The organism is Stenotrophomonas sp. YJH_SMC_73 (assembly GCF_059370155.1).
Genome location: NZ_JCAFTJ010000013.1, coordinates 112,867 through 156,633, shown reverse-complemented (window position 1 = coordinate 156,633; position 43,767 = coordinate 112,867). Strand labels below are relative to the sequence as shown.

Genomic DNA, 43,767 nt, shown 5'->3' with positions numbered 1-43,767 from the left:
GATCATGTTCTTGACGTAGTCAGCGTGGCCCGGGCAGTCAACGTGGGCGTAGTGACGGATCGGGGATTCGTATTCGACGTGCGCGGTCGAGATCGTGATACCACGAGCCTTTTCTTCCGGCGCGGCGTCGATCGAGGAGTAGTCCTTGAACTCGCCACCGAAGCGCTCGGCACCGATCTTGGTCAGTGCGGCGGTCAGCGTGGTCTTGCCGTGGTCGACGTGACCGATGGTGCCGACATTGACGTGCGGCTTGGTGCGCTCGAACTTACCCTTGGCCATGGCTGCTTATCTCGAATTCGTCTGAGAGGTGATGCTTAAGATGGTGCTCACGAAAGGAATCGAACCTTCGACCTCTTCCTTACCAAGGAAGTGCTCTACCGACTGAGCTACGTGAGCCGAGTTTTGCATTATGACATGAACTCGATAAGATTCAAAGTTCATTCAATGGAGCGGGAGACGGGAATCGAACCCGCACCATCAGCTTGGAAGGCTGAGGTTCTACCATTGAACTACTCCCGCGCCGGGAATGTCACAACGTGAAACTGGTGGAGGGAGGTGGATTCGAACCACCGAAGGCGTAAGCCAGCAGATTTACAGTCTGCCCCCGTTGGCCGCTTGGGTATCCCTCCTTACCACCCCATTCCGTTGCCGCCGAAGCGTTGCGGTGTGTGGTGGTGAGCCGCTTATTCTGCTGATGGGACGGGGGGCTGTCAACGCTTTTTTCCATCTTTTTCACACGTTGTCGCAAACCCATTGATACGCAAGGTTATTGACCGGGGACCGGCAGGGTCTCGCTGGCGAAAATTGCGACATGGGGGACTCCGTCGGCGCCGATCCAGCCCCGATACATGCCCTGGGTGTTGAACGGCGTGGCCATTCTGCCGTCCGCGGCAAGCACGATCGCACCACCGTCGCCGCCCATTTGCGGAATCGTCTCGTTGATCACGCCCTTGCCGGCCTGCTCCGGGCTCTGCCCCTGGTAGCGCATGCGCGCACAGATCTCGTGCGCGGCCGCGGTGCGGATGTAGTACTCGCCCCAGCCGGTGCCCGACACCGCACAGCGCGCATCGGCCCAGGTGCCGGCGCCGATGACCGGCGAGTCACCCACCCGGCCATAGCGCTTGTTGGTCATGCCGCCCGTGGAGGTGCCGGCGGCCAGCTGCCCCTGCGCATCCAGCGCGACCGCACCGACGGTACCGAAGTGCTTTGCGGTCTCCAGGTCGGCATGGGCCTGGCCATTGGCCTCTTCCTTAAGCGCGCGCTGCAGCTGCTGCCAACGCTTCTCCGTGCGGAAGTAGGAGGGATCAACCAGAGCAATGCCCTGCTCCACCGCGAAGGCTTCGGCACCCTGGCCTACCATCATCACGTGCCTGGACTTCTGCATCACGGTCTGCGCCAGCAGGATCGGGTTACGCACCCGCTGCACGCCGGCCACCGCACCTGCTGCCTGGGTGGCACCGTCCATCACCGCCGCATCCAGCTCGTTGTGGCCGTCATGGGTGAACACTGCGCCCTTGCCAGCGTTGAAGGTCGGATCGTCCTCCAGCACGGTGATTGCCGCAGTGACCGCTGCAAGCGCCGGACGACCGGCCGCCAGTTCGGCATGGCCTTTCAGCAGTGCGGCGCGCAACGCATCGCGCGCAGCCTTCTCTTCGGCCGGCGACAGGTCCTTGCGTTCGACGCCGGCGCCGCCATGGATGACCAGCAATGGCGACGCAGCCGGGGCGGCCTGGGCGATCAATGGAAAGGACAGCAGCACGGACAGCGCCAGGCGCAGTTTCATCAGGTACGTCTCCAGCAGGACAAGGGAATGGATTGCAGGGTAGCGCCGGCCGCTGGCCGCAAGGGGCGCATCAGCTCAGGGAAGTGAGTTGCCGGCCAGCGGCCGGCGCTACCGAAGCGTGAACTCGATCTGGCCGTCGCTGATGTCGGCCACGGCCTGGTAGTCGGCCTCGGCCTGGAAATCGTCCAGGCGCATGCGGCTGCCACTGGCGACCACGGTCACCGGAACGGCATGGAAGCGCAATGGTTCGCCCTCGACCAGGCGATCGGCATCACGACCGGGGCTGACCACCCAGACCTTGCCCTCGCCATCAGCGCTGTAGACCTGGGCCTGGCCATCGGGCTCCACGCACAGGGCGGTGTCCTCATCAACGCCGATGCCGACGATGTCAGGGTCGCCGCTGTCCTGCGCGGCGCGTGCCACGAACACGATGAGGCGGCCAAGGCGGTCACGCTTGTCGAAATGGGTGTCGGTGACCACGCGCTGCAGGTAGGGCATCTGCAGGAAGCCACTGTCCATGGTGACTGCGCTGCCCATCGGATCGGCCAGCGCACCGGCCGAGCTGATGCTGCCGCCATCCATGGCGCCATAGGCATAGCCGCCGAGGATGGCCAGGCCAGCGCTGGTACCGGCAATCGGCTTGCCGGCGCGTACATGGGCGTTGAGCGCGCGGTTGAGTGCGGTGCCCTTCCAGAAGCGGATGTAGCGCGACTGGTCGCCGCCGGCAATGAAGATGGCATCGGCCGCAGCGACCACGCGCAGCACGGCTGGATCATCGGCACCGCGGCGGCTGTCGAAGACCAGCGTCTGTACCGCGGTGGTGCCGCCGATCTCGCGGTACAGGCGGTCCTGCAGTTCATCGCCACCGGAGGCACGCAGGATCAGTACACGGCCATTGCCTGCCTGCTTCAACCACCACTGGAAGGCATCCGGCACCCACTCGCCACCGCCCATCAGCATCATCGCGGATGCACGCGGCCCGGGACGTGGGGCCTCAAGGTCGCCGACCTCGTAATAGGAAAAGCCCGGGCCCTGCAGATCCTGCGCGGGCGCGGCCGACGGCCAGGCCAGCATGAGCAGCGCCAGCCAGGCAACAAGGGTACGCAGGGTCCGGTGAACGCGTCGCATCTTGATCTCCCTGAACAAAATCGACTTGCAAGCGTTTTCACTCTTTGCCAGATAGGGACCCAGTAGTCAAGGACATAAAAAAGGCGTTAAATGCGCGCGCCCATTCCGGAAATCTGAATGGGGGACAGGCCCCTCCTCTGCGGGCCGGCTTCATTTCCGAGAATTCCTCATGCGTAGAAAGGCGATGGCGTGGTCGATCCAGCTAGCGTTGATGGGTGTGGCTGCTTCCGCGGCCGCCCAGGCTCCGGCGTCCTCTCCGGTACAACAACTGGACGCGGTGCAGGTCACCGGTTCGCGCATTCCGCGCGCCCAGGTGGAAGGCCCCGCCCCGATCACGGTGATCAACGCCGAACAGATCCGCTCCAGTGGCTTCACCAGCGTGCCGGACGTGCTGCGTGCGATGACCCAGAACGGCGGTGAGACGCAGAGCCAGCAGTCTTCCAGCGGCGCCGACTTCTCGCCGGGTGCCCAGCAGGTGGACCTGCGCGGCCTGGGCCCGAACCACACGCTGGTGCTGGTCAATGGCCGCCGTATCGCCGACTTCCCGATGCCGTTCAAGGGCCGCAGCAACTTCACCGATGTCTCCAACATTCCGCTGGGGATGATCGAGCGCATTGAAGTACTGACCGGCAGCGCCTCGGCCATCTATGGATCGGACGCGATCGCCGGCGTGGTCAACTTCATCCTGAAGAAGAAGGCCGACGGCACCACGATCGACATGCGCATGGGCACCACCACTGAAGGCGGTGGCGAGTCGTTCGACATGAGCATCGCCAGCGGTTTCAGCCGTGGCAACTTCAACGCGGTATACAGCGTCGAACTGCAGTCGCAGACGCCGCTGTGGGCCTATGAGCGCGACATCCAGGACTCGACCCAGGACGGCCCCACCGAGGGTTCGCGCATCGCGCGCCGTGCGTACCTGCGCACCGACTACAACGATGACTATCTGGACCCCGGCGCCGCCACCTGCGAAGCGCTGTCCGGCCAGAACCAGGGCAGCACCTACCGCGCCTACCGTCCGAAGTACGGCTACTACTGTGGCAGCGACAGCTCGATCGGCTACGGCACCATCCTCAGCAAGCGCCGCGGTGCCAACGGCTACGCGTCGTTGAGCCATGACTTCGACAATGGCCAGCAGTGGTTCGCCGACGTGCAGCTGGGCTACCACACGATGTCGCTGATGCGCGACGTCACCAAGTGGGGCCGCATGGACGCCAACGGCGATGAGTCGGGCTACTTCAACAACGAAGCCACCGGCGAGATCGAGTTCTGGCAGCGCCAGTTCTCGCCCGAGGAAATGGGTGGCCTGCGCAATGCCATGGTGCGCAGCACGCAGAAGACCTTCAGCGTGACCACCGGCTTCAAGGGCAACCTGGCCGGCAACTGGGACTACGAAGCGGCATTGAGCCATTCGCAGTACCAGTCGCGGATCAGCTGGGCGCAGATCATCGCCGCCAAGGCCAATGACCTGTTCCTCGGCCCGCAGCTGGGCGTGGATGACGACGGTTTCCCGATCTACAACGCCGACCCGTCACGCCTGTACCGGCCACTGACCCGCGCCGAGTACGATTCGATCGCCGCGCGTACCACCTACACGCCGAAGTCGCGCACGGAGACGGCGGCATTCACCCTGACCAATTCCGCGCTGTTCGGCCTGCCCGGCGGTGACGCCGGTTTCGCCGCGACCGTGGAAGTGGGCCAGCAGGCGTACTCGCTCAATCCTGATCCGCTGGCGACCCAGTACTACTATTACAGCTGGAAGGATTCGGACGGCCAAGGTTCGCGCAACCGCTGGGCTACGGCGGCCGAGCTGCGCATGCCGCTGCACGAAACGGTCAACCTGAGCGTGGCCGGCCGCTACGACCAGTACCGCTATTCCGGCCACACCATCGGCAAGGCGACCTGGAGCGGTGGCCTGGAATGGCGCCCGATCGACACGCTGCTGGTGCGCGGTTCGTATGGCACCGCGTTCCGTGCGCCGGACCTGCACTATGTATTCGCCGGCCCGGGCAACGATGAGACCACCGCCGAAGACCTGTACAGCTGCCGCGCCGACGGCGCCACCGACTGCGCCGACTACGAGCGCAACCTGATCCGCAGCCGCACCGGCAACCGCCAGCTCGACCCGGAAACCAGCACCTCGTGGAGTGCCGGCTTCGTCTGGTCGCCGGCCGTCGGCCTGGACCTGTCGGTGGACTGGTTCGACATCGACATGCGCGACCAGGTGCAGGACATGGACGTGCGCACGATCCTGGCCAACGAAGCGAACTGCCGCCTGGGCAGCGCCGACATCACCTCGCCGACCTGCGTGGATGCACTCGCCCGCATCACCCGCAGCAACGACGGGCGCCTGTATGGCGTGCGCGTGGCGCCGATCAACGTCGCCCGCGAATCCACCTCCGGCATCGACGTCGGCCTGCGCTACCGCCTGCAGACGGGCATCGGCGACTTCATCTTCAACGGCACCCACACCTGGGTGAAGAAGCATGACTTCCAGCGCTACCCGGGCGACCGCACCGAAGACCAGTTCGCAGTGAACAGCGGCTTCGACATCCCACGCACCAAGACCAGCCTGAGCGTGACCTGGGAAAAGGATGCGTGGTCGGCAACGGTGTACGGTTCGCGCCTGGGCAAGCTGCCGACCTCGGACAGCTACGACCAGGTGTTCGACTGGGACAGCGGCGACAGCCCGTACGTGAAGGCGACCTATCGCTACAACGCCTCGCTGCAGTACCGCTTCGACGACCACTCGCGCCTGTCGCTGTCGGTGGTCAATGTGTTCAACAAGATGCCGCCGAAGGACCGTACCTACACTGCATACCCGTACTACGACGTGTCCTGGTTCGACAGCGTGGGGCGCACGATCAACCTGCAGTACACCCACAAGTTCGGTGGCAGCGCGCTGTAAGCGCCCGGCCAGCGCAGATACAGGAGACCCCCGCTTCGGCGGGGGTTCTTTTTTTCCGCCGCCTGAACGGTACCCGCGCGCAGGCTCCGGCCCGACCGGCCAGCCGGGGATTTTAGGAAACAGCTGATTCCGCGCCGCGCGCGCCGCTCCCTAGCATCGTTGCATGTTCCGCTTCCCCCGCCCTTCGCTGCAGCAGGCCGTGCCATCGACCACAGCGTCGGTGCTGCTGCGCTGCCTGACCGTGTGCGTCTTCGTCTGCCTGGCCGCCGCGGCCGGCTTCTACCTGCTCACGGCATTCACCGAGGACATCTCGACCCATCGCCGCGAGATGAATGCAGCGGCCTACAGGGCCCAGATCTATTTCGACCAGCGCGAAGCCCTGCTGCGCTATCTGGGCGATTCGGTGGTGAGGGGCAACCCGGATGCACCTGCGGCGGACAGCGAAGGCATGCGCCAGGTGCCGCTGGATGGTGCTGGCGGCCAACCGGGCCAGCGGCTGCTGTTGTCAGCGCGCGCCGAACACACGCTGCAGGCACTGCAGACGCATCTGCTGCTGGTCGATGCGCACGGCACGCACTGGCTGGCCGGCGGCGAGGTCGACGTGGACCTGGCGCACCTGCCATCGCTGCGTGCGCTGCAGGCACGCAGCGGCAGCCTGGAGGCGGCCGACCCGGTGCACTGGCTGCGCCCGGGTGACAGTGGCGTTGCATTGGCGCAGCCGGTACGCGCCGGCCCGCATCCGACGCAGTGGCTGGTGCTGCTGCTCGATGGCGCGGCGGCGGCGAGCATGATCGACGGCCAGGGCATCGGCGGCTATGCGCTGCTCGACCGTGCGGGGCAGCCGGCATTGTCCAGCCAGACCCCGCGTCTGGATGGTGCGGGCTGGAAGACCCTGCGGGAACGCCAGGACGACAGCTTCGGCACGCTGTGGAGTGGCGGGCTTCCGCGCGGTGTAGCGCTGGTGAAAAGTGTCGGCAACGACGGCTGGCGGTTGGTCTACCACCTGCCGTCGCAACTCCTGCTGGGTGACCTGGCGGTGCCGCTGCTGGTCTGCGCGCTGTTGCTGCTGCTGGCCGGCGTCGCGCTGCGCCTGCTGCGGCATCGCGTGGACCTCCAGCTGATCCAGCCGGCCCTGCAGCAACAGCGCAGGCTGCTGGAGAACCTGGATTTCAGTTCGACGGTGATCGACATGGCGCCGGTCGGCATCTGCGTCCTGCGCCGCAGCGACCGCGCGCTGCTGCTCTCCAACCAGCTGCTACGCGACTGGCTTGGCGAAGAAGGCGAACACAGCGACTGGCAGGCGCCATGGCGCGGACATGCCGGCGAGCGCGGGCGTGGACTGGAATTCACCACCCGCGACGGTCGTCAGCTGCAGGTGCTGCACGCGGCCTGCCGCTACCAGGGCGACGACGTGCTGCTGTGCGTGTTCCATGACATTTCCCGGCACCGCCAGGCACAGGCCGCGCTGTCGTCGGCACGCCAGGCCGCCGATGCGGCCAACCAGGCCAAGAGCGCGTTCCTGGCCACCATGAGCCATGAAATCCGTACTCCGCTCTACGGCGTGCTGGGCACGCTGGAGCTGCTCGGGCACACCTCGCTGGACGCCCGGCAGTCGCAGTACCTGCGCACCATCGAGAGTTCCTCATCGGTCCTGCTGCAGTTGATCAGCGATGTGCTGGATGTTTCCAAGATCGAATCCGGGCAGCTCAGCCTGGAGCCGGCGCCGTTCTCGCCGCGCGAGCTGACCGAGAGCGTGCTGCGCAGCTTCGCCGCATCGGCCACCTGCAAGGGCCTGCAGATCCTGGTCTGCACCGACCCGCGCCTGCCCACGCGCGTGCTGGGTGATGCCGACCGCATCCGCCAGGTGCTGGGCAACCTGCTCAGCAACGCGATCAAGTTCACCGAGCATGGCCGGGTGGTACTGCGCGTGCGCCAGGTACAGCGCGAAGGTGAATCGAGCGTGCTGGCCTGGCAGGTCACCGATACCGGCGTGGGCATCGCCGCGGAGGAACAGGCGCGGTTGTTCGAACCGTTCCGCCAGGTCCGCGGCGCGGCCAGTGCACAGGGCACCGGGCTGGGCCTGTCCATCAGCGACCGCCTGGTGCGCCTGATGAGCGGCGAGCTGCAGGTGGTGAGCGAGCCCGGCCTGGGCAGCAGCTTCAGCGTGCGCCTGCCCTTGCCGGTGCTGGCCGCCGCCGAGGATGGCCCGACCCTGCTGCCGGAGCCGCCGATCCTGGTGCGCGGCCGTGATCGCGAACTGGTCGACAGTGCCTGCGGCTGGCTGCGTCGCTGGGGTGCCAACGCACAGCCCCTGCAGGGCGACCCTGCACTGCTGGACCATGACGGCGCGATCCTGATGGACGGCGAGGCCGGGATGCCGCTGGCCTGGGCAGGCCCTCGCGTGGTGGCATCGATCGACGGCGGCGACCAGCCCACCGTTGCCGCCGATGGCAGCCTGGTGGTGACCCTGCATGGGATGACCGCGATCGGCAATGCACTGGCCAACGTGCAGCAGCAACGTGCGGCGCTGCCGGAAACATCGCGCGCGGCAACGCCGATGCCGCTGGGCCTGCACGTGCTGGCCGTCGAAGACAACCCGATCAACCGGGTGATCCTGGCCGAGCAGCTGCGCACCCTCGGCTGCGACGTGGAGCTGGCACAGGACGGCGTGGAAGCCCTGCAGCGATGCCGAGAGCAGTCTTTCGACCTGGTGGTGACCGACATCAACATGCCGCGCATGGACGGCCACGCGTTGGCCCGGCAACTGCGCGAGGACGGCAACCCGGTGCCGGTGATCGGCGCCACCGCCAATGCCACTGCCGAGGAGCGCGAGCGCTGCCTGGCCAGTGGCATGCAGGGCTACCTGAGCAAACCCATCGACATCGCACGCCTGCGCAAGGCGCTCACCTCACTGCGCCAAGGAGACCCGGCATGACCCAGCGTGTCCTGATCCTGGAAGACCAGCCCTTCCAGCGTGGTTTCCTGGCCAATCTGTTCGGCAGCCACGCAGGCGTGCAGGTCGACGCCTGCGAAGACGTGGATGCGGCCATCGCGCTGTGTGCGTGCCAGCCCTATGACCTGGTGGTCAGCGACCTGCTGATGCCCGGGCAGGACGGCATCCAGTTCATCCAGGCGCTGGCGGCACAGCCGCGCCCGCCACGCCTCGCGGTGGTCAGCGCGGCCCCGCGGCGGATGATGACCTCGGCACGGCTGATGGCCGAATCGCTGGGGCTGGATGTGGTCGGCCTGCTGCCCAAGCCGGTGGCGGCCGCCGATGTGGACGCCCTGTTCGAGGCCTTGGCGCAGGCGCGTCCGGCCGCCGGCGAGGCCCCTACGCGCGCGGCGGCTGCGCCCGAACCGGATGCATCGCAGCTGCGCCAGGCCATGGCCGATGGCAGCCTGACGGCCTGGTTCCAACCGAAGAAGTCACTGCAGTCAGGACGCGTGGTGGCGGCCGAAGCACTGGTGCGCTGGCGACATCCGCAGCTGGGCACGCTGGCCGCTGGCAGCTTCCTGCCGGCAATCTGCCGCTACGGGCTGGAGGGCGATCTGCTGCGGATGATGCTCAAGGCCAGCATCAGCGCGCAGGCACGCTGGCGCAAGCAAGGGTTCCGGGTACCGGTATCGATCAACCTGCCCCCTCACCTGCTGGAGCAGTCGGACCTGCCCGACGAACTGCTGGCACTGACCCTGGCCAACGGCGGTACGCCCGGTGAATTGTGCTTCGAACTGATGGAAAACAGCACCACGCGGCACGTCAGCGACTTCTATGCCGGCGCCTGCCGCCTGCGCATGAAGGGCTTCGGCCTGGCCCAGGACGATTTCGGGCAGGGCCTGAGCTCGGTCCACAACCTGGTCAATACCCCTTTCACCGAGGTCAAGATCGACCGCGCGCTGGTCAGCGGATGCGCGCGCGACCCGGCCTTGCACCTGACCCTGACGACGGTGATCGCGCTGGCCAACCAGCTGGGCCTGACCATCGTGGCAGAGGGCGTGGAAAGCGATGCCGACCTGGCTGCCCTGCGCCAGCTGGGGTGCAGCCAGGTGCAGGGCTTCCTGATCTCGCAGGCGCTGCCGTCGGACGAGTTCACCCGCCTGCTGGACGAAGAAGCGCCGCAGTTGGACGAGTCGCCGCGAGCCGCCCTGCGCTGACACGGATTCCACGTCCGCTTCACGAAATCATCAAGTGGCATTGACGATCCTGTCTGTGCAGCGGTGGCGGATGTCCCTCCGTTGCTGCCCATGGTGCCGCTGACCGCTTCCTGCCCTGAGACCTGCCATGCCGGCCGAGGCCGCTCCTGTACGCCGACTCGCTCGCCGCTCACTGCGCGTCCACGCCCTGCTGATCGGCGTTGTGGTGCTGGCCACGCTGCAGGCCGGACTGCTGCTGTCGGCCGGCTCGCAGCTGTTCAACGAAGAGCGCAGCAAGATCGAGTACCACTTCCGCCGCCTGGACGGCACGCTGCGCGAGCAGGAGCGCTTTCTGCGCCAGTGGCGGCTGCATGATGTCGGCACGCATGGGCAGCCGGTCGCCGATGCCAGCGTGGAGCTGCAACGCGGGCCCTTGTTCGCCAACTTTGCGGTGATCGGAAGCGAGGGGGCCAGTCTTTCGCCACCGACTGAACTGGGCGACCGTTTCCTGCGCTTCTACGGCACGTTCTGGTCGGCCTCGCGCTATCCACCGCCGCAATGCCTGCTGGTCGATGGCCAGGGCACGCGCGGGCTGCTGGCACCGGTACAGATCGCCGGTACCGACGCGAGCCAGAACAGCCCGCATCACCTGCGTCCGGCGATCGCCGACATCCACCGGGTGCTGGGTACGCGACCGGCGGTGCAACGTGGTGGCATCGTCTGGGTGGGCGTGCCATGGCGCGACCGGCAGACCTGGCTGCTGGCCATCGCCCACGCCCCGCAGGATGCGCGCCTGTGGGGTGAGGACGACAAGGACTCGCAGGCCGCACTGGCCTGCCTGCTCGATCCTGGCCGTGTCGATGACTATCGCCAGGTGCTGGGTGTCCCGGTGTTCCAGCGGCTGTCGCTGTTCGATGCCAACGGCCAGCGCCTGCTGGGCGATGCAGCCGATGCCAGCGAGGCTGGCACCTCCTGGCAGGCCGGCCTCGCTGGCCTGCAGTTCCGCATGCGCAGCGAGCGCGGCTGGCTGGCGGTCTACCACGTCGGCTGGCGGCAGGTGTTCCAGCACCCGCAGGGGCCATTGCTGGGCGCGACCGTGGTCGCCCTGCTGCTGGCACTGGGCGGCACGCTGGTGCTGCGCGCGTACCGGCGTTCGGTCATCGAGCCGCTGCGCAGCAACCACGCGCGCCTGCTGGAAAGCGAAGCCTTCAGTCGCACGATCCTGGACAACGCGCCGATCGGGCTGTGCCTGCTGCGTCGTACCGATGGCAATGTGCTGCTGGACAACGCCCTCGCCCGCCGCTGGCTGGGCGAGGACTATCATGCCGGCGGCTGGCATGGCCCGTGGCGGCGCAGCGTACTGGCTGCCGGCGGCACCACGCTGGGCGATGGCCTGGCCTGCGCCACGCCCGAAGGCCGCCACCTGCTGGTAACGGCGACACCGGCGCGCTATCGCGGTGAGCCGGCGGTGCTGTGCCTGTTCATTGACCTGAGCAGCCAGCATGAAGCCGAACAGGTGCTGCAGCAGGCGCGCCGCGCCGCCGACCAGGCCAACCGCGCGAAGAGCCAGTTCCTGGCCACGATGAGCCATGAGATCCGCACGCCGCTGTACGGTGTGCTCGGCACGCTTGAACTGCTGGGGCTGACGCCACTGGATGCACGGCAACAGGACTACCTTGCAACGATCCAGCGTTCGTCCTCGACCCTGATGCAGCTGATCAGCGACATCCTGGATGTCAGCAAGGCCGAGGCCGGGCAACTGAGCCTGGAGCCAAGCCCATTCGATCCAGTGCGGCTGACCGAGGACGCGCTCGACTCGTATGCTGCCGCGGCCGCCAACAAGGGGCTGCAGTTCTACGCCTGCATCGATGCCGACGTACCGCCCGGGGTGTGCGGTGATGCCGCGCGGATCCGACAGGTGCTCAACAACCTGATCAGCAACGCACTGAAGTTCACCGACAGCGGGCGCGTGGTGGTCCGTGTTTCGGCACGCTGGCAGGAGCAACGCTGCTGGCTGCAATGGCAGGTGGCCGATACCGGTATCGGCATTGCCAGCGAACACCAGGCGCATCTGTTCGAGCCATTTTTCCAGGCCAACCCGGGCACCGATGCGATGCGCGGCACCGGCCTGGGGCTGGCCATCTGCGCGCATCTTGTGGCGTTGATGGAAGGCCAGCTGCGCGTGGTCAGCGAGAGCGGCCTGGGCAGCAGCTTCAGCGTCGAACTGCCGCTGCCCTCGGCTCCACCGGATCCACAGCAGGCCCCGCCGCCGCAACTACCCGCCGGCCTGCAGGTACAGGTGCGGGGCAGCGTGCGCGAACTGGTGCAATCGCTGTGCGAGCGCCTGCAGCAGCGCGGTGCACAGGCCAGCGTGTACCGGGAGGACAGCGCAGCAGGCCTGCCATCGTCCGCCGTGCTGCTCGAGCTGGTGCTGGACGACCCTCTGCCCGCATGGGCGGGTGGACCGCGCGTGATCGCCTGCCGCGAAGGCGGGGTGCGGCCACGGCAGGTCGATGGCGCCTGGCAGGTCGGCCTGCATCGATTCGACGCGATCGTGCTGGCCTTGGCCGCGGCCAGCGGCCAACCGCTGGCGGCCAGCGCCGAAGGGCGCCTGCCGGCGACGCGCCATTTCGGCCTGCAGGTGCTGGTCGCCGAGGACAACCCGATCAACCAGGCGATCCTGCGCGACCAGCTGGAACAGCTCGGCTGCCGCGCCGTGGTCGCCAGCGATGGCAATGAAGCGCTGGGCTACTGGCAGCAAGGGGCGTTCGCGCTGGTGCTGACCGACCTGAACATGCCCGGGCTGGATGGCTACGGCCTGGCCCGTGCCTTGCGGGCACGGGGTGTCAGCGTGCCCATCCACGGCGCCACGGCCAATGCCGACCCGGCCGAACGCCAACGCTGCCAGGAATCGGGCATGCAGGGCGTGCTGGTCAAGCCGATCACGCTGGAAGCCCTGCAGCGCCTGCTGACCCGGATCACCGACGGCGATGCACCGGCCGTCGCGATGCAGGAGCGCCCTGCGTCCACTGCGTCGCACGACAAGGATCCCCCGCTGCAGGTTCCCGCGAAGATGCAGTCGCTGTTCGTACAGACCATGCAGGCCGACCTGGACAGCCTGCGCCAGGCGATCGCCGCTGCCGATCCCGCCAGGGTGGCGCAGGTTCTGCACCGCATCCGCGGCGCGCTGGTGATCGTCGGTGCACCTGCGCTGGTCGACAGCGGCCTGCAGATCGAACAGTGCCTTGCCGGCGGCGATGACCTGGCCACCCAGGCGGCCGCTCTTGCCGGGTTCCAGCGACGCCTCGAGCGGCTGCTGCATCCGTTGCGCGACGCTGCATCCCCCTCCCTTCCCGACGACCCGACCCTGCCATGACCACACGGATCCTCATCGCCGACGACCACCCGATCGTGCTTGCCGGCATCCGCGACGTACTGGCCGGGGAACTGGACCTGGACATCGTGGGCGAAGCGGCCGATCCGGCGACGCTGATCGAGCTGATGACCCGGACCCGGCCACAGGCGGTGATCACCGACTACAGCATGCCGGGAGGCGATCGCTTCGGGGACGGCATCAAGCTGATCTCGTTCCTGCGCCGCAGCTTCCCGGAGACGCGCCTGCTGGTGCTGACGATGGTGTCCAATCCGTCGTTGGTCGCGGCGATGTATGCCGCCGGCGCCGGTGGCGTGGTGCTCAAGAGCCATGGATTGGGCAGCCTGGTACAGGCCCTGCGCGTGGTGCTGGCCGATCGCGTCTACCGCCCCCCGGGACTGCTGCCGGTAGCTGCGAGCGAACCGGCCGATGCGGATGCGGTCCGTGCGCGGCTGTCGCCGCGCGAGCTGGAGGTGATCCGCCTGTTCACCAGTGGCATGAGCGTGGGCGACATCGCACGCCAGCTGCAGCGCAGCGCCAAGACGGTCAGCACGCAGAAGATCAGCGCGATGCGCAAGCTCGGTGTGGACAGCGACCAGGCGCTGATCGAGTACTGCCTGCAGGCCTCGCTGTTCGGCTGAGGCCACTCCCGGCTGAATCCCGCCGGCCCTGCGACGGGGCCTGCAACCGCTTTAGGAAACGCCTGATTCCATCGGACAGTGCCGATTTCTAGGCTGGAGACATCCCGCCAAGGTGCGCCTGCCGGCTGTTGCCGCATCGCCGTGGGGGACGGAAGTCCGATGGCGCCTGCAATTGCCGTGGCGTGGGACTTCCGCAGCGACGCGGCCCTGCCGCGTCAGTCCGCGCAGCCTCGCTGCGCCCTGCCACAGGAAGTCCATCAGCATGAACGCCTCCCCCACACGGCACGGCCGTGCGTACGGGCGCGCGCACGGAAAGCGCGTACCCCTCATTCCCAGCCTGTTGGCCACTGCGCTGTGGGCAGCCCTGCCGGCGCATGCCGCAGACCTCACCGGCCCGCTGCTGGTCAACGACGGTGACACCCTGCAGCTGGGTGCCGACGACGTCCTCACCCACAGTGCGGGCAGCTTCGCACTTGCGGTCACCGGTACCGGCAGCAATGCGCTGATCGACGGCAGCCGCATCCACGTGACCGGCAATGGCAGCGGCGTGTCCGCTGCCAATGGTGGCCAGGTGCAGCTGCGCGACGCAACGCTGTCGATCGCACCGGCGACCGGGACGGGCTTCTATGCGCTGTATGCCAATGGTGCCGGCAGCGTGATCGATGCGCGCGATGTCGACATCGATGCCACGCGCAACGGCAGCGGATTCGGCAGCGTGCAGGCCTACAACGGTGGCGTGATCCACTATGCCGGGGGCAGTCTTTCAATGACCGGGACCGGTGGCACGCTGGCCGGTGCATCCGGCAAGGGCAGCGAGCTGCACCTGGCCGATCTGCGGATGAGCGCCGACGGCGGTGCCCGCCTGCGCGCCGACAGTGCCGGCCTGCTGACGATCCGCAACAGCCGCATCACCCTCGCCCCCGGTGGCATCCTTGCCGGCGTGGCGGCCAACGGCGTGGGCAGCCGCGCCGAGCTGTACGACACCTACCTGCAGGGCGGTTGGTTCGATATCGACAGCGGCGGCAGCCTGCTGCTGGAGAACGTGGAAGCCCATTCGGTGGGCGGCAGCATGCGCCTGCTCGGCAGCCGCATCAGCAAGACCTACTCCAGTGCAGTGATCAACGGCGGCAGCTTCTACACCGTCGGTGGCTATGGCGTGAACATCAACAGCTGGGGACAGTTGACCGCAAGCGATGCCGCGTTCGATGTTCGTGATGGCTACTCCGGATTCTGGCTGGCCAGCGATGAGTCGCGCCTGCAGCTGACCGACAGCAGCATCGACACCTGGACCGACACCTACGGTTATGGCGTTGAGATCGCCGGCGGCGTTGCCACCGTGCAGGGTGGCCGGATCACCACGCACGGTGATGCGACCTACGGCGTGCGCGTGACCGGCTCCACCGGCAGCACCGCCAGCCGCATCGAAGCCAACGGCAGCGTGATCGACGTGCGCGGCAACGGCGGCGGTGGCGTGTTCATCGGCGGCTCCACCGCCACCGCGCTGCTCGATACCGTTGCGATCCGCAGCGATGGCGAGAACGTGTTCGGCATCGTGCACATGAACACCGCGCGGTTGACCCAGGCCGACCGCCTGGACATCCGCATGACCGGCAGCAACAGCGGCGGCTACCGCTCCTACCTGACCGCGTTCGGCCCGTACTGGAACCGTGCCACCTTCAATGACAGCCACATCGAGACCGCCAGTGGCCCCGCGTTCTGGCTGCAGGGCAGCAATCACGCACTGACCGTCAATGGCAGCGATGTGACTGCGGGCGACGGCAGCGGCCGCCTGCTGCGGGTCAGCGACACGGTATTCACCGATGGCAGCAGCGTGGCGACCAGTCGCATCGACTTCAGCGCCGACGCCAGCATGCTGCGCGGTGACGTGGTGGTCGACAGCGCAACGGCTGAGGTGCACATGGTGCTGGGCAACGGCACCACGTTCAGCGGCGCCCTGCGCAACGACTCCGGCTACCAGGTCGCACAACTGGCGCTGGATGGCAGCAGCCAGTGGAACGTACGCGCCAGTTCCAGCGTCGGCACGCTCGAACACGCCGGCACCATCGCTTTCGATGCGCCGGCGGCCGGCGATTTCAAGACCGTTACCGTCAGCGGCGACTACGTGGGCAACGGTGGCCAGTGGATCTTCAACCGCGCGCTGGGCGACGACACTTCGCTGGGCGACCAGCTGGTGATCAACGGCAACAGCAGCGGCACCGCCAGCGTGAGTGTGCGCAATGCCGGCGGCGCCGGTGCGCTGACCCAGGAGGGCATCCGCCTGATCACCGTGGCCGGCCAGTCGGATGCACAATTCAGCCTGCAGGGGCGCGCGGTTGCCGGTGCCTACGACTACTTCCTGTTCAAGGGCGGTGTGTCGACCCCGGACGATGGCAACTGGTACCTGCGCTCGGAGTACGTGCCGCCGGTCGATCCGCCGCAGCCGCCGGATCCCCCGATCGACCCGCCGCAGCCGCCGGATCCGCCGGTCGACCCGCCGCAGCCGCCGGATCCGCCGGATCCGCCGGTCGACCCACCGTCACCGCCGGAGCCGCCGATCGATCCGCCGTTGCCGCCGGAGCCGCCGATCGATCCACCATTGCCGCCGGAGCCGCCGATCGATCCGCCGCGCCCGCAGGTGGAACGCCCGGAACCGGCGGCCTACCTGGCCAACCGCAGCGCCGCACTGGGCATGTTCCGGCACAGCCTGCACGACCGCGCCGGTGATCCCGCCGCCGTGGCCAGTGCCAGCGGCGATGCCGTGGCCTGGATGCACCTTCGCAGCGCGCAGCCCGACAGCCACGACCGCAACCGCCAGGTCCAGGTCGATGGGCAGATCAGCAGCATGCTGGTCGGCGTCGGCCGCCGCTTCGAAGTGGGTGGCACGGGCGAGCTGCAGGCCGGTGCGATGCTCGGCCACGGCCGCGCGCGCAATGACAGCCGCTCGCAGGTGACCGGCTACACCGCGCGTGGCGTGGTCACCGGCACCAGCGTGGGTGCCTATGCTACCTGGCTGCAGGATGCGCACATGCAAGGCGGCGCCTATGTGGATGGTTGGCTGCAATACGGCCGCTTCCGCAACAGCGTGCAGGGCGAAGGCCTGCAGAAGGAGCGCTATGACGCCCGCAACTGGAGTGCGTCGGCCGAGGCCGGCTATGTGCTGCCCCTGCGGCGCACCGCGCAGCGCGGCATCTACCTGGAACCGCAGGTGCAGGTGGTGCACAGCCGCTATGACAGCGACCGCGTGGTCGAGGCCAACGGCACGGTAGTCGAGGACCGCGGTGGTGGCGAGACCAGCACCCGCCTCGGCCTGCGCCTGTACAGCCGTGGGTTGAGCCCGGCGCAGGGCCAGGTGCACCCGTACGTGGCGGTGAACTGGTGGTCCGGCGGCAATGGTGCGGGCCTGACAATGGACGGCGAGCGCCTGCAGCGGCAGTTGCCGCGTGACATCTACGAAGCCAAGGCCGGCGTGCAGGTGGATCTGTCCGGCGGCTGGCGCGGCTGGGGTGAACTGAGCCGGCAGAGCGGTGGCATGGGCTTCCACGACGTCGGTGCCCAGCTGGGCGTGTCGTACACCTGGTGACGCGGGACGTGCCCGGCAAGGGAATGCCGGGCACTTTTTCCACATGCGGCGTGGAAAGCGATGGGGGTTTGGTGTGGACAAGTGGGTTCGAGCGTTGCAGGGCAGGCGCTTCCGGGCGTGGTGAGTTTTTGTCCACGTCTGCAGTTCTTTTCCACAACGCGCGTGGAAAGCGATGGGAACTAGGTGTGGACAAGTAGTTGTGAGCATTGCACCGCAGGCGTTTCGAAGCGTGGTGAAAATTTGTCCACACCGCACCGCCAAGCCTCGTAGAGCCGAGCCCATGCTCGGCTGATGGCAACCTGAGCCGAGCGCAGGCTCGGCTCTACAGAGGCGCGCGGGGTTTTCCACACCACGCGTGGAAAGCGATGGGAGTTTGCTGTGGACAAGTACCGGCGAACGTCACACCGCAAGCGTTTCGCAGCCTGGTGTTTTTTTGTCCATCACCGGAAACGCGAACGCCCCGCACAGGGCGGGGCGTCCGGGGTCGATCCGATGCCGCAGGATCAGACGTTGAAGCGGAAGTGCAGGATGTCGCCTTCCTGCACGCGGTACTCCTTGCCTTCCAGGCGCAGGCGACCCGCTTCCTTGGCGCCGGCTTCGCCCTTGTACTTGATGAAGTCGTCATACGCGATGGTTTCGGCGCGGATGAAGCCCTTCTCGAAGTCGGTGTGGATGACGGCGGCAGCCTGCGGAGCGGTGGCGCCCTTGCGCACGGTCCACGCACGGACTTCCTTCACGCCGGCGGTGAAGTAGGTCTGCAAGCCGAGCAGGCTGTAGGCCGCGTTGATCACGCGGTTCAGGCCCGGCTCGCTCAGGCCCAGGTCCGCCAGGAAGGTATCGCGGTCTTCGTCGTCGAGCTGGGACAGCTCTTCTTCGATCGCGGCCGACACCGGCACCACCTGCGCGCCTTCGGCGGCAGCATGCGCACGCACGGCTTCCAGGTGCGGGTTGTTGTCGAAACCGTCTTCCAGCACGTTGGCGATGTACATCACCGGCTTCAGGGTCAGCAGGAACAGGTCGCGCACCAGCGCCTTCTCTTCCTCGTCCAGCCCGGCCGAGCGCCCAGCCTTGCCCTCCGACAGTGCAGCTTGCAACTTGGCCAGCACCGGCTTGCGCGCCGCCGCATCCTTGTCGCCGCCCTTGGCCGCACGCTCGGCACGGTTCAGCGCCTTCTCGACACTGTCCAGGTCGGCCAGCGCCAGTTCGGTGTCGATGGTTTCGATGTCCGAGATCGGGTCGACCTTGCCGGCCACGTGCACGATGTCACCGTGCTCGAAGCAGCGCACCACGTGGGTGATCGCATCGACTTCGCGGATGTGCGCCAGGAACTTGTTGCCCAGGCCCTCACCGCTGGCAGCACCGGCGACCAGGCCGGCGATGTCGACGAACTCGACCGCAGTCGGGATGACCTTCTGCGGGTTGATGATGCCCGCCAGCTCGTTCAGGCGCGGATCCGGCACCGGCACGATGCCGACGTTCGGTTCGATGGTGCAGAACGGGAAGTTCGCCGCGGCGATGCCCGCCTTGGTCAGCGCATTGAACAGGGTCGACTTGCCGACGTTGGGCAGGCCGACGATGCCGCATTTGATACCCATGGGTGACAGCTCTCTGGGGTGAAAGTGATTGGGGAAACAGCGACCTGGGCGCTGCTTTTCCAATCATTCTCCGTATCGACCAGCGGTCGATACCTACCGGTCTGGATGGTTCCGTATCGACCAGCGGTCGATACCTACCGGTCTGGTTGGTTCCGTACCGACCAACGGTCGATACCTACCGTTCTGGTTGGTTCCGTACCGAACAGCGGTCGGTACCTACCGTTCTGGTTGGTTCCGTACCGGCCAACGGTCGGTACCTACCGGTTATTTCGGGGTGTGCAGCCGCTTCATCGCTTCGTTGAAATCGCCCTGCACCGCCAGCGGCAGCACGTCGATCGCATCGTCGATGGCGCGCGCGATCAGCACGTCATCCTCCTTGGACGGGCGCCCCAGCACCCAACCCACCACGCGGTCCTTGTGGCCGGGATGGCCGATGCCCACGCGCAGGCGGTGGAATTTGCCGTGACCCAGCAGGCGGATGGTATCGCGCAGGCCGTTCTGGCCGCCGTGGCCACCGTCGAACTTCAGTCGCGCCGCACCGGGCGGAAGGTCCAGCTCGTCGTGGGCCAGCAGGGTTTCCTCCGGCTCGATCTTCCAGAACCGCTGCGCGGCGGTGACCGACTTGCCGCTGAGGTTCATGAAGGTGGCGGGCTTGAGCAGCCACACCGTCTGCCCGGCGATCTCGACCTTGGCGGTCTCGCCGAACAACTTGCTGTCCACATTCCATCGCGCACCGGCTTTTTCCGCCAGGGCCTCAACGAAATGAAACCCGGCATTGTGCCGGGTCCGGGCGTGTTCCGATCCGGGATTGCCCAGACCGACGATCAGTCGCAGTCCTGCCATGGTTCCTTCCAGTACGGTGCCTGCCCGGAGGCAGGCACCGTAACGGTATTACTCGGCGGCAGCCGCTTCTTCGTCAGCCTCGTCGGCCTTGCCGGCCTTGGCGGTGACGATGGCGTCGTCGTGGTCCTTGCCCAGCGCCAGCGCCGGGATTTCCACGCCCTTCGGCAGCTTGATGTTGGACAGGTACACGACGTCACCGGCCTTCAGCTCGCCCAGGTCGACTTCGATCGACTCCGGCAGGTCCTTCGGCAGGCAGGTGATGGTCACTTCCTTCAGTTCGTGGGTGACCACGACGTCGGCAGCCTTGCCGGCCGGCGAGGTGTCTTCGTTGACGAAGTGCAGCGGGACCGAAGCGGTCAGGGCTTCGTTCTCGTTCACGCGCTGGAAGTCCAGGTGCATGATCAGCTGCTTGTACGGGTGGCGCTGCATGTCACGCAGCAGGACCTTCTGCACCTGGCCATCCAGGTTCAGGTCCAGGATCGAGGCATAGAACCACTCGTTCTGCTGGGCCAGCCAGATTTCGTTGTGGTCCAGGCTGATGGCGACCGGCTCGGCGTTGCCGCCGTACACGATGGCCGGGATCACACCAGCGTGACGCAGGCGGCGGCTCGCACCCTTACGCTGCAGTTCACGCTTGGTGACCTTGATTTCATGGGTCTTCGACATTTTCGACTACTCAGGTTGTTGCCGCGCCCTGCGGCGTGGCGGTTGAAGATGCTTCCGCGACCAGAAGCATCCGGGTATGTCCCGCCGTTGCCGGCAGGGACGAAAACTCAGTCGACGTACAGCGAGCTGACCGACTCGCCGAAGGCGATGCGGCGCATCGTTTCGGCCAGCATTTCCGCCACGCTCAGCTGGCGGATCTTGCTGCACACCCGCGCTGCGTCCTTCAGCGGGATGGTGTCGGTCACCACCAGCTCGTCGAGCTGGGAATTGGTGATGTTGTCCACCGCCGGGCCCGACAGCACCGCGTGGGTGCAGTAGGCGGCGACCTTGAGCGCACCGCGCGCCTTCAGGGCAGCGGCAGCGGCGCACAGGGTGCCGGCGGTATCGACGATGTCATCGACCATCACGCAGGTCTTGCCTTCGACGTCACCGATGATGTTCATCACGGTGGAGACGTTGGCGCGCGGGCGGCGCTTGTCGATGATCGCCAGGTCGGCGTCATCCAGGCGCTTGGCCACCGCACGGGCGCGGACCACGCCGCCCACGTCCGGCGAGACAACAATCAGGTTCTCGGTGCCGTAGGCGCGCCAGATGTCGGCCAGCAGCAGCGGGGACGCATACACGTTGTCCACCGGAATGTCGAAGAAGCCCTGGATCTGGTCGGCGTGCAGGTCGACGGTCAGCACGCGATCAGCGCCAGCGGTGCTGAACATCTTGGCCGCCAGCTTGGCGGTGATCGGCACGCGCGAGGAACGCATGCGGCGGTCCTGGCGCGAGTAGCCGAAGTACGGCACCACGGCGGTCACGCTGGCCACCGATGCGCGCTTGAGCGCGTCGATCAGCACCAGCAGTTCCATCAGGTTTTCCGCGCTCGGCGCGCAGGTCGGCTGGATCACGAACACGTCCTGCTTGCGGACGTTCTCTTCGATTTCCACCTGCACTTCACCATCGGAGAAGTGCGACACCAGCGCCTTGCCCGGGCGGACCCCCAGTTCCTTGCAGATGTTCTGCGCCAGACGTTTGTTGGCGTTGCCGGAAAAGACCAGCAGGTTCGGGGACTCTTGCATCATGATTGTCTCGGGCGGGGACGAGTGGCGGGGATCCGGAGTCGGCAAGGACCCCGATGGACCCTTGCTGCTGACAACACCGCGGTTGTTTCCACGTCCCGCGCGGGCGATGCGCTGGAAGGCGCGGACACAGCCGCTATTGGCAGGGGCGGTAGGATTCGAACCTACGAATGCCAGGATCAAAACCTGGTGCCTTGGGCCTCTTGGCGACGCCCCTGCATTGATAAATCAGTGTTGCTCGAGTGCATCCAGCAGTGGCGAACGCGCAACGCCCGCTGCCACCCTTGCCCGCAACTCCTTCGGCAACTTCGACCGCCCCTGCTCTGCAGCAGCCTGCGATGCGAACTCGACGAAACAACCACTTCCCGAACCGGTCAGCCGCGCCGCGCCGATGTCGCTCAACGCGGCAAGCGCTGCCTCGACGGCAGGCTCACGGCGGCGCAGCACCGGTTCGAACGCGTTCCCGACCAGGGTCCCGGAAGCGAAGTCCTCTATTTTCGCCACTGGGCTGTCGCGCGTCAAATCCGGGTCTGCAAACAGGACCGGCGTAGGAACATGAACACCCGGTTCAACCACCACATACCAGGCCGGCGCCAGCGTGATCGGCTGCAGGCGCTCGCCCACCCCTTCGGCCCAGGCATTGTGGCCACGCACGAACACCGGCACGTCGGCGCCCAGGCGCAGGGCCAGCGCGGCCAGGGCATCCTCGTCCAGGCCGGCGCGCCAGAGCCGATTCAGCACCACCAGCACGGTGGCCGCATCGGACGAACCGCCGCCGAAGCCACCACCGGCAGGAACGTGCTTTTCGACGATGATGTCAGCACCTTGCGCGCCCTTCGCCTCATCCTGGAGCAGGCGCGCGGCCCGCACCGCTAGGTCATCGGCCTCGGCCACGCCGGCCAGGCCCTCGCCCTGCCGACGCACCTGACCGTCTTCACGCAGGCGCAGGCCGATGCGGTCTCCCCAGTCCAGCAGGCGGAATACGGTCTGCAGCTCGTGGTAGCCGTCGGCCCGGCGGCCAGTGATGTGCAGGAACAGGTTCAGCTTGGCCGGGGCCGGCCACCAGGACCAGCCCGCGTCGTCGCGCCCGGCGCTCATGGCGTGCCCTGCCCCCACTGGTCCACCAGCAGGCGCACCTTGGCGTCGCCATTGCTGGCCTCGATCCGTCGCGGCAGCGCCGGTCGTCCGGCGTCGGCCGGGTACCAGTCCAGGTACTGCACCTGCCAGCCCATCTGCTGCATGCGGCGCGGCCGGCCTTCACCGTCGCGCTCGACCTTTTCCGGACCGGCAGCATCCCCGGCCACCAGGCCGCGGATCCACTCCGGCAGCTGATTGACCGGGATGTCCCAGCCAGTCGCTTCCAGCAGCAGCTGCTGGGCGTCCTCGCCATCGCGCGGACCGCCGGACAGCCCTTCCAGGCGACCGGCTTCGGAATGGGTGTCGCCGGTCAGCTTCCAGCTCTGCCGGGTCACCGGCGCGCTCAGTTCGACCACGTAGCGGCGGCCGTCCTGCTTCCAGTCGATGCGACCGCTGCCGCCGTCCTTGCCCTTGCTGACCGCCACCCGCCCCTGGAAGGCCCAGTCCGGCTGTGCCTGCAGCGCGGCCACGCGCGCTGCCTCGGCCTGCGCCGCTTCAGCCGAAACAATCTCGACCACCGCTGGCGCCGGGGTCTTCTGCGTGCCGACACTGGTACAGGCGCTCACCGCCAAGGTCACGGTCGCCAACAGCAGCGGCCGGATCAGGGAACCACTCATGGATTGAATTTCTCACGGGCGCGCAGCAGCGCGCGGTTTTCAGGGTCGAGCTTGGCCGCTTCGTCGAAGAAGTGGCGGGCCTCGTCATGCTTGCCCAGCACCCACAGCACTTCGCCGACGTGGGAAGCGATCTCCGGGTCCTTGGCCAGGGTCCAGGCCCGGCGCAGCTGTACCAGTGCCTCTTCCTTGCGGCCCAGGCGATAAAGCACCCAGCCATAGCTGTCGACGATGGCGGCGTTGTCCGGCTCGGCCACGCGGGCGCGGTCGATCAGCTCCAGCGCTTCCTGCAGGCGGCCGGTGCGATCGGCCAGGGTGTAGCCCAGCGCGTTCAGCGCCGGCACGTTTTCCGGGTCGGTCACCAGGATCTTGCGCAGGTCGGCCTCGGCGCGCGGGATGTCGTCGCGGCGCTCCCAGGTGAGCGCACGTGCGTACAGCAGGCCGTTGTCGTCCGGGTAGGCGGCCAGGCCGCGGGCCAGCGCATCCAGTTCACCGGCGCTGTCGTCACCACGCTGGCGCAGTTCGGCTTCCAGCAGGTAGGCGTCACGGCGCACATCGTCGTCGACCACCGCGTCGGACTGGATCGCGTGCACTTCCTCCAGCGCCAGCGGCAGGCGCCCGGCCAGGGCCTGGGCATTGGCCGCGCGCAGGCGCGCTTCGCTCAGCTCATCGCCACCGGGCACGCTGTGGTACCACTGCACCGCCTCGGGGTAACGCTTCAGGTATTCGGCGATCTTGCCCAGCAACAGGCGCTGCGCCGGATCCGGCTTGGCCGCCTGCCGCGACAGCTCGTTGTAGAGGTTGGACAGCGCCGCCTTGTCGCCCTGCTTGGCCAGCAGCGAGGCGCGCATGCCCCAGGTCTGTACGTCCTGCGGGCCGAACGCCAACACGCGCTCGGCCGCAGCCGGCTGGCCCAGGCTGTCGTAGGCGATGGCCACCGCATTGCGCAGCTCGGGGTCCTGGCGGGTCTTCGGCTCGACGTCGTGCAGCAGCGACAATGCCTTGTCGGTCTCGCCCGCCTGCTGCAGCTGGCTGGCACGCAGCAACGCTACGCGCGGTTCTTCCGGGAAGCGCTTGACCACTTCATCGATCATGCGCCGCGCCAGCTCGGGCTTGTCCATGCGCAGGGCCAGGCGACCGAACTCCTGCCAGGCCTCGATCTTCGGCGGAATCGCATTGGCATCGACCAGCTCGCCGAGCACCTGCGCCGGCACCGCCGGGTCGCGGCCACCGCCGATCAGCGCGGCCAGGGCGAACTTCCAGCCGCGCTCGTCGGGGTCGGCCAGCAGCGCCTGCAGCTCGGTGCGGGCAGCCTTCACATCGCCCTGGCGCATGGCCAGCGCACCGGCGGCGCTGCGCATGGTCAACGAGCGCGGGGCGCGCTGCTGCCACAGGGCCAGGCCCTTGGCGGCGCTGGCATCATCGTTGGCCAGCATGGAGATACGGGTCGCGCGCTCGGCCAGGCCGGCGTCGCCGTCGGTCTGCTGCGCGGCCTGCAGGTACCAGCGCGCGGCCTCGGCCAGCTTGCCTGCCTGCAGGGCGAACTCACCGGCCATCACCGGTTCCAGCGCCAGTTCCTCAGTGGCCGCGGCCCGCACGGGGGCCTTGGCCGGCACCGCCGCCAGGGCCTGGGCGCAGGCCAGGGACAGCAGCAGAACACTGGGGATGCGAATCAATGCGGGCATCGTCGGCATCGGGGCCTTAAAATGTCGTCCAATGGCCAGCAGCTTATCGCAAGCAACTGAACAATGACCCTGTGGGTGCTCGGACTGAATCACCAGACCGCACCGGTGGAGCTGCGCGAGCGCGCGGCCTTCGCCGGTGAGGCGTTGCCGCGTGCGCTGGGCTCGCTGCGCGATACCCCGCAGATCGCCGAGGCAGTGCTGCTGTCCACCTGCAACCGCACCGAACTGTATGCCGTGGCCGAGTCGGCACAGGCGCTGGACCAGTGGCTGCACAGCCAGGCAGGCGACCTGCAGGGCTACCTGTACCAGCATGCCGATGCCGAGGCCGTGCGCCACCTGTTCCGGGTCGCCACCGGGCTGGACTCGATGGTGCTGGGCGAACCGCAGATCCTCGGCCAGGTTAAGGATGCCTGGTCGACCGCGCGTGACCACGGCCTGCTCGGCCAGCGCCTGGACCGCCTGTTCCAGCAGACCTTCTCGGTAGCCAAGCGTGCGCGCACCGATACCCAGGTCGGCGCCAACCCGGTGTCGGTGGCCTCGGCGGCGGTGCGCCTGGCGCAGAACGCCTTCGCGCGCCTGGATGACTCCACCGTGCTGCTGGTCGGTGCCGGCGAGACCATCGAGCTGGCTGCACGCCACCTGAGTGAGGGCAAGGTGCGGCGGCTGCTGATCGCCAACCGCACCCTTGCCCACGCGCAGGAACTGGCCAGCCGCCATGGCGGCGTGGCCCTGCCGCTGACCGAACTGGACCGCCATCTCGGCGAGGCCGACATCGTGTTCTCGGCCACCGCCGCGCGCGAACCTGTGATCCATCGCGAGATGGTGGCCAACGCACTGCGCGCGCGCCGGCACAAGCCGATGCTGCTGTTCGACCTGGCCGTGCCGCGCGACATCGAAGCCGAGGTCGGCACGCTCAACGACGCCTTCCTCTACACCGTCGATGACCTGGAACGCGCGGTGGAAGACAACCGCCGTGGCCGCCGCGAGGCCGCCGCCGAGGCCGAGGCGATCATCGACCTGCAGGTGTCGCGTTTCATCGAGACCCAGCAGGCCAGCGCCCACCAGGCACCGCTGCGGCAGCTGCGTGCGTTCGGCGAAGCGACCCGCGCCGAACTGCTGGAGCGCGCACGGCAGCAGCTGGCCAACGGCAAGCCCGCCGACGAAGTGCTGGAACTGCTGGCCCATGGCCTGACCAACCGCTTGCTGCATCCGCCGACCGCCGCACTGCGCGCGGCCGCGCTCAGTGGCGATGCCGACCTGACCCGCGCCGCCGAGCGCCTGTTCCCGGCCACGCCGGGTTACCGCCACCCACCCGTGAGACCCGATGACGCCGACCCTGCGCCGTAAGCTGGAAGCGCTGGCCGAGCGCCGCGAAGAACTGGAACGCCTGCTCGCCGAACCCGATGTGGTCGCCGACAACACCCGTTTCCGCGACCTTTCGCGCGAATTCGCCCAACTTGAACCGGTCGCTGCCGCGCTCGCCGAGGAAGCCCGTGCCAAGGCCGACCTGGCCGCCGCCGAAGGCATGCGCGCCGACCCCGACCTGCGTGAACTGGCCGACGAGGAAATCGCCGCGGCGCAGGCGCGCCTGCAGGAACTGGAACAAGAACTGGCCCTGCTGCTGGTACCGCGCGATCCGCGCGACGAAGGCAACCTGTTCCTGGAAGTACGCGCCGGCACTGGCGGCGATGAAGCCGCGATCTTCGCCGGCGATCTGTTCCGCATGTACGCCCGCTATGCCGAGCGCCAGGGCTGGAAGGTCGAGATCGAATCAGACAACCCCGGTGAGCATGGCGGCTACAAGGAAGTGGTGGCGCGCGTGGTCGGCCGTGGTGCGTTCTCGCGCCTGAAGTTCGAATCGGGCACGCATCGCGTGCAGCGCGTGCCGGCCACCGAATCGCAGGGCCGCATCCACACCTCGGCGGCCACCGTGGCGATCATTCCCGAGGCCGACGAGGTCGATGACATCGTCATCAACCCGGCCGACCTGAAGGTGGATACGTTCCGCTCGTCCGGTGCCGGCGGCCAGCACGTCAACAAGACCGAATCGGCCATCCGCATCACCCACGTGCCGACCGGCGTGGTGGTGGAGTGCCAGACCGAGCGCAGCCAGCACGCCAACCGCGACAAGGCGATGAAGCGCCTGAAGGCGCAGCTGCTCGATGCCGAGCGCCAGCGCCAGGACGCCGCGCAGGCCGAATCGCGGCGCCTGCAGGTCGGCAGCGGCGACCGCAGCCAGCGCATCCGCACCTACAACTTCCCGCAGGGCCGGATCACCGACCACCGCGTGGAAGGCCTGACCCTGTACGACCTGCCCAACATCCTCGCCGGCGACCTCGACCCGCTGCTGCAGCGGCTCAGCCACGAACACCAGGTCGATGCCCTGGCCCAGCTGTCGGCGGGCTGAGCACGATGTCGGCCTGGCAGCAGCGACAGCACCTGCAGCAGGCGATCGCACGCCAGCCCGGCGATTTCGTCGCCTGGGTGATGCTGGCCGACCTGGAACTGGAAGCCGGCGACATCGCCGCCGGCGAGCAGGCGGCACGACGCGCGCTGCAGCTGCGCCCGAACCACCCCGAGGCCCTGGCGCGCCTGGGCCGCGTGGCCTGGATGGCCGGCGCGCACGCCGACGCGGCGAAGCTGCTTGGCCAGGCCTCGGCATTGGCCCCGCAGCACCCGGGCATCGCGCTGTGGCTGGGCCATGCGCTGGAAGACGCCGACGATGCCGAAGGCGCAGCAGCGGCCTATCGCCGCGCGCATGCGCTGATGCCGGATGAACCCTACATCGCCGGGCAGCGCCTGGCATGGCAGCGCCGCCTGTGCGACTGGCAGGACGTGGACACGCTGGCTGCGCAGGTACGCGCCGCGCTCGCCGCCGGCCACGGTGCGGTGGAACCCTTCGCCTTCCTCAGCGAAGACGCCAGCGCGGGCGAGCAGTTGGCCTGTGCACGTGCGCGCGCCGCACTGATCGCCGCCTCGGTCCGGCCCTTGCCGGCAGTGACGGTACGCGCGCGCGGCCCGTTGCGCGTCGGCTTCCTTTCCAATGGCTTCGGCGCCCATCCCACCGGGCTGCTGACCGTGGCCCTGCTCGAACACCTGCGTCATGACCCGGCGTTGCAGCTGCACCTGTTCGCGCTGAACCGCGCCGATGGCAGCGGCATCCGCGAACGCCTGCAGTCCGCGACCCGGCTGCATGAGGTGGCCGCACTGCGGCATGCCGACATCGCGGCCCGCATCCGCGCACAGGGCATCGACCTGCTGTTCGACCTGCGCGGCTGGGGCGGCGGCGGCACGCCCGAAGTGCTGGCGATGCGCCCGGCCCCGCTGCAGCTGAACTGGCTGGCCTACCCCGGCACCTCGGGCGCGCGATGGCTGGACGCCGTGGTCGCCGACGAATTCGTACTGCCGGCAGCGCTGGAACCGCACTTCAGCGAACGCGTCCTGCGCCTTCCGCGGGCCTTCCAGCCCTCGGACAACACCCGCACGCTGGAGCCGTCGCCGTCCCGCGCCGAGTGCGGGCTGCCCGAGCACGGCGTGGTGTTCTGCTGCTTCAACAACAGCTACAAGCTCAACCCGCGCAGCATGGGCCGCGCCTTCGCAGTGTTGCAGGCCGTGCCCGGCAGCGTGCTGTGGCTGCTGTCCGGCCCCGGCCAGGCCGACGCCCGCCTGCGCACCGCCGCGCAGGCTGCCAGCCTGGACCCGGCGCGGCTGGTGTTCATGGCCAAGCTGCCGCATCCGCAGTACCTGGCCCGCTACCCACTGGCCGACCTGTTCCTCGACACGCATCCGTACAACGCGCACACCACCGCCTCCGATGCACTGTGGGCCGGCTGCCCGGTGCTGACCTGCCCGGGCGACACCTTCGCCGCGCGCGTGGCCGGCAGCCTCAACCACCATCTGGGGCTGGCCCGGATGAATGTCGCCGATGATGCGGCGTTCATCGCCACCGCCAGCGCACTGGGCAATGACCCCGCAGCACTGGCCTCGCTTCGCGCCGAGCTGGCGCAGGCGCGCGAACGCAGTGGCCTGTTCGACATGGCCGGGTTTGCCCGCGACCTGTCGGCCCTGCTGCAGCGGCTTGCCGGTGAACACGGCTGGCAAGGTGTCGACAACACCTGAGCGACCCCTGCGTTACGCTCGGGCTTCCTCCCCGCGTGGTGTGACGATGGCCAAGCTCAAGCGCAAGGACTACGACGAACTGCTGCTGCCGCTGCAGCTGGAACTGACCGCGATGGCGCGCTGGGTGCAGCTCAGCGGGCAACGCCTGCTGGTGCTGTTCGAGGGACGGGATACGGCAGGCAAGGGCGGCGCGATCCAGGCCATCAGCCAGCATCTCAATCCACGCCAATGCCGGGTGGTAGCACTGCCCAAGCCTACCGACCGCGAAGCCACGCAGTGGTATTTCCAGCGCTATGCCTCGCATCTTCCCGCCGCCGGCGAGATCGTGCTGATGGACCGCAGCTGGTACAACCGCGCAGGCGTCGAGCGGGTGATGGGCTATTGCAGCGAAACCGAGTACCAGCAGTTCCTGCGCCAGGCACCGGTGTTCGAGCAGCTGCTGGTGGATGACGGCATCCTGCTGTTCAAGTACTGGCTGTGCGTGGACCAGGAGCAGCAGGAGAAGCGCTTCGCCGAACGCCACCTCGATCCGCTGAAGGGCTGGAAGCTGTCCCCGGTCGACCTGAAATCGCGCAGCAAGTACAGCGCCTATACCGAAGCCCGCGAGGCGATGCTGCGCGCGACGCATCGCGAGGCGGCGCCGTGGACGCTGGTGGATTTCAACGACCAGCGGCTGGGGCGACTGACCCTGGTGCGCAACCTGCTGGACCGGTTGCCGGACACACGGGTGGATGCGCCGTTGCCGGAGCTGCCGAAGCTGAAGGGCAAGCTGCATCGCGAGCACTACGATGTGCTGAAGCCGATCGAGGACTTCCCGGTCGAGGGATAAGGGGGGCGGCAGGGTTGCACCCTGCACCTGCTCAACGCAACAGCAACGGCAACGGCAACAGCGGGCATCCGCGGGATGGCGGGGCGGTGTGGGTGGGCAGGACACGCCGTAAACCCGTCCCTGGGGGCTCGATGGCGCCATCCATGGCGCCAACGGTCCTGCCCACCCACACCGCCCCGCCTCTGACAGATCCCTGCGGCTGTTGGTAGGTGTCGACCTTGGTCGACACATCTGTCAGATATCGAAATGGAACCGGGGTCAGATCCGTTTTCCTGCGGAAAGCGGATCTGACCCCATCGGCAATCCCATTGGCCTGGCGGGCGTCGGATCGTGTCTGGGGCAGAGCCCCCCCTGAGCCAGGGGGCGGCCGCGAAGCGGCGGGGGTTTGGGTGTTGGTAAGTGGGGCCCGCGGTTCGCGCAGCGAAGCGTGGGAGCGGCAGCGCGCATGCGATGGCGCGTACCGAGGTGCAGGGCCGCAGGCCCTGCCGACCCACCCACTACTTGGCGGCCGCGATCTGCTTTTCGATGTCGGCGGCGGTCACCGGGCCAAGGAAGGTGTGGGCCAGCTTGCCCTGCGGATCCAGCAGATGCGTCAACGGCAGGCCTCGCGGCGTGGCGAAGTCGGCCGGCGGATCGAACGGGTCCACGATCACGATCGGATAGGTCACCGGATGCTTGGTCAGGAACGACTGCATTTCCGGCACTTCGATGTCCTCGTAGGCCAGGCCGACCACCTCGATGTTGCTGCGCATCGCATGCAGCGCCGACAGCTCGGGCATCTCCTTGCGGCACGGGGCGCACCAGGTCGCCCAGAAGTTCACCACCACCCACTTGCCACGATGCGCGGCCAGATCGTAGTCGCTGCCATCCACCGCCTTCATCTTCAAGGTCGGGAATTCGGCAGTGGTGCGCTCGGCCGGGGTTTCATCGACCGGTGCCGGAGTGGTCGGCGTCGGCGCCTGTGCCGGCGGCTGGCTGCTGGCCGGTGTCGGCTCCTGGGCCGGCTTGCAGGCCGCCAGGGCCAGCAGCAGGGTCAACGGGAGCAGCAGCGGCAACGGCGTCTTGCGGGTCATGGCATGTCTCCAGAGTCGGTATAGATATCACTGACCTTGCGCTTCAGGCGTTCGCGCAGGGGCAGCCGCAGATCGTCCAGCGCCGCCAGTGCGGCACGGCCCAGGCTGTCATCACGGTACGGCAGGTGCTGCTCGGCCACCGGGATGCGCAGCTGGGTACACTCGTACAGATCGGCCAGGCTGACCTGGTCCAGGTCACGCGACAGCAGCCACTCGCCCCGCTCGTCGCGGCGCAGCAGGTCGATCTCCTGCAGGTTGCAGATCAGGTCCTGCAGCAGTGAATCGGTCAGCATCGGCTCCAGCCGCAGGATCTCGTCATCGGCCAGGCCCTTGCCCTTGGCCCGTGCATGCTGGAAGCGGCCAAGCAGGCGCAGCAGTCCATAGAACTCATACCCCTGCGGCAGGCGCAGTTCCACCGGCTGGTAGCGGAAGGCGGCCATCGAAGAAGCCAGCGACGCCCCCAGCAGCACCGCCACCCAGCACAGGTAGATCCACAGCAGCAGGATCGGCACGAACGCCACCGTGCCATACAGTTTCTGGTAGGACTGGAAGCTGCCCAGATAGGCACCGATGCCCCACTTCACCAGTTCCAGGATGACCGCCGCCAGGATCGCGCCGGGCACGGCATGCCGCCATTTCACCGTGTGGTGCGGCACCACCCGGAACATCAGCGTGATGCAGACGAACTCGATCAGGATCGGCGCCAGCCGCAGCGCCAGCTCGGCCAACCAACGGCCCTCCTGGGTACCGAACAACGGCATCGCGAACACCCGCGCCGATACCGCAAGCGATGCGGCGGCGAGCATCGCGCCCAAGGTCAGCACGGTCCAGTAGACCAGGAAGCGGGTCAGCTTGGGCCGGGTCGAGCCGACCCGCCAGATCTGGTTGAAGGTCTCTTCCACACTGTTGAGCGTGATCAGCAGTGAGGCCACCAGTGCGATGAAGCCGGCCGCCGTCAGCTGGCCGGCACTGGCCGAGAACTGCCGCAGGTAGCCCTCGGCCGCACGCGCCGCGGAGGGCACGAAGTTGGAGAATACGTAGTCGCTGAGCTGATCGCTCCAGCGGTCGAAGACGGGGAAGGCCGACAGCACACCGAATACCACGATCGCCAGCGGTACCAGCGCGAACACCGTGGTGTAGGCCAGCGCCGCCGCTGCCTGGAACAGGCGGTCGTCGAGGAAGCGATGCCACAGGAAGCGGCCGAAACTGATGGCCCGTGCGCGATCCCGCGCGCGCTCCATCCACAGGTTGAGCGTATCCAAAGGTTCCATCGGTGGAAGGGTACCCGATGCGGAATGCTGGCAGGATAGCCATACTGGTAGCCACACGACGAGGAGAAGCGGGCACGATGGGCGAGATTCTGGTGCTGTACTACAGCCGGGGCGGTTCGGTGGCACGGCTGGCGCGCCAGATCGCGCGGGGCATCGGCGAAGTGCCGGGCATGACCGCGCGCCTGCGCACGGTGCCGCCGGTGGCCGCCGTGACCCAGACCGCGCAGCCACCGGTACCCGACGATGGCGCCCCCTACGTGAGCGTGCAGGACCTGGTCGACTGCCAGGGCCTGCTGCTCGGCAGCCCCACCCGCTTCGGCAACATGGCCGCGCCGGTCAAGCACTTCCTGGATGGGCTGGGCGCCGAATGGGTCAATGGCACCCTGTCCGGCAAGCCGGCCGGCGTGTTCACGTCCACCGCCTCGATGCACGGCGGCCAGGAATCGACCCTGCTGTCGATGCAGGTGCCACTGCTGCACCACGGCTGCGTGATCGTCGGCATCCCGTTCACCGAACCGGCGCTGAGCCACACCACCAGTGGCGGCACGCCCTATGGCGCCAGCCACGTGGCCGGTGCCGCCGACGATCCGCAGCCGACCGACGACGAAGCGGTGCTGGCGCGCGCGCTGGGGCGCCGGGTGGCCGACATCGCGCAGCGGTTGGCCCGATGAACCGCGCGCCGCGCACGGTCCTGCTGTTGGCCCTGATGGGGCTGGCCGCGCTGTTCGCAGGCTGGTTCATCAATGACAGGCACTGGCTGGCCACCCAGCTGGTGTTCACCGCGCCACCGCTGGCGCTGGCCATCGCCGTGCGCCTGGGCTGGCGCAAGGCCGGCTTCTGGGCCTCGGTGCTGGCGCTGGGCTGGTTCAGCCACGGCGTGATGAGCGCCTGGAGCCACCCGGAGACGCGCTGGCTGGCGCTGATCGAGATCGCGCTGGCGCTGCTGGTGATCTTCAGCGCCAGCCTGCCCGGCCTGCGCGCCCGCTTCGGCAAGCGGCGCTGACGCTGCGCGCCCAGGGCCTTATCATCTGCATTCCTGGCCCCGCGCCGCAGTCCCTGTCCTGGTTTCGCGCATGCACATGATGGAAGAGCTCCTGGTCGTCACCACCGGTGGCACGATCGACAAGATCTACTTCGACGACAAGTCGGACTACCAGATCGGCGATCCGCAGATCGGCATGATCCTGCGCGAGCTGGGCGTGACGTTCCGCTTCAACGTGATTCCGATCCTGCGCAAGGATTCGCTGCACATCAACGACGAAGACCGCGAGCTGATCCGCGCCACCATCGCCGCGCAGCCCACCCGGCACGTGCTGGTGACCCACGGCACCGATTCGATGGTGCAGACAGGCAAGGTGCTGGCGACGATCCCGGACAAGACCATCGTGATGACCGGTGCGCTGAGCCCGGCACGCTTCCGCGGCTCGGATGCGGAGTTCAACATCGGTTGTGCGATCGGTGCGGTGCAGTCGCTGCCGAGCGGCGTGTACATCGCGATGAACGGGCGGATCTTCGACCCGCAGCACGTGCGCAAGAACGTGGCGGCTAACCGTTTCGAGTCGGTCTGAGGAACAGCGTGCCGGCCGAGGTCGGCACCCACCCGGACAAAAACGCCCCGGCCGAAGCCAGGGCGTGCCCTTGGAGAGGGACTTGGGCTCAGTACTGGGCGCTGAGGGTCAGGCCCGAGAAGGTGCTGTACGCCTTCACCCGCACATACCAGGTGCCGGCGGCAGGGCTGTTGACGGTGCAGGTCTCGCTGTTGCCGCTCAGGTACGGACGGCAGGTGTAGGTGGTATCGGTCGGGGCACTGCCCTGGCGCACGTACAGGTCGGCATCACCGCTGCCGCCACTGATTGCCACGCGCAGCTGGGTGCTGCCGGCCGGAACGGCGACGGTGTAGTTCAGCTCGGCACCGGTCGCGGCGCCCAGGCCGGTCACCGGCACGTTGTTCTGCAGCACGTTGCCGCCCGGGTTCGGGCCACCGCCATTGATCGCCGCATCCACGGCCGCGTTGGCGTCGACGATGCCGGCGCCGCAGCCCCCCGAGCAGGCGCCCGGCAGCGGGCGTGCGGTGCTCTTGATGATGCTCTCGACCTGTGCCGGGCTCAGCGGGCTCGGCGCCACCGACTGCATCAGGGCCACCACACCGGCCACATGCGGCGCCGCCATCGAGGTGCCGTTGTAGGACGCGTAGCTGGCGCTGCCCGGCGTGGTGGTGCCGGTGTTGAGGGTGGACAGGATGCTCTGGCCCGGGCCGGAAATGTCGATGCCGGCACCATAGTTGGAGAAGCTGGCCCGCGCACCGGCCGAGGTCGTGGCCGCCACCGCGATCACGTTCGCGCAGTTGGCCGGCACCGACGAGGACACGTTGGTGTTGCTGTTGCCGGCGGCGACCACCACGGTGGTGCCGCGGCTGACCGCGCCGTTGATCGCGTTCTGGTAGGTGGCCGAGCAGGTGCCGCCGCCGCCCAGCGACATGTTGATGACTTCCGCCGGATTGGCATTGGCCGGCACGCCACTGACGGTGCCGCCGGAGGCCCACACGATCGCATCGGCGATGTCGGAGGTATAGCCGCCGCACTTGCCGAGCACGCGCACCGGGACGACCTTGGCGTTGAACGCCGTGCCGGCCACGCCGGTGCTGTTGTTGGTCACCGCCGCCACGGTGCCGGCGACGTGGGTGCCGTGCCAGCTGGAGTTGGACGCCGGGATGCCCGAGCCGCACTCGTTGGCGCCATACCAGTCGCCCTCGTCGTTCGGGTTGCTGTCGCGGCCACCGCCATCGCGCGCCATCGCGGCATCGCTGATGAAGTCATAGCCGGGCAGGATGTTGGCGTTGAGATCGGGATGGTTGGTGATGCCGGTATCGATCACGGCCACCACCACGCCGGTGCCGGTGGCCTTGTCCCAGGCCGGCCGCACGTTGATCGACGCGTTGGAGGTACCAAAGCCCCACTGTTCGCTGAAGCGGGTGTCATTCGGGGTCAGCGTCGCACGCATGATCTGGTCGACTTCGACGTATTCCACGTTCGGGTCGGCGGCCAGCTTGCGCATCAGCAGCTCGGATTCAGCCTGGTCAAGCGGGCGGTCGGTCCTGACCAGGGTCGGGCCGACGGCCAGCTTGCGGACCTGCTGCAGGCCCAGCGCACGGCCCTGGCTGCTGGCCAGGCCGGCGGCGGCACTCTTCAGCGAAGAGGCCAGTGCGGTGGTGTTGGCCACCGGCGCACTACCGTCGCGGTACTTCACGATGAAGCGCTGGTGCGTCGGCGCGGACTGCAGGCCGCTGAGCTGGACGTCACCGGCCAGCGCAGGCGTGGCCAGCAGCAGCGATGACAGAACGGACGCACCAAGGACCACCCACACTCGACGCACACGCGGTTGCGTTACCTGGGACATCGTATTTCCCTTTCTAGTGGTGTGAATGCCGGAATCGGCAGAAGCACCGGCCCGAACCATGGGCTGGCTTGCGTTGGCGAGGTTCGAAGTCCGGCGAGTCAGCGGATCCCCCTATCGATCCGCCGTGCAGATGACGCTAATGACCAAAACCGGACACCACAAGATTTTCAGCGTCTTTTCAGCAAGATGAAATGTTCGTTCTGAGACTTCCCGGGTCGAGGGTTTGTGAAGGTGAAGGAACTTTCTCATCTCCTGCACACACCTGACTGGGTCATCACCTGTCCTGCGATGACTTTGCCGACATCGGCATCCGCCGATTCGGGGTCGGAGTGGGTGGGGTCAGATCCCTTTTCCCACGGAAAAGGGATCTGACCCCACCCACCTGTCCACAACGCAGAAAGCCCGTCACAGGGACGGGCTTTCCAGGAACAACGCAGCCGAGCGCGCGCTCGGGTCTACAACCCGGTGCGGGCGATCAGCCCAGCTTGACCAGCCAGTTGTGCCGGTCCGGCAGGCGGCCGTACTGGATGTCGGTCAGTTCCTTGCGCAGCGACATGGTCACTTCGCCGGCCGGCGCGTTGATGTCGCCCACCGAGAAACCCTCGCCCTTCAGCTGGCCGATCGGGGTGACCACCGCCGCAGTGCCACAGGCAAACACTTCGCTGATCGCACCGGAGGCCACGCCGTCCTTCCACTCGTCGATGCTGACCTTGCGCTCTTCGACCTTCATGCCACGGTCGCGCGCCAGCTGCAGGATGCTCTCGCGGGTGATGCCCTCGAGGATGCTGCCGGACAGTTCCGGGGTGACCAGCGTGCCGTCCTTGTAGACCAGGAACACGTTCATGCCGCCCAGTTCTTCCAGGTACCTGCCTTCGACCGGGTCCAGGAACAGCACCTGCGAGCAGCCCTGCGCCTGCGCCTTCTGCTGCGGCAGCAGCGAGGCGGCGTAGTTGCCACCGCACTTGGCGGCGCCGGTGCCGCCCTTGGCCGCGCGCGCGTATTCGGTGGACAGCCAGATCGACACCGGGGCCACGCCCTTGGCAAAGTACGGGCCGGCCGGGCTGGCGATGACGTAGTAGCCGGCCTTGTGCGCGCCGCGCACGCCGAGGAAGGCTTCGTCGCCGATCATGAACGGGCGGAAGTACAGGCTCGACTCGTCGGCCGACGGCACCCACTCGCTGTCGACGGCGATCAGCTGCTTCAGCGATTCGACGAAGATCTCCACCGGCAGTTCCGGCAGCGCCAGGCGCTGCGCCGAACGCTGCAGGCGACGGCCGTTGGCATCCGGGCGGAAGGTCCAGATCGAGCCGTCAGCATGACGGTAGGCCTTGATGCCTTCGAAGATCTCCTGGCCGTAGTGCAGCACGGCCGCGGCCGGGTCCAGCTGCAGCGGGCCGTAGGCACGCACGCTGGCGTTGTGCCAGCCGGCATCCTTGTCCCAGCGAACTTCCACCATGTGATCGGTGAAGTGCAGGCCAAAGCCCGGCTTCTCCAGGATCTTGGCGCGCTCTTCAGCGCTGCGCGGGTGGTCCGAACGGGTGACGGCGAAGCTGGGAATGGACTGGGACACCGGAGGATTCCTGTTCTGGTTGCGGGTAGTGCCGGGCCCGCGTCACTGCGGGCCCTGGGTCAAAGCATGCCGGTCTCGAGCCGCGCCGCCTCGGACATCATGTGCTGGTTCCACGGCGGGTCGAACACCAGGTCGACGTCGGCCTCGGCCACCGTCGGGATCATTTCAAGCTTGCTGCGCACGTCGTCGACCAGGATCTCGCCCATGCCACAGCCCGGTGCGGTCAGGGTCATCTTCACGTCGATCTCGCGCTTGCCTTCGTCCAGATGCTTGATCTCGACTTCATAGACCAGGCCCAGTTCAACGATGTTGACCGGAATCTCCGGGTCGAAGCAGGTGCGCAGCTGCTGCCACACCAGTTGTTCCACCTGCTCATCGGTGGCGTCGGCCGGCAGCTCGAGCGGTGCCGGCGCCTCCTTGCCGATGGCGTCGCCGTCCTTGCCGGCGATGCGGAACAGGTTGCCCTCGACGAACACCGAATAGCTGCCGCCCAGCGCCTGGGTGATGTACCCATAGCTGCCGGCGGGCAGGGTCACGGTATCGCCCTGCGGGACCATCACGGCCTCGCAATCGCGTTCGAAGTGGACAGGTTCGCTGCTACGGGAATACATGGGGACCGATATGGGGCCGTGGCCGGGGCCACGCAAGACGGCATTCTAGCCCAGCCGCCCCGGCACCGCCGGTGCACTGCGGCAAACCACAGTATCCTGTGGGTGATCTTCAGGGAGCTTCGATGTCCTCCATTGCCACGCGTGCCAGGACCGTCACCTGGCTCTGGTCCCTCATGCTGTTGCTGGGTCTGCTTGTTGCTCCCCTCGCCTGGATGGTCCTGGCGCTGATGACCGGCCGACAGGTCGGCTGGATGGCGGTAGTGTCCGCCCTGGAACTGGTGTTCATGCTGCGCCTGGGCACACTGGGCCCGGGCCGGTTGCGCATCGCCCTGGTCGTGCTCGGCACTCTGCTGGTGGCCGCCGTGGCCAACTGGGCCATCGCCAGCGCCTGGATGGGCGGCTCGATCGGTCTGGACCTGTGGGACGCCACCACGCGGATGGGCCCGCACCTGGCCTGGACCCTGATCACCCTGGCCAATGGCGCGATGGAATGGCTGTGGCTGGCCGTGGCCGTGGTCGTCGGCGCCTGGCTGGCGCGCTGAGCGCGTAGATCCACGCCACGCGCGGATGGGGGTAGTGCCGGCCGCTGGCCGGGAAAGGGGTCAGAGCCCTGTCCTGCGGAAAGGGATCCGACCCCGGTCTTCAATGCCCGCCGTCGAGCGCCTTCAGCTCGCTCACCAGCGAGGCGGCCGCTTCGGCGCCGTCGCCATAGAGCATGCGGGTATTGTCAGCGTAGAACAGCGCATTCTCGATACCGGCGAAGCCGGTGCCCTTGCCGCGCTTGATCACCACCACGTTGCGCGCGTTGACCACGTCCAGCACCGGCATGCCGTAGATCGGGCTGGCCGGATCAGTACGCGCGACCGGATTGACCACGTCGTTGGCACCGATCACCAGTACCACGTCGGTGTTGGCGAACTCCGGATTGATGTCATCCATGTCGGCGATCAGGTCGTAGGGCACGCCCGCTTCGGCCAGCAGTACGTTCATGTGCCCGGGCATGCGCCCGGCGACCGGGTGGATGGCGAACTTCACCTTCACCCCGCGCTGGCCCAGCCGCTGCGCCAGTTCCCAGATCTTGTGCTGGGCCTGGGCCACGGCCATGCCGTATCCAGGCACGATCACCACGCGTTCGGCGTAGGCCATCATCGCCGCGACATCCGGGGCTTCGATCGGCTTCTGCGCGCCGCTGATCGCCTGCGCTTCGCCACCAGCACCGCCGCCGAAGTTGGAGAACAGCACGTTGCGGATCGGCCGGTTCATCGCCTTGGCCATCAGCCGGGTCAGCAGGATGCCGGCCGCGCCGACCATCATGCCGGCGATGATCAGCGCCTCGTTGCCCAGCACATAACCTTCGAACGACACTGCCAGGCCGGTGAACGCGTTGTACAGCGAGATCACCACCGGCATGTCGGCACCGCCGATCGGCAGCGTCATCAGCACGCCCAGCGCCAGTGCCAGCACGAAGAAGGCGACGATTGCCCAGGCACTGAGCGTACTGGCCGCGATGATCGCCAGCACCACCACCGCCAGCGCCACCAGCAGGTTCATCACCTGCTGGCCGGGCCAGGTCACGCGCTTGTCCAGCCGTCCATCCAGCTTGGCCCAGGCGATCACCGAGCCGGACAGCGACACCGCGCCGATCGCCGCGCCGACCACCGCCAGCAGCAGCATCGTGCCGGACGGCTGGCGCGCGGCCAGGTCGGCCAGCGCCTGCGCGCTCCAGTGGCTGGTATCGCGGTGGGCCAGGAAGGCATAGCGCAGCAGTTCCACCGCGCCGATCGCCGCCGCCGAGCCGCCGCCCATGCCGTTGTACAGCGCCACCATCTGCGGCATGTCGGTGATGGCAACCTTGCCGGCCGACCACCAGGCTAGGCCCGCACCCAGCAGCAGTGCCACCAGGATCAACGGCACGTTGTGCAGTTCGGGCAGGAAGAAGGTGGCCGCGGTGGCCAGCAGCATGCCCAGCCCGGCCCAGCGGATGCCGCTGCGTGCGGTCAGCGGCGAGGCCATGCGCTGCAGGCCGAGCAGGAACAGCGTAGCGGCGACCAGGTAGCTGGCCTTGACCAGCCAGTCGAGCAGTTCGACGGTGCTGATGTTCAAGCCTGCGGCTCCTTCGGTTCGTCCTTGCCGCCCCTGGGCGCGCTCGGCTTGAACATTTCCAGCATGCGCGCGGTGACCACGTAGCCACCGGCGGCATTGCCGGCGCCGAGCACCACGGCCAGGAAGCCCAGTGCCTTCTCCAGCGGCGTCTGCGCATGCCCCAGTACCACCATCGCGCCGATCAGCACGATGCCGTGGATGAAGTTGGAGCCCGACATCAGCGGGGTATGCAGGATCACCGGCACCCGCGAAATGATCACGTGGCCGGCGATGGCCGCCAGCATGAAGATGTACAGCGCTACGAACCCGTCACTCACCGGCAACGCTCCTGCTCTGTCTTCGTCGGCCCATCATAACCATGGGCTGAACCCGGCGCGCACCCGGCGTCAACCGGAGCGCCGCTCACGCGTTGTCGATGGTGACCCCGAGCGAGGAACCGTACCCTGTGCTGGTGAGCAGCCCCGCCCCCCCGAGCGCCGAGACCGATGCCCTGCCGGCATCGCTGGAGGCATTCCTGGCCAGCGTCGGCCCGCGTGCGTTCCGCTTCGCCGAGGCCGGCCTGCGCCAGCGCGAAGACGCCATGGATGCGGTGCAGGACGCGCTGCTGCGCATGCTGGATTACACCGACAAGCCGGCCGCCGAATGGGCGCCGCTGTTCTGGAGCATCCTGCGCCGCCGGGTGATCGACCTGCAGCGCCGGCGCCGCTTCCGCCTGCCGTTCTGGCGCGACAACCAGGACGCGGAAGGCGGCGAGATCGACTGGGCCGATCCCGGCCCGGACCCGGCACAGGCACATGAGCAGCGCCAGCAGTACCAGCAGCTGGTGGACGCGTTGCGCACCCTGCCCGCCCGCCAGCGCGAGGCCTTCACCCTGCGCGTGCTGCAGGACCTGGACGGGGCCACCACCGCCCGCGCCATGGGCTGCAGCGAAGGCGCGGTAAAAACCCATCTGGCACGCGCCCGGCAGGCGCTGCAGGACTACCTGGAGACCCACCCGTGAACCGCTCCCTGCCTTCCGATGACACCCTGCGCCGCCTGCACGCGCAGTCGCTGCAGGCGCTGTCGCCGGCAACGCTGGCCCGGCTGCGCCAAGCTCGCCACGGCGCCACGGCCACCACCCATCGTGGGCGCTGGCGCTGGTGGCTGGCCAGCGCCTGCTCACTGGTGGTTGCACTGGGCATCGGCCTGCAGTTCACCGGCCATGGCACGCTTGCGGGTCCGCCGCCGGACCCCGTGCTTGCTTCAGTGGAAGACAACGGCGCGCTCTACGACGAGAATCCAGATCTGTACCTGTGGCTGGGCGATACCGACCTGGCGATGGAGTAAATCATGTCCCGACTGCTTGCCCTGCCACTGCTGTTGACCCTGGCGCTTCTGCCGGCCGTTCCGGCGCTGGCGCAGAACGCCACGCCCGCCCCTGCCGCACCGGTCGCGCCATTGCCTGCGTGGGAGCAATTGAGCGAATCCCAGCGAGAGTCCCTGCTGGCGCCGCTGCGCGACCGTTGGAACAGCGCTGATGCCGGCCAGCGCCAGCGCATGCTCTCGCACGGCCAGCGCTGGCAATCGATGAGCCCGGAGGAGCGCGACAAGGCCCGCCGCGGCCTGCGCCGCTTCGAGCACATGAGCCCGGAACAGCGTGAACAGGCACGCGCCCTGTTCGGGCAGATGCGCAACATGCCGCCGGCACAGCGCGACGCGCTGCGCGAGCGCTGGTCGCAGATGACGCCGGAGCAGCGCCGGGACTGGGTGCGCGACAACCCGCCGCCGGCGAAGCCGCGGTAAGGCCCCGGGGAACGGGGTCAGAGCCCGTTGCTGACGCAAAGGGATCCGCCCCCTGGCAGATTGCGGGAGATCGGGGTCAGATCCCTTTGCCAGAGGCAAAGGGATCTGACCCCACGTCATTCATGCCTGCCAGCGCGTCTTTGCCAGCAGCTCGTCGTCCCAGTCGAAACCGAGCCGCCCCTCTCGCACGAACAGCGCAACGAAGTTGAGCAGGTTGCGCGCATACATCTCACTGGCCTGGGTCGCGCCGCGACTGGCCAGGCCCAGCGGACCATCGATGGTCACGCCCTGGTGTTCGATGCAGTGCCCCGGCTGGGTCAGTGCACAGTTGCCGCCGCTCTCGGCCGCCAGATCGACAATGACGCTGCCGGTGGCCATGCCCTCCACCATCGCGGCGGTCACGATGGTCGGCGCCGGCCGACCGGGTACGGCAGCCGTGCAGATCACCACGTCCACGCCGCGCAGGTGGTCGGCCAGCCGACGCTGCTGCTCGGCGCGCTCCTCGTCGGTCAACGCACGCGCGTAGCCGCCTTCACCGGCCGCGCTCACGCCAAGATCGAGGAAGCGCGCACCCAGTGACTGGATCTGCTCGCGGGTTTCCGGGCGCACATCGAAACCTTCCACCTGTGCACCGAGGCGCCGCGCGGTGGCGATGGCCTGCAGGCCCGCCACGCCGGCACCGATCACCAGCACCTTGGCCGGTCGCACGGTGCCAGCGGCGGTGGTCAGCATCGGGAAGAAGCGCGGCGCGCGTTCGGCGGCAATCAGCGCGGCCTTGTAGCCGGCCATGCCGGCCTGCGAACTGAGTACATCCATCGCCTGCGCGCGGGTGGTGCGCGGCAGCTGCTGCAGCGGGAACAGCTGCAGGCGATCATCGGCCGCCAGCGCGGCCAGCGCCGGATCGTTGGCCGGTGCCAGCAGGCCAACCACGCTGGCACCGGGCCTGAGCTGCTCCAGCACCGTCGCAGGAGGTGCCTGCACGCACAGCAGGATATCGATCTCGGCCCAGCGGCCCGCGTCGAAGACACGTGCGCCGGCGTCGTCATAGGCGGCATCGGTGAAGCCGGCGGCCAGCCCGGCGCCGGCCTCGTACCAGACCGTAATGCCGAGGGCACCGAGCTTGCGCGCGGTTTCCGGTGTCAACGCCACGCGCCGTTCACCCGGCGCGGTCTCCTTGATCCCCAGCAACGCCACGGCCATGCAGGTCCCCGCTGATCGGTGAGTTTTCCCGATCCTAGCAGGCAGCCAGCACTCAGTGCAGGGTGGTGCTGCCCGGGTCGAGGCGGTCGATCACGCCCTGCATGGCGCTGTCGAAGGCGCCATCGTCAACGTGGGCACGCAGGCGGCCGAGCCGCACCATCACCGCCAGCTCTTCTGGCGAGGCCACGCAGAAGCGCACGCCGCGACGGTTGACGAACAGCAGGCGCGAGGAAATCGGGCTGACCCAGGACAGCTTGCCCGCCTGGACTTTGCCGTCCTTGTCGACGAAGTCCAACCAGTTGCCGATTTCCATGCGTCGGAAGCGGTCGGCATCGGCGTTGTCGAAATCGTCGGCATCGATCTGCCCGCTGAGTTCCACCGCTGGCGATTCGGCCACCGGCGGTGCCGGCAGCGCGACCTGCGGCAGCTCGGGCAGCGCGCGCTGCAGTTCCGGCCGCGACTCGGCGATGCCCTGCAACGTGTCGTGCAGGGCGTCGATCGCACCGGTAGCCGCATCGCCGTGCACACCGACGCTGGCAAACACCTTGGCCAGCACCGGCTGCCAGGCCTGCAGCCATGGCTTGCCGACAATCTGCCGGCGTGCCTCGGCCACTTCCTCCAGCAGGCCGTCGCCGAGGCTCAGTGCCTCGGCCACCGACGCG

The 43,767-nt window shown here is 67.8% G+C and carries 36 protein-coding genes and 4 tRNA genes (1 of these 40 only partly in view); 17 read left to right on the top strand and 23 right to left on the bottom strand.

Annotated features, from left to right (window positions below):
• From AC5P8R_RS18935 to AC5P8R_RS18910, 6 genes are all read right to left on the bottom strand, one after another.
• A partial coding sequence (locus tag AC5P8R_RS18935) for a GTP-binding protein (protein WP_308307142.1) occupies window positions 1-279 on the bottom strand: 279 nt, incomplete at its 3' end.
• 41 nt (window positions 280-320) lie between these two features.
• Window positions 321-396 (bottom strand) — tRNA-Thr (locus AC5P8R_RS18930).
• A gap of 49 nt (window positions 397-445) precedes the next feature.
• A tRNA-Gly gene (locus tag AC5P8R_RS18925) sits at window positions 446-519 on the bottom strand.
• 24 nt (window positions 520-543) lie between these two features.
• Window positions 544-629 (bottom strand) — tRNA-Tyr (locus AC5P8R_RS18920).
• 137 nt (window positions 630-766) lie between these two features.
• Window positions 767-1,783, bottom strand: coding sequence for an isoaspartyl peptidase/L-asparaginase family protein (locus AC5P8R_RS18915; RefSeq protein ID WP_169411762.1), 1,017 nt, complete (start codon window positions 1,781-1,783; stop codon window positions 767-769).
• A 108-nt stretch (window positions 1,784-1,891) separates the two neighbouring features.
• A complete protein-coding gene (locus AC5P8R_RS18910; protein ID WP_495223726.1) occupies window positions 1,892-2,911 on the bottom strand; it encodes a cyanophycinase in 1,020 nt (339 codons plus the stop codon).
• Window positions 2,912-3,080: 169 nt separating this feature from the next.
• On the opposite strand from AC5P8R_RS18910, the gene AC5P8R_RS18905 reads away from it, so the two are divergent.
• The 6 genes from AC5P8R_RS18905 (at window position 3,081) to AC5P8R_RS18880 (ending at window position 17,544) form a co-directional block, all read left to right on the top strand.
• Complete coding sequence (locus tag AC5P8R_RS18905) at window positions 3,081-5,819, top strand: TonB-dependent receptor plug domain-containing protein (RefSeq protein ID WP_164077508.1); 2,739 nt, start codon at window positions 3,081-3,083, stop codon at window positions 5,817-5,819.
• 163 nt (window positions 5,820-5,982) lie between these two features.
• Entirely contained in the window at window positions 5,983-8,754 is a 2,772-nt protein-coding gene (locus AC5P8R_RS18900) for a response regulator (RefSeq protein WP_495223725.1), read from the top strand.
• Window positions 8,751-9,971 carry an EAL domain-containing response regulator gene (locus tag AC5P8R_RS18895; RefSeq protein WP_014646039.1) on the top strand — a complete coding sequence of 407 codons (1,221 nt, stop codon included), beginning with the start codon at window positions 8,751-8,753 and terminating at the stop codon, window positions 9,969-9,971. Before AC5P8R_RS18900 ends, AC5P8R_RS18895 begins: the two co-directional genes overlap by 4 nt.
• 127 nt (window positions 9,972-10,098) lie before the next feature.
• On the top strand, window positions 10,099-13,326 hold the full coding sequence (locus AC5P8R_RS18890; protein WP_495223724.1) for a hybrid sensor histidine kinase/response regulator: 3,228 nt from the start codon (window positions 10,099-10,101) through the stop codon (window positions 13,324-13,326).
• Window positions 13,323-13,964, top strand: a complete 642-nt coding sequence (locus AC5P8R_RS18885) for a response regulator (protein ID WP_014036089.1) — start codon at window positions 13,323-13,325, stop codon at window positions 13,962-13,964. The genes AC5P8R_RS18890 and AC5P8R_RS18885 overlap by 4 nt, the downstream gene beginning before the upstream one ends.
• A gap of 262 nt (window positions 13,965-14,226) precedes the next feature.
• The gene (locus AC5P8R_RS18880; RefSeq protein ID WP_495223723.1) at window positions 14,227-17,544 is read left to right on the top strand and encodes an autotransporter family protein; all 3,318 of its coding nucleotides are present in this window, start codon (window positions 14,227-14,229) and stop codon (window positions 17,542-17,544) included.
• Between the two features lie 503 nt (window positions 17,545-18,047).
• Here the strand turns inward: AC5P8R_RS18880 and ychF are convergent.
• The 8 genes from ychF to AC5P8R_RS18840 all read right to left on the bottom strand — a co-directional run bounded on the left by ychF (window position 18,048) and on the right by AC5P8R_RS18840 (window position 25,151).
• The gene (gene ychF, locus AC5P8R_RS18875) at window positions 18,048-19,139 is read right to left on the bottom strand and encodes a redox-regulated ATPase YchF (RefSeq protein ID WP_014646036.1); all 1,092 of its coding nucleotides are present in this window, start codon (window positions 19,137-19,139) and stop codon (window positions 18,048-18,050) included.
• 264 nt (window positions 19,140-19,403) lie between these two features.
• Window positions 19,404-19,982 (bottom strand): aminoacyl-tRNA hydrolase, encoded by a 579-nt coding sequence (pth, locus tag AC5P8R_RS18870; protein WP_049416981.1) that lies wholly within the window; start codon window positions 19,980-19,982, stop codon window positions 19,404-19,406.
• 48 nt (window positions 19,983-20,030) lie between these two features.
• Window positions 20,031-20,648 (bottom strand): 50S ribosomal protein L25/general stress protein Ctc, encoded by a 618-nt coding sequence (locus AC5P8R_RS18865; RefSeq protein WP_010481743.1) that lies wholly within the window; start codon window positions 20,646-20,648, stop codon window positions 20,031-20,033.
• 107 nt (window positions 20,649-20,755) lie between these two features.
• Window positions 20,756-21,715, bottom strand: a complete 960-nt coding sequence (locus tag AC5P8R_RS18860) for a ribose-phosphate diphosphokinase (protein WP_005415400.1) — start codon at window positions 21,713-21,715, stop codon at window positions 20,756-20,758.
• A 140-nt stretch (window positions 21,716-21,855) separates the two neighbouring features.
• Window positions 21,856-21,932: transfer RNA gene (locus AC5P8R_RS18855), tRNA-Gln, on the bottom strand.
• 11 nt (window positions 21,933-21,943) lie between these two features.
• A complete protein-coding gene (gene ispE, locus AC5P8R_RS18850; RefSeq protein ID WP_014646034.1) occupies window positions 21,944-22,813 on the bottom strand; it encodes a 4-(cytidine 5'-diphospho)-2-C-methyl-D-erythritol kinase in 870 nt (289 codons plus the stop codon).
• Window positions 22,810-23,469: a lipoprotein insertase outer membrane protein LolB gene (gene lolB / locus AC5P8R_RS18845; protein WP_014646033.1), complete on the bottom strand. Its 660-nt coding sequence runs from the start codon at window positions 23,467-23,469 to the stop codon at window positions 22,810-22,812. The genes ispE and lolB overlap by 4 nt, the downstream gene beginning before the upstream one ends.
• Complete coding sequence (locus AC5P8R_RS18840) at window positions 23,466-25,151, bottom strand: tetratricopeptide repeat protein (protein ID WP_173390336.1); 1,686 nt, start codon at window positions 25,149-25,151, stop codon at window positions 23,466-23,468. Before AC5P8R_RS18840 ends, lolB begins: the two co-directional genes overlap by 4 nt.
• A gap of 63 nt (window positions 25,152-25,214) precedes the next feature.
• On the opposite strand from AC5P8R_RS18840, the gene hemA reads away from it, so the two are divergent.
• From hemA to ppk2, 4 genes are read left to right on the top strand one after another with little or no spacing between them, the layout of a single operon-like run.
• Window positions 25,215-26,498: a glutamyl-tRNA reductase gene (gene hemA, locus AC5P8R_RS18835; protein WP_046429046.1), complete on the top strand. Its 1,284-nt coding sequence runs from the start codon at window positions 25,215-25,217 to the stop codon at window positions 26,496-26,498.
• Window positions 26,476-27,558 carry a peptide chain release factor 1 gene (prfA, locus tag AC5P8R_RS18830; protein ID WP_014646030.1) on the top strand — a complete coding sequence of 361 codons (1,083 nt, stop codon included), beginning with the start codon at window positions 26,476-26,478 and terminating at the stop codon, window positions 27,556-27,558. Before hemA ends, prfA begins: the two co-directional genes overlap by 23 nt.
• 5 nt (window positions 27,559-27,563) lie before the next feature.
• Window positions 27,564-29,270: an O-linked N-acetylglucosamine transferase, SPINDLY family protein gene (locus tag AC5P8R_RS18825; protein WP_495223722.1), complete on the top strand. Its 1,707-nt coding sequence runs from the start codon at window positions 27,564-27,566 to the stop codon at window positions 29,268-29,270.
• Between the two features lie 46 nt (window positions 29,271-29,316).
• Window positions 29,317-30,099, top strand: coding sequence for a polyphosphate kinase 2 (gene ppk2, locus AC5P8R_RS18820; RefSeq protein WP_169411771.1), 783 nt, complete (start codon window positions 29,317-29,319; stop codon window positions 30,097-30,099).
• Between the two features lie 497 nt (window positions 30,100-30,596).
• Here ppk2 and AC5P8R_RS18815 read toward each other — a convergent pair whose 3' ends face one another.
• The gene (locus AC5P8R_RS18815) at window positions 30,597-31,172 is read right to left on the bottom strand and encodes a TlpA family protein disulfide reductase (protein WP_014646027.1); all 576 of its coding nucleotides are present in this window, start codon (window positions 31,170-31,172) and stop codon (window positions 30,597-30,599) included.
• Window positions 31,169-32,443 carry a YihY family inner membrane protein gene (locus tag AC5P8R_RS18810; protein ID WP_032956948.1) on the bottom strand — a complete coding sequence of 425 codons (1,275 nt, stop codon included), beginning with the start codon at window positions 32,441-32,443 and terminating at the stop codon, window positions 31,169-31,171. Before AC5P8R_RS18810 ends, AC5P8R_RS18815 begins: the two co-directional genes overlap by 4 nt.
• Window positions 32,444-32,520: 77 nt before the next feature.
• Between AC5P8R_RS18810 and wrbA the strand changes: the two genes are divergently transcribed.
• From wrbA to AC5P8R_RS18795, 3 genes are all read left to right on the top strand, one after another.
• Entirely contained in the window at window positions 32,521-33,114 is a 594-nt protein-coding gene (gene wrbA, locus AC5P8R_RS18805) for an NAD(P)H:quinone oxidoreductase (protein WP_014646025.1), read from the top strand.
• Window positions 33,111-33,446, top strand: coding sequence for a DUF2069 domain-containing protein (locus tag AC5P8R_RS18800; protein WP_014646024.1), 336 nt, complete (start codon window positions 33,111-33,113; stop codon window positions 33,444-33,446). Before wrbA ends, AC5P8R_RS18800 begins: the two co-directional genes overlap by 4 nt.
• A gap of 79 nt (window positions 33,447-33,525) precedes the next feature.
• Window positions 33,526-34,011, top strand: coding sequence for an asparaginase domain-containing protein (locus tag AC5P8R_RS18795; protein ID WP_010481766.1), 486 nt, complete (start codon window positions 33,526-33,528; stop codon window positions 34,009-34,011).
• A gap of 88 nt (window positions 34,012-34,099) precedes the next feature.
• Here the strand turns inward: AC5P8R_RS18795 and AC5P8R_RS18790 are convergent, their stop codons facing one another.
• The 3 genes from AC5P8R_RS18790 to sufT form a co-directional block, all read right to left on the bottom strand.
• Window positions 34,100-35,839 carry a S8 family serine peptidase gene (locus AC5P8R_RS18790; protein WP_041863080.1) on the bottom strand — a complete coding sequence of 580 codons (1,740 nt, stop codon included), beginning with the start codon at window positions 35,837-35,839 and terminating at the stop codon, window positions 34,100-34,102.
• A gap of 475 nt (window positions 35,840-36,314) precedes the next feature.
• Window positions 36,315-37,409 (bottom strand): branched-chain amino acid aminotransferase, encoded by a 1,095-nt coding sequence (locus AC5P8R_RS18785; protein ID WP_049440133.1) that lies wholly within the window; start codon window positions 37,407-37,409, stop codon window positions 36,315-36,317.
• Window positions 37,410-37,468: 59 nt separating this feature from the next.
• A complete protein-coding gene (gene sufT / locus AC5P8R_RS18780; protein WP_005415385.1) occupies window positions 37,469-38,020 on the bottom strand; it encodes a putative Fe-S cluster assembly protein SufT in 552 nt (183 codons plus the stop codon).
• 122 nt (window positions 38,021-38,142) lie between these two features.
• Here sufT and AC5P8R_RS18775 point away from each other — a divergent pair, with 122 nt between their 5' ends.
• Entirely contained in the window at window positions 38,143-38,562 is a 420-nt protein-coding gene (locus tag AC5P8R_RS18775) for a hypothetical protein (RefSeq protein ID WP_041863078.1), read from the top strand.
• Window positions 38,563-38,662: 100 nt separating this feature from the next.
• Here the strand turns inward: AC5P8R_RS18775 and AC5P8R_RS18770 are convergent, their stop codons facing one another.
• A complete protein-coding gene (locus tag AC5P8R_RS18770) occupies window positions 38,663-40,123 on the bottom strand; it encodes an NAD(P)(+) transhydrogenase (Re/Si-specific) subunit beta (protein WP_014646019.1) in 1,461 nt (486 codons plus the stop codon).
• The gene (locus AC5P8R_RS18765) at window positions 40,120-40,440 is read right to left on the bottom strand and encodes an NAD(P) transhydrogenase subunit alpha part 2 (RefSeq protein WP_014646018.1); all 321 of its coding nucleotides are present in this window, start codon (window positions 40,438-40,440) and stop codon (window positions 40,120-40,122) included. Before AC5P8R_RS18765 ends, AC5P8R_RS18770 begins: the two co-directional genes overlap by 4 nt.
• A gap of 98 nt (window positions 40,441-40,538) precedes the next feature.
• Here AC5P8R_RS18765 and AC5P8R_RS18760 point away from each other — a divergent pair, with 98 nt between their 5' ends.
• The 3 genes from AC5P8R_RS18760 to AC5P8R_RS18750 are packed head-to-tail and all read left to right on the top strand — an operon-like array spanning window position 40,539 to window position 41,905.
• Window positions 40,539-41,123 (top strand): RNA polymerase sigma factor, encoded by a 585-nt coding sequence (locus AC5P8R_RS18760; protein ID WP_080052964.1) that lies wholly within the window; start codon window positions 40,539-40,541, stop codon window positions 41,121-41,123.
• Window positions 41,120-41,449 (top strand): membrane protein, encoded by a 330-nt coding sequence (locus AC5P8R_RS18755; RefSeq protein ID WP_032956964.1) that lies wholly within the window; start codon window positions 41,120-41,122, stop codon window positions 41,447-41,449. Before AC5P8R_RS18760 ends, AC5P8R_RS18755 begins: the two co-directional genes overlap by 4 nt.
• Before the next feature lie 3 nt (window positions 41,450-41,452).
• The gene (locus tag AC5P8R_RS18750) at window positions 41,453-41,905 is read left to right on the top strand and encodes a DUF3106 domain-containing protein (RefSeq protein WP_014646015.1); all 453 of its coding nucleotides are present in this window, start codon (window positions 41,453-41,455) and stop codon (window positions 41,903-41,905) included.
• A 120-nt stretch (window positions 41,906-42,025) separates the two neighbouring features.
• On the opposite strand, the gene AC5P8R_RS18745 is transcribed toward AC5P8R_RS18750, so the two are convergent.
• Entirely contained in the window at window positions 42,026-43,105 is a 1,080-nt protein-coding gene (locus AC5P8R_RS18745; protein WP_014646014.1) for an NAD(P) transhydrogenase subunit alpha, read from the bottom strand.
• A gap of 52 nt (window positions 43,106-43,157) precedes the next feature.
• Window positions 43,158-43,767, bottom strand: the final stretch of a protein-coding gene (pacR, locus tag AC5P8R_RS18740) for a PacR family protein (RefSeq protein WP_032956973.1). 1,712 nt of this gene lie beyond the right edge of the window; the window shows 610 of its 2,322 coding nt (coding positions 1,713-2,322); its start codon lies off the right edge, out of view — the gene reads right to left on this strand; the stop codon is at window positions 43,158-43,160.

Bases quoted from the DNA above. Each gene is read 5' to 3' on its own strand.
- AC5P8R_RS18865 (WP_010481743.1), bottom strand. From the start codon at position 20,648: ATGTCGAAGACCCATGAAATCAAGGTCACCAAGCGTGAACTGCAGCGT.
- AC5P8R_RS18905 (WP_164077508.1), top strand. From the start codon at position 3,081: ATGCGTAGAAAGGCGATGGCGTGGTCGATCCAGCTAGCGTTGATGGGT.
- AC5P8R_RS18800 (WP_014646024.1), top strand. From the start codon at position 33,111: ATGAACCGCGCGCCGCGCACGGTCCTGCTGTTGGCCCTGATGGGGCTG.
- sufT (WP_005415385.1), bottom strand. From the start codon at position 38,020: ATGTATTCCCGTAGCAGCGAACCTGTCCACTTCGAACGCGATTGCGAG.
- AC5P8R_RS18825 (WP_495223722.1), top strand. From the start codon at position 27,564: ATGTCGGCCTGGCAGCAGCGACAGCACCTGCAGCAGGCGATCGCACGC.
- AC5P8R_RS18860 (WP_005415400.1), bottom strand. From the start codon at position 21,715: ATGCAAGAGTCCCCGAACCTGCTGGTCTTTTCCGGCAACGCCAACAAA.
- hemA (WP_046429046.1), top strand. From the start codon at position 25,215: ATGACCCTGTGGGTGCTCGGACTGAATCACCAGACCGCACCGGTGGAG.
- AC5P8R_RS18810 (WP_032956948.1), bottom strand. From the start codon at position 32,443: ATGGAACCTTTGGATACGCTCAACCTGTGGATGGAGCGCGCGCGGGAT.
- AC5P8R_RS18840 (WP_173390336.1), bottom strand. From the start codon at position 25,151: ATGCCCGCATTGATTCGCATCCCCAGTGTTCTGCTGCTGTCCCTGGCC.
- pth (WP_049416981.1), bottom strand. From the start codon at position 19,982: ATGGCAGGACTGCGACTGATCGTCGGTCTGGGCAATCCCGGATCGGAA.
- ychF (WP_014646036.1), bottom strand. From the start codon at position 19,139: ATGGGTATCAAATGCGGCATCGTCGGCCTGCCCAACGTCGGCAAGTCG.
- lolB (WP_014646033.1), bottom strand. From the start codon at position 23,469: ATGAGTGGTTCCCTGATCCGGCCGCTGCTGTTGGCGACCGTGACCTTG.
- wrbA (WP_014646025.1), top strand. From the start codon at position 32,521: ATGGGCGAGATTCTGGTGCTGTACTACAGCCGGGGCGGTTCGGTGGCA.
- AC5P8R_RS18885 (WP_014036089.1), top strand. From the start codon at position 13,323: ATGACCACACGGATCCTCATCGCCGACGACCACCCGATCGTGCTTGCC.
- AC5P8R_RS18775 (WP_041863078.1), top strand. From the start codon at position 38,143: ATGTCCTCCATTGCCACGCGTGCCAGGACCGTCACCTGGCTCTGGTCC.
- ispE (WP_014646034.1), bottom strand. From the start codon at position 22,813: ATGAGCGCCGGGCGCGACGACGCGGGCTGGTCCTGGTGGCCGGCCCCG.
- AC5P8R_RS18745 (WP_014646014.1), bottom strand. From the start codon at position 43,105: ATGGCCGTGGCGTTGCTGGGGATCAAGGAGACCGCGCCGGGTGAACGG.
- AC5P8R_RS18895 (WP_014646039.1), top strand. From the start codon at position 8,751: ATGACCCAGCGTGTCCTGATCCTGGAAGACCAGCCCTTCCAGCGTGGT.
- AC5P8R_RS18750 (WP_014646015.1), top strand. From the start codon at position 41,453: ATGTCCCGACTGCTTGCCCTGCCACTGCTGTTGACCCTGGCGCTTCTG.
- AC5P8R_RS18760 (WP_080052964.1), top strand. From the start codon at position 40,539: ATGGTGACCCCGAGCGAGGAACCGTACCCTGTGCTGGTGAGCAGCCCC.
- AC5P8R_RS18880 (WP_495223723.1), top strand. From the start codon at position 14,227: ATGAACGCCTCCCCCACACGGCACGGCCGTGCGTACGGGCGCGCGCAC.
- AC5P8R_RS18915 (WP_169411762.1), bottom strand. From the start codon at position 1,783: ATGAAACTGCGCCTGGCGCTGTCCGTGCTGCTGTCCTTTCCATTGATC.
- ppk2 (WP_169411771.1), top strand. From the start codon at position 29,317: ATGGCCAAGCTCAAGCGCAAGGACTACGACGAACTGCTGCTGCCGCTG.
- AC5P8R_RS18900 (WP_495223725.1), top strand. From the start codon at position 5,983: ATGTTCCGCTTCCCCCGCCCTTCGCTGCAGCAGGCCGTGCCATCGACC.
- AC5P8R_RS18815 (WP_014646027.1), bottom strand. From the start codon at position 31,172: ATGACCCGCAAGACGCCGTTGCCGCTGCTGCTCCCGTTGACCCTGCTG.
- AC5P8R_RS18910 (WP_495223726.1), bottom strand. From the start codon at position 2,911: ATGCGACGCGTTCACCGGACCCTGCGTACCCTTGTTGCCTGGCTGGCG.
- AC5P8R_RS18790 (WP_041863080.1), bottom strand. From the start codon at position 35,839: ATGTCCCAGGTAACGCAACCGCGTGTGCGTCGAGTGTGGGTGGTCCTT.
- AC5P8R_RS18890 (WP_495223724.1), top strand. From the start codon at position 10,099: ATGCCGGCCGAGGCCGCTCCTGTACGCCGACTCGCTCGCCGCTCACTG.
- AC5P8R_RS18795 (WP_010481766.1), top strand. From the start codon at position 33,526: ATGGAAGAGCTCCTGGTCGTCACCACCGGTGGCACGATCGACAAGATC.
- prfA (WP_014646030.1), top strand. From the start codon at position 26,476: ATGACGCCGACCCTGCGCCGTAAGCTGGAAGCGCTGGCCGAGCGCCGC.